General features: G+C 34.3%; 53 protein-coding genes (1 of these 53 running past the window's edge). 20 read left to right on the top strand and 33 right to left on the bottom strand.

Annotation, left to right across the window (positions count from 1 at the left end):
- The 11 genes in view from KF896_06320 to KF896_06270 are tightly spaced (at most 52 nt apart) and all read left to right on the top strand, a layout consistent with a single transcriptional unit that may run on beyond the window.
- Window positions 1-1,033 carry the 3' portion of a GAF domain-containing protein gene (locus KF896_06320; GenBank protein MBX3043314.1) on the top strand. The gene continues 1,202 nt to the left of window position 1, outside the view, so the window shows 1,033 of its 2,235 coding nt (coding positions 1,203-2,235); its start codon lies beyond the left edge, outside the window; it ends in the stop codon at window positions 1,031-1,033.
- A 25-nt stretch (window positions 1,034-1,058) separates the two neighbouring features.
- Entirely contained in the window at window positions 1,059-3,260 is a 2,202-nt protein-coding gene (locus KF896_06315) for a methyl-accepting chemotaxis protein (GenBank protein MBX3043313.1), read from the top strand.
- Window positions 3,261-3,269: 9 nt separating this feature from the next.
- Window positions 3,270-5,393 (top strand): methyl-accepting chemotaxis protein, encoded by a 2,124-nt coding sequence (locus KF896_06310; protein MBX3043312.1) that lies wholly within the window; start codon window positions 3,270-3,272, stop codon window positions 5,391-5,393.
- A gap of 12 nt (window positions 5,394-5,405) precedes the next feature.
- A complete protein-coding gene (locus KF896_06305; protein ID MBX3043311.1) occupies window positions 5,406-5,852 on the top strand; it encodes a chemotaxis protein CheW in 447 nt (148 codons plus the stop codon).
- Window positions 5,853-5,858: 6 nt separating this feature from the next.
- Window positions 5,859-7,124 carry a hypothetical protein gene (locus KF896_06300; protein MBX3043310.1) on the top strand — a complete coding sequence of 422 codons (1,266 nt, stop codon included), beginning with the start codon at window positions 5,859-5,861 and terminating at the stop codon, window positions 7,122-7,124.
- A 1-nt stretch (window position 7,125) separates the two neighbouring features.
- Window positions 7,126-7,812: a chemotaxis protein CheW gene (locus KF896_06295; GenBank protein MBX3043309.1), complete on the top strand. Its 687-nt coding sequence runs from the start codon at window positions 7,126-7,128 to the stop codon at window positions 7,810-7,812.
- Window positions 7,809-10,592, top strand: a complete 2,784-nt coding sequence (locus KF896_06290; GenBank protein ID MBX3043308.1) for a hybrid sensor histidine kinase/response regulator — start codon at window positions 7,809-7,811, stop codon at window positions 10,590-10,592. Before KF896_06295 ends, KF896_06290 begins: the two co-directional genes overlap by 4 nt.
- A 6-nt stretch (window positions 10,593-10,598) precedes the next feature.
- Entirely contained in the window at window positions 10,599-11,621 is a 1,023-nt protein-coding gene (gene cheB, locus KF896_06285) for a chemotaxis-specific protein-glutamate methyltransferase CheB (GenBank protein ID MBX3043307.1), read from the top strand.
- Window positions 11,614-12,813 carry a fused response regulator/phosphatase gene (locus KF896_06280; protein ID MBX3043306.1) on the top strand — a complete coding sequence of 400 codons (1,200 nt, stop codon included), beginning with the start codon at window positions 11,614-11,616 and terminating at the stop codon, window positions 12,811-12,813. Before cheB ends, KF896_06280 begins: the two co-directional genes overlap by 8 nt.
- A 52-nt stretch (window positions 12,814-12,865) precedes the next feature.
- Window positions 12,866-13,216 (top strand): carboxymuconolactone decarboxylase family protein, encoded by a 351-nt coding sequence (locus tag KF896_06275; GenBank protein ID MBX3043305.1) that lies wholly within the window; start codon window positions 12,866-12,868, stop codon window positions 13,214-13,216.
- A complete protein-coding gene (locus tag KF896_06270; protein MBX3043304.1) occupies window positions 13,213-14,052 on the top strand; it encodes a hypothetical protein in 840 nt (279 codons plus the stop codon). The genes KF896_06275 and KF896_06270 overlap by 4 nt, the downstream gene beginning before the upstream one ends.
- Here the strand turns inward: KF896_06270 and KF896_06265 are convergent.
- The gene (locus KF896_06265; GenBank protein MBX3043303.1) at window positions 14,042-14,809 is read right to left on the bottom strand and encodes an SDR family oxidoreductase; all 768 of its coding nucleotides are present in this window, start codon (window positions 14,807-14,809) and stop codon (window positions 14,042-14,044) included. The two genes, KF896_06270 and KF896_06265, sit on opposite strands and share 11 nt — an antisense overlap.
- Before the next feature lie 140 nt (window positions 14,810-14,949).
- Here KF896_06265 and KF896_06260 point away from each other — a divergent pair, with 140 nt between their 5' ends.
- Complete coding sequence (locus KF896_06260; protein MBX3043302.1) at window positions 14,950-16,455, top strand: NAD(P)H-hydrate dehydratase; 1,506 nt, start codon at window positions 14,950-14,952, stop codon at window positions 16,453-16,455.
- Window positions 16,456-16,487: 32 nt separating this feature from the next.
- Here KF896_06260 and KF896_06255 read toward each other — a convergent pair whose 3' ends face one another.
- The 6 genes from KF896_06255 to KF896_06230 all read right to left on the bottom strand — a co-directional run bounded on the left by KF896_06255 (window position 16,488) and on the right by KF896_06230 (window position 23,408).
- The gene (locus tag KF896_06255; GenBank protein MBX3043301.1) at window positions 16,488-17,033 is read right to left on the bottom strand and encodes a hypothetical protein; all 546 of its coding nucleotides are present in this window, start codon (window positions 17,031-17,033) and stop codon (window positions 16,488-16,490) included.
- 486 nt (window positions 17,034-17,519) lie between these two features.
- Window positions 17,520-17,654, bottom strand: coding sequence for a hypothetical protein (locus tag KF896_06250; protein MBX3043300.1), 135 nt, complete (start codon window positions 17,652-17,654; stop codon window positions 17,520-17,522).
- Window positions 17,655-17,798: 144 nt separating this feature from the next.
- On the bottom strand, window positions 17,799-19,988 hold the full coding sequence (locus tag KF896_06245; protein ID MBX3043299.1) for a T9SS type A sorting domain-containing protein: 2,190 nt from the start codon (window positions 19,986-19,988) through the stop codon (window positions 17,799-17,801).
- A 56-nt stretch (window positions 19,989-20,044) separates the two neighbouring features.
- Window positions 20,045-20,548, bottom strand: coding sequence for a hypothetical protein (locus tag KF896_06240; GenBank protein MBX3043298.1), 504 nt, complete (start codon window positions 20,546-20,548; stop codon window positions 20,045-20,047).
- A gap of 19 nt (window positions 20,549-20,567) precedes the next feature.
- Window positions 20,568-21,350 carry a hypothetical protein gene (locus tag KF896_06235; protein ID MBX3043297.1) on the bottom strand — a complete coding sequence of 261 codons (783 nt, stop codon included), beginning with the start codon at window positions 21,348-21,350 and terminating at the stop codon, window positions 20,568-20,570.
- A gap of 735 nt (window positions 21,351-22,085) precedes the next feature.
- Window positions 22,086-23,408, bottom strand: a complete 1,323-nt coding sequence (locus KF896_06230) for a serine hydrolase (protein ID MBX3043296.1) — start codon at window positions 23,406-23,408, stop codon at window positions 22,086-22,088.
- 299 nt (window positions 23,409-23,707) lie between these two features.
- Between KF896_06230 and KF896_06225 the strand changes: the two genes are divergently transcribed.
- Together KF896_06225 and KF896_06220 are read left to right on the top strand one after the other, a co-directional pair.
- Window positions 23,708-24,226 (top strand): hypothetical protein, encoded by a 519-nt coding sequence (locus tag KF896_06225; GenBank protein MBX3043295.1) that lies wholly within the window; start codon window positions 23,708-23,710, stop codon window positions 24,224-24,226.
- A 72-nt stretch (window positions 24,227-24,298) separates the two neighbouring features.
- On the top strand, window positions 24,299-24,850 hold the full coding sequence (locus KF896_06220) for a PepSY-associated TM helix domain-containing protein (protein MBX3043294.1): 552 nt from the start codon (window positions 24,299-24,301) through the stop codon (window positions 24,848-24,850).
- Window positions 24,851-24,977: 127 nt separating this feature from the next.
- Here KF896_06220 and KF896_06215 read toward each other — a convergent pair whose 3' ends face one another.
- The 3 genes from KF896_06215 to KF896_06205 all read right to left on the bottom strand — a co-directional run bounded on the left by KF896_06215 (window position 24,978) and on the right by KF896_06205 (window position 32,393).
- A complete protein-coding gene (locus KF896_06215; protein ID MBX3043293.1) occupies window positions 24,978-25,721 on the bottom strand; it encodes a PhoH family protein in 744 nt (247 codons plus the stop codon).
- Window positions 25,722-26,023: 302 nt separating this feature from the next.
- On the bottom strand, window positions 26,024-29,194 hold the full coding sequence (gene secA / locus KF896_06210) for a preprotein translocase subunit SecA (GenBank protein ID MBX3043292.1): 3,171 nt from the start codon (window positions 29,192-29,194) through the stop codon (window positions 26,024-26,026).
- 91 nt (window positions 29,195-29,285) lie between these two features.
- Window positions 29,286-32,393, bottom strand: coding sequence for a PD40 domain-containing protein (locus tag KF896_06205; GenBank protein ID MBX3043291.1), 3,108 nt, complete (start codon window positions 32,391-32,393; stop codon window positions 29,286-29,288).
- Window positions 32,394-32,620: 227 nt separating this feature from the next.
- On the opposite strand from KF896_06205, the gene KF896_06200 reads away from it, so the two are divergent.
- Window positions 32,621-33,553, top strand: coding sequence for a hypothetical protein (locus KF896_06200; protein ID MBX3043290.1), 933 nt, complete (start codon window positions 32,621-32,623; stop codon window positions 33,551-33,553).
- Window positions 33,550-34,104, top strand: a complete 555-nt coding sequence (gene rsmD / locus KF896_06195) for a 16S rRNA (guanine(966)-N(2))-methyltransferase RsmD (protein ID MBX3043289.1) — start codon at window positions 33,550-33,552, stop codon at window positions 34,102-34,104. The genes KF896_06200 and rsmD overlap by 4 nt, the downstream gene beginning before the upstream one ends.
- Before the next feature lie 41 nt (window positions 34,105-34,145).
- Here rsmD and KF896_06190 read toward each other — a convergent pair whose 3' ends face one another.
- The 5 genes from KF896_06190 to KF896_06170 all read right to left on the bottom strand — a co-directional run bounded on the left by KF896_06190 (window position 34,146) and on the right by KF896_06170 (window position 41,465).
- A complete protein-coding gene (locus KF896_06190) occupies window positions 34,146-35,282 on the bottom strand; it encodes a hybrid sensor histidine kinase/response regulator (GenBank protein ID MBX3043288.1) in 1,137 nt (378 codons plus the stop codon).
- Window positions 35,283-35,374: 92 nt separating this feature from the next.
- Entirely contained in the window at window positions 35,375-38,209 is a 2,835-nt protein-coding gene (locus KF896_06185; protein MBX3043287.1) for a glycoside hydrolase family 3 C-terminal domain-containing protein, read from the bottom strand.
- 137 nt (window positions 38,210-38,346) lie between these two features.
- Window positions 38,347-39,186, bottom strand: coding sequence for an undecaprenyl-diphosphatase UppP (gene uppP / locus KF896_06180; GenBank protein MBX3043286.1), 840 nt, complete (start codon window positions 39,184-39,186; stop codon window positions 38,347-38,349).
- 17 nt (window positions 39,187-39,203) lie between these two features.
- Window positions 39,204-40,418 carry a tyrosine--tRNA ligase gene (locus KF896_06175; GenBank protein ID MBX3043285.1) on the bottom strand — a complete coding sequence of 405 codons (1,215 nt, stop codon included), beginning with the start codon at window positions 40,416-40,418 and terminating at the stop codon, window positions 39,204-39,206.
- A gap of 84 nt (window positions 40,419-40,502) precedes the next feature.
- Entirely contained in the window at window positions 40,503-41,465 is a 963-nt protein-coding gene (locus KF896_06170; GenBank protein ID MBX3043284.1) for a hypothetical protein, read from the bottom strand.
- 403 nt (window positions 41,466-41,868) lie between these two features.
- Between KF896_06170 and KF896_06165 the strand changes: the two genes are divergently transcribed.
- Window positions 41,869-43,224 (top strand): cytochrome ubiquinol oxidase subunit I, encoded by a 1,356-nt coding sequence (locus KF896_06165; GenBank protein MBX3043283.1) that lies wholly within the window; start codon window positions 41,869-41,871, stop codon window positions 43,222-43,224.
- Between the two features lie 15 nt (window positions 43,225-43,239).
- The gene (cydB, locus tag KF896_06160; GenBank protein ID MBX3043282.1) at window positions 43,240-44,268 is read left to right on the top strand and encodes a cytochrome d ubiquinol oxidase subunit II; all 1,029 of its coding nucleotides are present in this window, start codon (window positions 43,240-43,242) and stop codon (window positions 44,266-44,268) included.
- A 259-nt stretch (window positions 44,269-44,527) separates the two neighbouring features.
- On the opposite strand, the gene KF896_06155 is transcribed toward cydB, so the two are convergent.
- Complete coding sequence (locus KF896_06155) at window positions 44,528-45,061, bottom strand: NADH-quinone oxidoreductase subunit C (protein MBX3043281.1); 534 nt, start codon at window positions 45,059-45,061, stop codon at window positions 44,528-44,530.
- Between the two features lie 140 nt (window positions 45,062-45,201).
- Between KF896_06155 and KF896_06150 the strand changes: the two genes are divergently transcribed.
- Window positions 45,202-46,827 carry a mechanosensitive ion channel family protein gene (locus KF896_06150; GenBank protein ID MBX3043280.1) on the top strand — a complete coding sequence of 542 codons (1,626 nt, stop codon included), beginning with the start codon at window positions 45,202-45,204 and terminating at the stop codon, window positions 46,825-46,827.
- A 120-nt stretch (window positions 46,828-46,947) separates the two neighbouring features.
- Here KF896_06150 and bshB1 read toward each other — a convergent pair whose 3' ends face one another.
- Both bshB1 and menA read right to left on the bottom strand, forming a co-directional pair.
- Complete coding sequence (gene bshB1, locus KF896_06145) at window positions 46,948-47,694, bottom strand: bacillithiol biosynthesis deacetylase BshB1 (protein ID MBX3043279.1); 747 nt, start codon at window positions 47,692-47,694, stop codon at window positions 46,948-46,950.
- Window positions 47,695-47,696: 2 nt separating this feature from the next.
- The gene (menA, locus tag KF896_06140; GenBank protein MBX3043278.1) at window positions 47,697-48,626 is read right to left on the bottom strand and encodes a 1,4-dihydroxy-2-naphthoate octaprenyltransferase; all 930 of its coding nucleotides are present in this window, start codon (window positions 48,624-48,626) and stop codon (window positions 47,697-47,699) included.
- A 238-nt stretch (window positions 48,627-48,864) separates the two neighbouring features.
- Between menA and KF896_06135 the strand changes: the two genes are divergently transcribed.
- Window positions 48,865-49,464 (top strand): class I SAM-dependent methyltransferase, encoded by a 600-nt coding sequence (locus tag KF896_06135; GenBank protein MBX3043277.1) that lies wholly within the window; start codon window positions 48,865-48,867, stop codon window positions 49,462-49,464.
- Between the two features lie 106 nt (window positions 49,465-49,570).
- Here KF896_06135 and KF896_06130 read toward each other — a convergent pair whose 3' ends face one another.
- The 15 genes from KF896_06130 to KF896_06060 all read right to left on the bottom strand — a co-directional run.
- Window positions 49,571-49,837, bottom strand: coding sequence for a hypothetical protein (locus tag KF896_06130; GenBank protein MBX3043276.1), 267 nt, complete (start codon window positions 49,835-49,837; stop codon window positions 49,571-49,573).
- A gap of 13 nt (window positions 49,838-49,850) precedes the next feature.
- Window positions 49,851-50,375, bottom strand: coding sequence for a hypothetical protein (locus KF896_06125; GenBank protein MBX3043275.1), 525 nt, complete (start codon window positions 50,373-50,375; stop codon window positions 49,851-49,853).
- Window positions 50,363-51,430 carry an RHS repeat-associated core domain-containing protein gene (locus KF896_06120; GenBank protein MBX3043274.1) on the bottom strand — a complete coding sequence of 356 codons (1,068 nt, stop codon included), beginning with the start codon at window positions 51,428-51,430 and terminating at the stop codon, window positions 50,363-50,365. The genes KF896_06125 and KF896_06120 overlap by 13 nt, the downstream gene beginning before the upstream one ends.
- On the bottom strand, window positions 51,430-52,311 hold the full coding sequence (locus KF896_06115; protein ID MBX3043273.1) for a hypothetical protein: 882 nt from the start codon (window positions 52,309-52,311) through the stop codon (window positions 51,430-51,432). Before KF896_06115 ends, KF896_06120 begins: the two co-directional genes overlap by 1 nt.
- Entirely contained in the window at window positions 52,298-53,200 is a 903-nt protein-coding gene (locus tag KF896_06110; protein MBX3043272.1) for a hypothetical protein, read from the bottom strand. The genes KF896_06115 and KF896_06110 overlap by 14 nt, the downstream gene beginning before the upstream one ends.
- 36 nt (window positions 53,201-53,236) lie before the next feature.
- Complete coding sequence (locus KF896_06105; GenBank protein ID MBX3043271.1) at window positions 53,237-53,587, bottom strand: type II toxin-antitoxin system PemK/MazF family toxin; 351 nt, start codon at window positions 53,585-53,587, stop codon at window positions 53,237-53,239.
- The gene (locus tag KF896_06100) at window positions 53,577-53,801 is read right to left on the bottom strand and encodes a hypothetical protein (GenBank protein MBX3043270.1); all 225 of its coding nucleotides are present in this window, start codon (window positions 53,799-53,801) and stop codon (window positions 53,577-53,579) included. The genes KF896_06105 and KF896_06100 overlap by 11 nt, the downstream gene beginning before the upstream one ends.
- A gap of 35 nt (window positions 53,802-53,836) precedes the next feature.
- On the bottom strand, window positions 53,837-53,998 hold the full coding sequence (locus KF896_06095) for a hypothetical protein (GenBank protein MBX3043269.1): 162 nt from the start codon (window positions 53,996-53,998) through the stop codon (window positions 53,837-53,839).
- 55 nt (window positions 53,999-54,053) lie between these two features.
- On the bottom strand, window positions 54,054-54,305 hold the full coding sequence (locus KF896_06090; protein MBX3043268.1) for a DUF2442 domain-containing protein: 252 nt from the start codon (window positions 54,303-54,305) through the stop codon (window positions 54,054-54,056).
- Between the two features lie 2 nt (window positions 54,306-54,307).
- Complete coding sequence (locus KF896_06085) at window positions 54,308-54,556, bottom strand: DUF4160 domain-containing protein (GenBank protein MBX3043267.1); 249 nt, start codon at window positions 54,554-54,556, stop codon at window positions 54,308-54,310.
- A gap of 69 nt (window positions 54,557-54,625) precedes the next feature.
- Window positions 54,626-54,835 (bottom strand): hypothetical protein, encoded by a 210-nt coding sequence (locus KF896_06080; protein MBX3043266.1) that lies wholly within the window; start codon window positions 54,833-54,835, stop codon window positions 54,626-54,628.
- Window positions 54,836-54,850: 15 nt separating this feature from the next.
- Window positions 54,851-55,510, bottom strand: coding sequence for a hypothetical protein (locus KF896_06075; protein MBX3043265.1), 660 nt, complete (start codon window positions 55,508-55,510; stop codon window positions 54,851-54,853).
- Window positions 55,507-56,184, bottom strand: a complete 678-nt coding sequence (locus KF896_06070) for a hypothetical protein (protein MBX3043264.1) — start codon at window positions 56,182-56,184, stop codon at window positions 55,507-55,509. The genes KF896_06075 and KF896_06070 overlap by 4 nt, the downstream gene beginning before the upstream one ends.
- Before the next feature lie 136 nt (window positions 56,185-56,320).
- A complete protein-coding gene (locus KF896_06065; protein MBX3043263.1) occupies window positions 56,321-56,860 on the bottom strand; it encodes a hypothetical protein in 540 nt (179 codons plus the stop codon).
- Window positions 56,861-56,872: 12 nt separating this feature from the next.
- Window positions 56,873-57,671, bottom strand: a 799-nt coding sequence (locus KF896_06060) for a hypothetical protein (protein MBX3043262.1), incomplete at its 5' end; no start/stop codon positions are given.

The raw sequence follows: 57,671 nt of genomic DNA, 5'->3' as shown, positions 1-57,671 counted from the left end.
TGCTCTTGTAAAAAGTTATACTCATAAATATGACCTGCTTCAGGCAAGCAAGACTCTTGAAGCAATTACAGCGTTTCATAATGCAGAGTCGAATTCCAAAGACGGAAATGATAATATTGCGGAAATGATAACTGAAAGTCTGAAAGTTTTGTTCCCAAATGCTGCAAATGGTAACTGCGGCTATGATTCTGAAAAAGATATTTGGAGAATTATGGCTTATAAAGGTTCGGGAAAGGACTGCAACGAAATGGAAGTTCAGCTTGAGGATACTTTACTCGGAAAGGCAATTTATGAATGTAAATCCATTCATTTGAAAACTACTGAACAATCAAAACTATATCGCGTACATAAAGATGAACACAAGCTCGAAGGGGAATTTTTGAGCGTTCCGATTAAGTCGAAAACACAGATTTACGGAGCTATCTTCATAGAGACTGAAGCCTCTGACAGTTTAACCGATTTTGATATTTCAGTTGTGGAACTGATTGGAAACCAGGCTGGTAACAGTATTGAGAAGATGTATCTCATGAATGCTCTTAAAACATCAGCACTAACTGACCAGTTTACCGGTTTATTAAATCCTGTTGCATTATACAAAAGATTGAACGAAGAAGTATCCAGAGCAAAAGATATGAAGTCAGACCTTGCTCTTTGTTTATTCAGATTTGATAAGTATGCTTCTTTAGACCCCGGCAATTTCCCAAATAGATTTGAATATACTAGTCAGGTAATTCTCGAGAGAGTAAAGCGTTACATCAAGGATTATGACCTTTTCGGAAGTGTTGATGAAACAACTTACGGCTTGGTTTTTCTTGGTCGTGATGCAACAAGCTCAAGAATGACTGCCGAAAGAATAAGAGCTGATGTAGCTAACACAATTATCGAACACGGTGGCGGAAGGTTTAGCGTAACTATAAGTATGGGTATGGCTTCGCCTTCCAAAGACTATGAAATTGATGTATTGGTTAAAGATTCAATGAATGCACTGGAAAGAGCAACTGAAGCAGGAAATCAGGTTCAGATTTTGTATTAATTTCACAAAAAGGAGAAATAGATTAGTGGATTTCTCAATCAGAGCGAAAGTAATTATAATGACAATACTTGCTGCTATTGCACCTGTAATGATTATTATGGTAATTACTATGAATATTCAGGATAAAATGCTTAATAAATCAGGTGATGAACTTGTAAGTCTTGCTAATTCCAACATTAACCAAATAACCTACGATGCATTTAACATTTGCCAAACTTCTCACGAACTTTTCAATATCAAAAATAAAGTTGCAATCAATATTTTAAGAGCTGAAATTGATAAAAACGGTGGTCTCAGCTTCAAAGGTGAACTACTTCGATGGAAAATCAAAAATCAACTCAGTGGTGAAGTTTCTGAAATAGATATTCCCAAAGCTATTTATAATGGGAAGTGGATTGGTAAAACTGATAATTTTGAAGACAATTCGGAACCGGTTGATATGACTACCCGCCTTGCAGACGGTACTGTTACAATTTTTCAGAGAATTAACAAGGAAGGTGATATGCTTAGAATCGCCACAACTGTTAAAAATGCTGAGGGAAATCGTGCAATAGGAACTTATATTCCTGCTGTAAATCCAAATGGTGTGAAAAATCCTGTATTAAGCGAAATTCTTAAGGGTAAACCTTATGAAGGTATCGCTTATGTTGTAAATGATTGGTATGTAAGCTATTATGAGCCATATTATGATAAAGACAGTAATATTGTCGGAATGATTTATGTTGGTGAAAAACTGAATTCACTCACCACACTTGAAAATGTTCTAAAGAATATGAATGTCGGCAAATCAGGTTATATATATATTATCGGCACTGTACCTCCCCATAAAGATAAATTTATTTGGTCAAGGAATGGAATTGATAACGGCAAGAATATCAGTGATTTTCGCGATAGTGACGGTAATCTGATTTTTAATAAATTGCAGGAGGAATTCAAGAATAATTCATCTGACGGATTGTTGCAATTTAATTTTTCAGTATCAGATTCTACCGGCAAAGAAATTCAATTTATGAGTTCAGCCAAATATTTCAAAACATGGAACTGGATTATCGGTGCAGTGGCTCCGGAAAGCGATTTTCTTCATTCCAAATCAGAGATGGAATATCAATTTAAAGATTTGCAAATGATGCAATTTTTAACAGGAATTGGAGTATTGCTTATTGTAATTGTCATTACTTCAATTTTAGGTGGAAGACTTACCAAGCCTCTGATTATTCTGAACCGTGTTGCATCAAGAATAGCTGAAGGAAATATTTCCTATGCAAAAGATGCTTTGGTCAAATTCAGAAAAGAACTGAAGCTCAGCGCTAAGGAATTATCTAAGGATGATGCAGTGATGCTGTTTAATTCATTTGCTGCAATGGTTTCAAATCTCGATTCGTTAATTGGACAAGTCCAAAAGTCAGGAATACAGGTTACAACATCTGCCACGGAAATCGCTGCTTCAGCAAGAGAACTCGAAGCAACGATCGCAGAACAGGCAGCCTCGACTCGTGAGGTAAATGCAACTTCTCGTGAGATATCGAGTGTATCGGTTCAGCTGTCCGGAAGAATGAATGATGTAAAAGAAAATGTTGAAAATACATCCATAGTTGCCGAAAAGGGGCGTGAAACCCTGCTTAATATGGAAAAGGCAATGAATGACCTGACAAAAGCTACTGTACTAATCTCAGCTAAATTATCAATCATCAGTGGCAAGGCAGGAAAAATTTCTGCTATTGTTACTACTATTAATAAAATATCGGAACAAACAAATCTCCTGTCACTTAATGCAGCTATTGAAGCTGAGAAAGCAGGTGATTTTGGAAAAGGATTTGCAGTAGTAGCAAGAGAGATTAGCCGTCTTGCTGACCAAACAGCAATAGCTACAAAAGATATCGAATATATGGTCAAAGAGATGCAGAGTTCTGTTTCTTCAGGTGTAATGGAAGTTGATAAATTCGGGCAGGAAGTAAAAAATAACTACTCTGTGGTAACTAACAGTGTTGATAATTTGAATGATATTCTCGACAAAGTTCACGCTCTGATACCGGAATTTGACTCTGTAAATCAAAGTATGAATTCTCAGTCTCATGGTGCCGGACAGATTAGTGAAGCTATGAATCAGCTTTCACAAGTTGCTGAACAGACAAAAGAGTCTCTTGGCGAATTTAAAAAGGCTACTGAGCAATTAAATGAAGCAGTTCGCGGATTGCAGAATGAAGTTACTAAGTTTAAGATAAGTTAGGGCATAGATATGTTTAAAAATTTAAGAATATCTGTTAAATTATTACTTAGTACTTTTGTATTTATAATTCCTATCGGGGTTCTTTTGTACTATGTTCTGAATTCATTTGATGAGCATATCAGGAAAGCAGAATCCGAAATTAACGGTAATAAATCACTCAGACATTTGGTCAGTATGACAAATGATATGATTGAATTTCAAAATATTTTACTTTTGAAAGAATCAGATAGCGAATTATTTAACCAAAAATTTGGCGAACCTTATCAGAAAGATTTGGAAGTCGGATTAAAGAGCCTGTCTGAAGAATTTGTTTCAAGTTCATCAATTTATTCAGACAAGATTCATCAAGTATTAAAAAGTAAAAAAAAGCATGTTGATAACCTTATCAGAGTAGATGATTTAGACAAACTTGTAAATAAAATACTGACTTTCGAAATATCCCCCAATAGTGAAGAGTTTGATGAATTCTTCTCTGCCTCGAATGCTCTCGTAAAATTTATTGCAGATGAATCCGGACTTATATTAGACCCTGATCTGGATTCATATTATTTGATGGATATTTCAGTGCTTGTACTATCAAAATTGCAGCTGCAGATTGGCGAAATTTTAAAAACGATTCAGATGTCATATATTTCAGGTTTAATATCTGAGTACCATTCAAATAAAATAAGAATTATTAATGATATTATTGTTTACGACTATCTTGCAAGAATAGAACAGGGACTTGAGACCTCGCTTCTTGAAGATGCACGGTTTTATGGCGAAAGTAATTCGCTTCAAAATAATCTTGGGTTTCAGTTTGAAACTTACAAAAGCGATATACTTAATTTTTCAAATAAAGTGGATAAATGGTACACAGGTGATAGTGATGATGAACTTGAATTACTTTCTGAAATTAAAATTTCGGGTTACAATGCTCTGAATTCAAATAACATTTTTTGGAAAAGCGTAAGCCGTGAACTTGATATTTTGCTGTTAAAGAGAATTCAGCATTATAAATCCTTACGAAATTTATCGCTTTTAATTTCCGGATTAGCATTTGTATTTGCATTTTTGTCAGTACTCTACGTCTCAAAGCAAATATCGCGACATCTTGGAATTGTTACCGGTATTGCTGTTGAAATTGCTGAAGGCAATATTGACAAAGCTGTTAATGATATCAGTTCAAATGATAATCTTGGAGTATTCAGACATTATACTGATGATAAAATCAAAGTTCGTGATGAAATTTTGATTTTATTCAGAGCTATTCGTAAAATGACATTTAATCTCTCGTCATTACTTACTCAGGTATCTAAATCAGGCAACCTTGTTTCTGACACTACGTTTAAAATAACAAGCTCTGCCCATGATATTGAAGCAACTGTTGCCGAGCAGGCTGCACTGACAAATCAGGTCAATGCAACTTCCAACGAAATCTCTAAAACATCATCAGAACTTGCTAAAACAATGGATTATCTTACGCAGACTTTTCATGATAATGCAAATATGCTGATAAACGGTCTAGATAATTTAAACGAAATAAAAGTAACGATAAACGAATTATTCGAGTCCTCCGGTGAGATTTCAGGTAAATTAGAATTAATTCAAGAGCGAGCTGGAACCATAAATAACGTAATTACTACTATCACAAAAGTAGCAAATCAAACTAATCTGGTATCACTCAATGCTTCAATTGAAGCTGAAAGAGCCGGGCAGTATGGTACAGGATTTGCAGTCGTGGCAAGAGAAATCAGACGACTTGCCGACCAGACTGCCGTTGCTGCTTTGAATATCGAAGATATGATTACTGAAATGCAAGTTGCTGTAACTGAAGGTAGCAATACTATTAGCAATTACATGGAAAAAACAAAAAACAGTACAGAAAAAACTACAATAATTATTGACCGAATCAGCCAACTAATTGACAGAACTAACGAGCTTCCCGAAAAAATATTCACAGCAAATATGGGAATGAAACAGCAATCGGAAAGCGCAGTGCAAATAAATGAATCAATGAACCAGCTTCATACTGCGGCTATTCAATCGAGAAATTCGATAATTCAGTTTAATTCTGCTACTGATTTGCTGAATGTAGCCGTCAAGGACCTAACCAACGAATTAAAGAAATTTTCTTTGAAATCAATATCGTAATAGGATTGCTGAATGCTTATTCTTCCATTAGAAATATCCGGTGAGACTTATGCAATGATGATTGACAATATCAAGGAAATTATTCCTGTGGTTGAATTCATCGAGCTGCCTTCAACACCTGAATATATAAAAGGTATGATTAATTATCGCGGCAGGGTTTGTCCGGTAATTGACCTGTCAATACTATTGAAAAATATACCATCAAAAATATTTTTGAGCACAAGAATTATTATGATAGATTCCGGTAATGAAAATTGTAGCTTCGGGCTACTGGCTCAGCAAATTACCGAAACTGTTTTTATCAAATCTGATAGTTTTGAAGATATTCCAACAGCAATGCAAATGAGTGGTTATATTGACAAAACTATGATTATGAATGGTCAAATTATTCCAATTTTAAATCCGAAAAAAATTTATTTAGAGAAAATAACAATTTTTCATGATGATAATACGATATAGTATAATATGAATGATTATCAGAGCATATTGGAATTTCTTTCTGCTGAAATCGGACTAAATACCGACTCAATCGGTCTGCTTTCTATAGCACGTGGTATCAGCAATTCTATGCAGGCTGCCTCTATTGAGTCAACTCATGAATTTTCCGAAAAGATTAAAAGTGATAAATTGCTATTTCAAACTTTAATTGAGGAGATTAAGGTTCCTGAGACTTGGTTTTTCAGAGATGTAGAGTGTTTCAATTATATCAAAAATCATTTAGAAAATTTCAAGGATAATTACTCATCTTTTAATCCTTTGAGGATATTATCTGTGCCATGCTCCACCGGAGAGGAGCCGTTTTCTGCTGCGATGTTGCTAATGGATTGCGGTTTAGATAAAAACTCAGTCAGTATAACAGCCTGTGATATCAGCATTAATTCGATTAAACATGCAAAGACAGGTTATTTTCGCAATTCCTCATTTAGAAATGAGTACAGTGGATTTAAAGAAAAATATTTCACTAATGACAACTATGGATATAAATTGTCTGATGAGATATTATCCATACCTGAATTTATTGAAGATAATCTTGTTAAAGAAAATTTTTTAATTAATCAAATCCAATATGATTTTATTTTTTGTAAAAATTTATTGATATATCTTGATGAAGAAGCAAGGTCGAAAGTGCTTGCTAATATCAACAGATTGCTTAAAGATGACGGAGCTTTACTTGTTGGACTTTCTGAAATTAATTTTTTTACACGCCACGGCTTCGAGCAGATTAAGCATAATATGGCATTTGCCTGTAAAAAAATAGCTGAACCAAAATCTCAAACTAACATTCAAATTCAACAAAATAAACCTGTAATAAACTCAAAATCAACACCAAAAATTTCGCTAAAAAATAAACCAACAATTTCCCGTAGAAGGTCTGAGACTGTTTTGTCAATACCTGCGGCATCAGAAAATAATATTGAAACTGTAAAAAAAATGGCTGATACCGGAGAATTTATTGAAGCAGAGAAGATTTGTGATATTATACTTCAAAATGAATATTCTAATTTCGAAGCACTTTATTATATGGGATTAATTCAGAATGCTTTGCGTAATTCATCAAATGCGGCTGATTATTTTAAAAAAGTATTATATCTGCAGCCTGACCACTATGAATCCCTTGTTCATTTAAGCCTGATTTACGAAGCTTCAGGAGAAAATGACAGAGCTAATATTTTCAGAGATAGAGCAGAACGTGCTTTCATCAGAATGAATAAATCAGCAGAGGAAAATTAATATGGATATTCGCAAAGTCAGAATTGAAAAAGGAAACAAATGCTGGGATGTAGAAGGTGTTTATGGCTCAGGTGTGTGTGAATATTTGGATGAATTTCATCATTGTAAGAATTGCCCTGTTTACGCCTTAGGTGGAAGACATTTGCTTGAGAGGGAAATATCACCGGATATGATTAAGGAATGGACCAGTATCATAAGCCTTCCCAAGGAGCCTGAGACGCGCGACCTGAAATCTTTTGTAATATTCAGAATTGCAGATGAATGGTTAGCACTGAATACAAATATTTTTCAGGAAGCAGTTGTTAATAAATTTGTACATTTCGTTCCTTCGAGGACCAATGATTATTTACACGGTATCATTAATGTCAATGGCGAACTTTTGGTGTGTATTTCGCTTGCAAAATTTTTGAATCTGCCGCGTGTTATGCCGGATACTCTGAATGGTAAAGAAAATGAATACAAGTATATATTAATTATATTTGATAAATATACCAGATATGCTTTTCCGGCAGATGAGTTTTTAGGAGTTTCTTCAATTTCGGAAGAAGAAATGTCGCAACCTCCACTAACGGTAACAAAATCTGACAATACAGTAACAAAATCAATTATTTCTCATAATAGCAGAACAATATCAATAATTGATGATTTTAAACTCTTTTCATTGATTGATAAAAAGGTGGTATGGTGAGCCAAGCATCTCAGAATATTGACACCACAATGCTCGAACTATTTGCAATTGAGCTCGAAAGTCACAGCAAAACTTTGGAACGCGGACTACTTGGGCTTGAAACCAACTGCAGTCCCCGCATATTCGAATCACTGATGAGGGCTGCTCATTCAATTAAAGGAGCGGCAAGAATAATTGGTCTGAATAAAGCTGTCAAACTTGCTCATGAAATGGAAGATATTTTTGAAAATGCCCGAAAAAATGACATGGAGCTTAGCGGGCAAACTATTCAAACCTTACTTGAATGCAGTGATTTTTATTCTTCATTATTGAATGTTGAAATTAATGAAATACCCGATTTAATTGACAATAAATCAGATGAAATTGAAGTACTGATTAGCAATCTGAAATCATCACCACCGGCACAAAAAACAGTAACTGTACATAAAAATGGCAAGAATGGAACTTCGACTAAAAAAGATGTTATTAATCCGACATTAACAGAAACTCAAAATTATAGAAGAACTCCTGAAAATATTCAGATTGATTCTACTTTGATGGATTTGTTCAAAAGTGAAATATTTTCCAATTCAAAATTTTTAATCGAAAAATTATTAAGTCCTGATGGAAATCTTAACACAGATGCTTTGACTGACTTGCACAGGGCGGTTCATTCTATCAAAGGTGCATCAAGAATTGTAGGCATCGAAGAATCTTTTCTGATTGGCTCTAAACTTGAAAATATTTTCGATGAAATTATTAGTGGCAAATCTATTAATGTTAATTTGAATGCTGTTGAATATGCAGTAACTTTACTCAGCAAAATGCCAGATAGCAATATTGCAGAGCTGATTAAATATTTCAGAGAATTGGATATAGAATCAATTATAAACAATCTTGACCAACCACAAATTCCTACTTCAGTTTTAAGCTCAGCTCAATCTCTACAAACCGAAGATATTAAGGTGTCCGAAAAAGAAAAAGATGAAATAATAAACCAAAATGTACATGAAAAAGTTGATTCTGAAATTCACATTCCGAATTCAGGTTTTGATAAAAAAGAAGAGCGTTTTGTAAGAGTACTTTCTGAAAATTTGAACCGTTTACTTGGACTAACCGGTGAAATTCTTGTTCAGACTAAATCTTTGAAGCCATTTTCGAAGGATATGCAAAAGATTAAAGTTGGACTCCTTGAACTAAATTCATTCAAAGAACAAATATATCAAGAATTATACCGCGAAGGAATTTCAGATGACATAAATGCAAAATTTCATGAGTCTTCAAAGCAACTTGATTTTATATTATCAACTATTATAAATTACATCGAAAATTTTGAGAATTTCTCACGCCGTCTTGAGATGACATCAGACCGTTTATACAATGAAGCTGTCGAAACACGTATGAAACCCTTCAGCGAAGGCGTTGTAGGCTTTCCAAGGCTTGTCAGAGATGTTTCACGTCAGCTTGGAAAGAAAGTAGAGCTCGAAATTAAAGGTGAAAATACTAAAGTTGACCGTGATATTTTAGAGAAACTCGAAGCGCCTCTTAATCATCTTATTCGTAATGCGATTGACCACGGCTTAGAATCAGGTGATGAAAGAATATTTGCAGGAAAATCAGAAACCGGAAAAATTATTCTTGAAGCTCGTCACAGTTCGGGAATGCTTCTTATCTCGATTTCAGATGACGGAAAAGGCATAAATGTAGATAACTTGAGAAAATCCATTGTTGATCGAGGTTTTTCAACTGATGAAATGGCTTCCTCACTTAGTACGGCTGAACTTTATGATTTTCTCTTTCTTCCGGGATTTTCTACCCGTCATGAAGTAACCGAAATTTCAGGAAGAGGTGTAGGTTTAGATGTAGTATTTTCAATGGTAAATGTGGTGGGTGGTGTAATCAAAGTTGATTCCGAGTTTGGAAAAGGAACAATTTTCCAGCTTCAATTGCCCCTTACACTATCAGTTATTCGTACAATGCTTGTAGAAGTTGGTGCAGAGCCTTATGCAGTACCGTTATCGAGGATTGACAGAGTATTGACTCTCAATCGGAATGATATTAAATCAGTTGAGAATTTACAATATATTGAATATGGCGGTGAAAATATCGGCATTGTTAATGCAAGACAGATTTTCGGTCTTGGCAGGGAAAATTCTCCAAATATTTTTTATCATGTAGTAATTCTTAGTGACAGACTAAATCGTTATGGTCTTGCAGTTGATAAGCTTATTTCCCAACCTGACCTTGTAGTAATGCCTCTTGACAGGAAATTGGGAAAAATTCCCAATATTTCATCGGGTGCAATTCTTGAGGACGGTACCCCTGTTCTGATTCTTGATGTTGATGATGTTGTAAGGTCAATTGATAGAATAACAAAATCCGGACAAATTGACAGAGTTGCTTCCGATGACAAAAAAGCCGGCAAAAAGATTTTGCATATACTTGTCGTGGATGATTCGCTTACAGTCAGGGAAGTTGAGCGTAAATTGCTTGAAAACAGAGGATATTATGTTACAGTGGCTATTGATGGTATTGATGGCTGGAATACACTGCACAGAGACAAGTTCGATTTAATTATCAGCGATATTGATATGCCGCGAATGAACGGTATCGAAATGGTCAGACGTATTAAAAGTGATCCTAAATTCAGGGAAATTCCAGTAATGATTGTATCTTACAAAGACCGTGAAGAAGACCGAAGACTCGGACTTGAAGCCGGAGCAAATTACTATCTCACAAAAAGCAGTTTCCACGATGATACATTATTAGAAGCAGTTATTGACCTGATTGGAAAACCTTAGTAAATTATGAGAATAGCAATAGTTAATGATATCGAGCTAGAAATCGAAGTTTTAAGACGCACTCTAAAAATGCATCAGGAATATGATATTATCTGGACTGCAAAAAACGGCAAGGAAGCTATTGAGAAATTTCAGTATATTAAACCTGATTTAATTTTAATGAATCTCACTATGCCTTTGATGGATGGCTCAACAGCTACACGTGAAATAATGAAAATTTCTCCGGTTGCAATTTTGATTGTTACTACCTCAGTCTCCGGAAATCAGGGTAAAGTTTTTGAGGCGATGGGCTACGGTGCTTTGGATGTTGTGAGTACTCCTGTTTTAAGCCCGACAGGTGAGGTTATTGGGGCAGATGATTTAATTAAAAAGATAGAAATATTCAAAAAATTGATAAATTATCATAAAGTTGTACCTAAGAACATCTCGAAATTTTCAGATAACAGCCAAAGAACAAGACTAATTGCTATTGGCGCTTCCACAGGTGGTCCTAAAGCATTATCTCAAATAATTGAGAAAATACCTTTTGATATTCCTGCGGCGATTGTAATTATTCAGCATGTAGATGCTCAGTTTGCAATTGGCCTTGCTGATTGGCTCACCAATTACTCATCTATGCCTGTAAAAATTGCTGAAAACTGCAAATCCCCTGATAATGGAAATATATATGTTGCCAGTACCAACGACCACTTGTATCTGAATTCGAGTGGCAAGTTTGAGTATGCTTCAGAACCTTTGGAAAATCATTTCAGACCATCGGTTGATGTGTTTTTTAATAGTCTTCAAGCAAACTGGATTTATCCCGATGTTGCTGTGCTTCTCACAGGAATGGGAAGTGACGGCGCTTATGGTCTGAGACAACTGAAAAAATCAGGCTGGCATACAATTGCTCAGGATGAAGAGACGTCTGTCGTATATGGAATGCCAAAAGCAGCTAAAGAGCTGAATGCAGCTTCTGAAATTTTACCCATAGGTGAAATCGCCGATGCTATAATAAAAAAAATATACTTAAGGAGAGATAATGTCTAATTCTATACAGGAAATTCTAAATCCAATTAAATCGAATTTAAAAATTAAGGTTCTGCTGGTTGATGACCAAATGATTGTCGGAGAGACAGTTAAAAGAATGTTCGCAGATGAAAGCGATATCGAGCTTCACTTTTGTCAACAGCCGGCTGAAGCGATAAAAACAGCTCAGGATATCGAACCTACAGTGATTCTCCAGGATTTGGTAATGCCTGATATTGATGGTTTAACTCTGGTTAAATTTTACAGAGCATCAGCAAAACTCAAAGATATACCAATTATTGTGTTATCCTCAAAAGAAGAAGCCACTACAAAGGCTGAGTCTTTTTCAGTTGGTGCCAATGATTATTTGGTGAAATTGCCGGATAAAATTGAATTAATTGCAAGAATTCGTTATCACTCGCAGGGTTATATTAATCTTCTAGAGAGAAATTTGGCATACGAGTCACTTGAAAAAAGTCAAAATGCACTTGCCAGAGAGCTTGCCAAAGCCGGAGAATATGTTGTATCGTTATTGCCGCCACCAATTAAAAATAATGAAGTGGATACTTTCTGGCGATTTATTCCTTCGGCTCAGCTTGGTGGAGATGCATTTGGGTATCATTGGTTGGATAGTGATAATTTTGCAATGTATTTGCTTGATGTCTGTGGACATGGTGTTGGTTCGGCATTAATGTCAGTTTCAGCCTTGAACGTGCTTCGAGGTGAATCTCTCGCCGGTGCTGATTATAAAGACCCGGCAAGCTTGCTTGCGGCATTGAACCGCTCTTATCAGATGTCTGACCATAACGGACTTTATTTTACTATTTGGTATGGCGTTTTTAATAAGCAGTCAAAAACTTTAAAATATGCTTCGGGTGGTCACCCTCCTGCTTTTGTAAAGTTGCCGAATGGTGAAAATTTACAGCTCGCCAATGATAATTTTATTATTGGTGGATTGCCTGAATTTCCTTATACAAGCAGTGAAGTTCAGCTCGAACTTCCTGCGGAAATTTTTATTTATTCCGATGGTGTTTATGAAATTGAAAAGCCCGACGGAATTATCTGGGAACTTGATGAAATGTTTGATTTTGTAATAAAAAATCCCGGTAAAGACTATTTCGAAATTGACAATTTGCTTGCATATATTAAGGAATTATCAGGAAAAGATATACTTGATGATGATTATTCAATGATGAAAATCGTCTTAAAATAATCATCTGAATATACGTCAATTAGGTTTATTATTTTATTCAATATATAATTTTATGAGCATTTTCACAGATTTTCATAATAGGCGGGAAGCAGGCAATAGTGCTGTATTGAAGCAGGATTTTCTTCCTTACAAAAGGTTTTATAATCTTGATTCAAATGCATATTCCGATGGTGAAGTTCCGCCAAAGTATAAAGAGCTTATGGGGCTTGCCTCTTCGGCAGTCCTCAGGTGCAATGATTGTATTTTATACCATCTTGAAAAATCTGTTGAGTGCGGCGCCTCAAGAAATGAAATCAACGAAACGCTTAATATTGCGCTTGTAATTGGTGGCTCAATTGTTATCCCTCACCTTAGATTTGCGCTTACTGCTCTGGATGAACTTATTGGAATGGATTCCGAATGATTCCGAAAATGCATAATTCTGTCTATATTGCAAAACTCAGAAACAGTATAAGAGAACTTCGGGTTGAGCTTCTTTATTTGCTTAATCAGTGGTATTATCTCAAAAGCACTGTATATCCTGAAATTATTCACAGATATAAAATTTTGTTTGAAGAACTTGAACTTACACTTGAAGACAAAAAAGTTACTGCTGCAAGTATGGACGAAAGAGTAAGTCAAATTTTAGGCAAATATCAAAATAATCATATTATTCCTAAAAGTTACATCATCAATACTTATAATTTAAACTTTTCAAAAATCAGATATAACTCAACCGGAAAAGAAGACATTGATATTTTTGAAATAATTACAAGAGATTTTGAATCTAATATAATTCCTAAAAATGAAACTAATATTCAGTACGAAATTGCTAATATTTATCGCCGTATAGTCAAAAAACTTCACCCTGACTTGAATGGCGAAAGCGAAGTTTATAATAAGTACTGGAATAATATTCAGGATGCTTACAGGACTAGTAACTTATCCCGACTTAGACTTTTTGACCAGCTGATTTGCGAAGATATTCCAGAAGATTTCCCTGATATGAGAATTGAGGAGGAATTTCTAAAAAATCAAATTAGAATGTACGAAAAATTTATTTCTGATGAAAAGAAAAAACTTGCCAGACTTAAAGCTGAAGAACCATTCTGTTATAAAGATAAACTTGATGACAGTAAATGGGTGGCATTTAGAAGAAAAATATTGAGTTCTGAAATTTACGTTGCAGAGCAATCAATCAGGCGAAATAAATTACTACTGAAAAAAATCATTGACAAAACTCCAAATGTCAGCCTTTAATATAATTTCTAAGGACACGCTCAACTATTGCTAATGGTATTAGTGGCAGAAAAAATGAGATTAACTGATTTGAAATTCCTGAAGTGACTGTTACTCTTCTTTCAAACATTGCATTTATTCCAATTCTCGCAACTTCTTTAGATGTCATCATTGGTTTCCCTTCAAATAATTTGAATTTTTCACCTTTTAGTGCAACTTCAAAAAAATTTGTAGATGTAGGTCCCGGATGAAGACAAGTAACTGAAACTCCATTGTTTTTTAGTTCATGATGAAGAGATTTAGAGAAATTTCTTACATACGTTTTACTTGCAGAATATGCCGCAAAGTAGGGGATAGGCTGAAAGGCTGCTGTTGAAGCGACATTCAGAATGTATCCTTTGCCACGCTTGGACATATCATTCCCGAACAGTCGTGATAGCGAAGTCAGAGATGCCGCATTCAGTATTATCATCTCTTCGAGCATATCAGGGTCAAAATCATTATTTTTTCCAAAAAGCCCGTAACCGGAATTATTAATTAGTATATCAATTTCAGGATATTTTGAGCAAACTTCATTGTATAATTTTTTTGCAGATTTCTCTTTCGATAAGTCTGACACAAAATAATCTACTTCAACTTTACTGCTTAATTCATTTTTCAACCCAATCATCTTATCTTCATTTCGGCTCGCAAGAACAAGATTTATTCCCTGTTCTGCAAGCTGCAAAGCCATATCATATCCAATGCCCGAAGTTGCTCCGGTTATTAAAGCTCTCATATTTTCTTGTAAATTAATTAATTAATTTGAATTGTTTATGTATGTATAGACGAATAAAAGTAATTCTTTGTTAAATAATTCGGAATTTTCATTTCTATTACTTACTTTTGTAAAATAAATTATTTAAATGGTGTTTGAAAATGTCAATTTCAGTATTAACAAAAGATGAGTCAGTCAAGTCTGATAACTATGCTATGACACATTACGGCATACCATCTCAAATTTTGATGGAGAATGCCGCCCGTTCTGCCGCTCAAATATTAACAGAATACATTAAGATGGAAGATGAAATTTGCATTTTATGTGGCTCGGGAAATAATGGTGGTGATGGTTTTGCTCTGGCAAGGCACCTTGATACACTTGGGTTTGGAAAGATATCTGTTCTCTCAATAGCAGAATTATCCAAAATGAGTAATGAAACCAAAGTGAATTATGAAATCTGTCAAAAAATGAATTTAAAAGTTATTGAAGGTAATCCTGAAATAATTACAAATGAATTAAATCAAAAAAATTATAATTGCTATATAGAAGCTCTTATTGGGGTTGGTGGAAGCGAGAATTTGCGGGGTGATATTATTAAATTACTGGATTCCGTAAATAGTAAAATTGGCTTCAAAGTAGCAATAGATATGCCTGCAGGGATGAATTCCGATACCGGAAAAAAACATAATTCTGCATTCAGAGCAAATTTAATTATTACAATGCTTGCTCCAAAAGTTGGCTTTTTTTTAAATAATAATAAAAATTATTTTGATGAAATCAGGATAGCTTCATTAGGGCTGAATGATGATTTCATCAGACAATTTGCTTCTGCAAAATTCTATGAAACTCATGATATTGAGAAAATGATTGGCAAAAGGGAGATGAACTCTTCGAAATTTGATTATGGTCAGGTGTTGATTATTGCAGGTTCACGGAAGTATCCCGGAGCTGCCGCTCTGACAGCCAATGCCGCTACAAGATGCGGCTCAGGGCTTGTTTACCTTGCTTCTACTGCATTTCATAACGCTCTGGCTCCTGAAATTATACAGATTCACCTGAAATCTGATTCAGGAGGCTTTATCTGTCCTGATAATTTCGGGGAACTATCGAAAATGGTTGAAAAATGTTCTTCTATCGCGATAGGTCCCGGAATTGGTGACGAGCCTGAAACACTTACTTTGATTAGAAATATTGTTGAGAAATTTCCCGATAAAAAGTTTGTAATTGATGCTGATGCCATCAAAGCCTTCACTGCAAATGATAAACTAAATATGAATGTTATACTTACTCCTCACATCTATGAATTTGCTCGACTGACAAAAATTGCCCCTAAAGATATAAGTGAAAATTACTATGAATTGACCAAGCATTATGCAGGAAAAATGAATTGCATTATTCATCTGAAATCAGTTCCGGCGATTACCTTCGACGGTAAAAGGCAGGTAATTACAACAATCGGCAATCCGGGTATGGCAAGCGGTGGAAGTGGCGATGTGCTTACAGGTATCTTTGCCTCACTGTCGGCAAGAGGTCTGTCACAGTTTGAGGCGGCATCACTTGGCAGCTTTGTTCACGCAAAATCAGGCGACATTGCTGCTGAAAAATTTTCGCAAAATTCCATGATTGCAAGCGACATAATAGAATGTCTTAAATGGGTTGTTTAATATATATTTTAAAATAACATCATAAATTCTATTCAGAAACTTAAACCAAAGCTAAGCCCAATTGGAATAAATACTATACTTCCTGCAGCTTCACCTGCAATCGGAAACTGAATATAAATTCTGAAATTGTAATCTTTTGATATCATCGGATGTATTCTGTATGCAATTATCGGATACAAAAGGTAAGATTCTATTTCGTTGCCATTTATGTAGGTTCCTCCCATACCCATCTCGAAATAATGTCGCTCTTTCCCAATTGATGCGGTAATGCCATGTGGAATTGTAGTATAACTATCTTGTGGTGGACATGAACCTATACAAAATCTGAAGTCGGTATTTACACCGATACCAATTCTTGTTGCTATAAAGAAATTCTGGCTAAAAAAATAAGCTCTCTCATAATTGAACGATATCAAAGATGCATCACCTAAAAAGTTCAAATTGATGCTATTTAAAGGTCGCTCAAAAATCACATTACTATTAATTTGGATATTTTCATTAAGTTGGAAAAACAAATTTTGCTTTAATTCTGATTGGTTGAATTCTTCATTCATTAATGCTACAATTGAATTTGTCATTAAACACGAAAAGAGCAGTATTATAAATGCATATTTTATGCTGTTCATTCAAAATATCTCAATTAATCTTTCCTAAACTATATATTTATGATAGATAAATAAATAATAAGCAAATATACGCAATTAATATCAACTTAACAAAAAATTAGTTATATAATCGCAAAATTCTTGTCAAATAAATTACTATAATCAATTCAAGTCTTATGTAATCCAGACTTATAGGCAGATGCTAAACATCAATACTTAGATACACATCATTTTGAGAGGCAGTAGTGGTCAAGACTTCAAAACCGAACATATCAAATATTTAGACTCAATAACCTTCCAATAGTTCGAAACCTTCGGATGTTTTATTGATCTTCAAATATTTCACAAATTTATCAATATTATTCAGCATTTCTGTCAGAATAGCGGAGTATTCTGATTAAAAGATTTCGCGGATTTCAAAAAGCAAGGGCAGGTTCCGAACCTGCCCCTACGGTATTTCTAAATCTTCACAAACTTCTCTATGTTTTCACCAATCCTGATGAAATACACTCCTGCCGGCAAATGCGATACATCAATTCTTTGGGTGGACAGGTCAAGTCCTATCCCTACAGACATTACTTCAATCCCAAGCATATCAAATATTTGTACTTTATCTACTGCTGCAAAGGGCTGAAGCCCTTTGTTGCTGAGTTGGATTTAACATTCAGCCATGTTAAATCTTCACAAATAATTTAAATCCAATCCCCCTTTTCGCTTTGTCAAAAGGGGATTTGACTTCTAATATTTCACAAACTTCTCAATAATATTCCCAATACGGATGAAATACACTCCTGTAGGCAAATGCGATACGTTAATTCTTAGTAGCTCAGACGCCCCCGTCTGAGTATTTATCATATTATTCACAGACGAGGGCGTCTGTGCTACCTCCAATCCAAGCATATCGAATATTTGCACCGCAGAAACTTCGGAAGTTTTGGAAACTTCCGAAGTTTGAATATTGAGTGTAATGAAATCACTTGCGGGATTGGGGTAAAGAATTATGCTTTGATTTTTAGTATGATTTTCTTTTATACTTGTTGTGTTAAGCAGGTCAACTAACTTGGCTTTAAAAATCATAGATGTAGGTTTAACAACTGTATATACATATTCACCCCTGAATTCTAAATCCTCAAAAATATAATTTCCATAACTAAAAATCCCGGAACTTCCAGCTATTGTAGTATCTCTTGAATGCCAAGTTTCTCCCATATCGGAAGAGATATATAGTTTATTAGCTGCATATTGACCAAATGCACTTATGTAAAGATTGCTTTCATGTAATTTAATCGTTTTTATGTTAATGGATATATTGTCCTTAAATTTTAGTTCCCAAGTCTCACCATAATCATGCGAGAGATAAAATCCGTCATTTGTACCTGCAAACACATAATTACCGCTTACTTGTATGTCGTATATATATAAATCATCCAATCCTTTTTGTACCCATGTATTACCTAAATCTGACGAAAAAAATACACCTTTACCACCATGTGTACCACCTGTTCCGGCAAAAATATTATCCCCATCAATTGCTACAGAATATATTCCTGTACCAAATCCATCATTCTTGATTTCCCAACTAATACCTGAGTCAGTCGATAGTATAACTCCATTAGTAACTGTTGCAATAGCCCAATTATTGCCATTAATAATTAATTTACGTAATCCTCCAGATGAACCCGTTACTTCTTTACTTTGCCATGATTCGCCTAAATCTGTTGAATAATACAGACCTTTGTAATAATCAAGAACCCAAAGAGTGTCTCCTTGAAAAGTCATTGACCAAATACTATGATATCTTCCCTGAAATCCGACAGCTTTCCATGAATTTCCCATATTAGTTGACCTGTAAATCCCGCCTCCCCAAGCTTGAAATGAATTAGGTCTATCTGAAGATATAAAGATATTTTCTCCTGATAGTAATAATAAATTAGCATTTTTATCGTTAAAAGTTTTTCCTTCAAAATATTCCCCTTCGTCTATGGATACTAAGATACCATCATACTCTGTTCCAACAATTATGTTCTTATCAATTACAGCCAATGACAAAATATTCTTTCCCCAATACTCCTTCTCACCATTCATTGCAGTAGATTTGAATAAAATACCATTGGTTTTTGATTCCCATGTATCACCCATATCAGAGGAAATTTGTATGTCCATCGGGTAGGAATAAAACCCTGCATAGATTTTATTGTTGTTAAATTTTACCGCGACAGCTTTTCCAAAAGGAAATTTTCGAATCCAATTTTCTCCAGAGTCAGTAGATAAAAATATTCCTTTTTCAGTACCTGCTACAATATTTTCCCCCTCTATGTCAATAGAGTAAACTGTTGAATCTGCTTTATCGGTTAGTTCTTCTTTTTTAACTTCCCAACTGATTCCCATATCAGAGGAGTAATAAATTCCACCACCTCTGGTTCCTATATATATATGTACATCTTTGATTGCAATTGAGCTAATTAAAATATTCTCTGGCAATATATTTGTTGATTCCCAGTTATCTCCATTATCTGAGGTGTAAAATATTTCATTATCAAAACATGCAAAAACATAATCATCATTTGCAGCTAATCTTCTAACACTTAGCTGGGGTAGTCCTTTTATTTTCTTTTCCCAGCGAACTCCCATATCTGTTGATAGAAATATTCCACTGTCTGCTGTTGCTACATAAACATTATTTCTACTTATAACTATACTTCTTACATTAAGCGGTTTTGAATCTGTACCTAAACTTCTATTTATCCAGTTCAGACCTTTATCAGAGGAATAAATTACTCCTGATGTTGTTGAACCTGCAAAAACGTTGTTACCCGAAGTTGCTATTGATTGGAAAATAGAATTCGGGTCATAAGGATGTATTGCTTCCCATTGTGAATAAGAAACTTGAGACATGACCAGTAAAAAAATAATAATTGATATTTTCATTTCAGTACCTCCATACCCCAACCCGCTTCAATGTAGCGAGTTGGTGTGTATTACATTTATAGATTTTTGATAAATTTAAACATATATTTTCTTTGCTGCCTATCTGTTAGTAAGACAAAATAGGCCCCAACTGGATAATATCCAACATTAACTGATAATCTTTGTTCATCTGTCTTTGTTGGTTCTGAATATAATACGTTCCCAAGCAAATCGGAAATTATAATTTGCTGAACTTCAAATCCATTTAAATTGATTACTAATTCTGAATTTATAAGGTAAAATGAGGGTGAATTTCTAACTACCTCATCCTTAATGGAAGTCTTGGCAAATTCCTGCTGTGTTACATCATAATTTGACATTTTTTGAATAAAAATGTAGTGACTAATTTTGCTCGATATCAGAACCCAGTCTTTAGTATCTGATTTTAAAATATATTGCTTTTCCCATTTCCAGTAATCATTAGAACAATGTCTTATTATGACTGTTGAATTTGCCAATTCACTTGATAATAAGCCAAGGAAAAATAACAATATAGACATACAACAAATTCTAGTTTTCATAAATTCTCCATTAATTATGTTACCACTCAATTGGAATGCAAACAGCTGTACATTCACTAGCATTTACCCATGTAACGTTATAGTATATCCCATTAATATTAATCTGTTGCGCTGTTGGACCTGAACCAGGTATTGGGCATGGTTCTGAAGGTTGAGTTCCTTCGCAAACGCCACCTCCGGTTCTTATTACACTTCTAACAATACTACCATCAGGATTTTTGCAGTATTGATATTCAGTTGTACAACAACCTGTTGGTGTGCAGTATTTTGGTAACCAGAGAAGTGCGTCAGGTTGTCCGGGTGCAGATAATCCTACAGTACAAACCATTTTGCAGGTCGCTTCAAGATAATAAAAAGACTTCTGCATTTCAGGACACGGATAATTATTTGAAACAGCATCAAATAGTCTGTTAAAGATGTCATCGTAAATATCTTTCATCAAATTTTGATAGTTATCCATATTCAATTCAGGAAAATCAGGATGCACTTTATTAATAAGTACTACACATGGCGGTGGAAAATTAATGTTTACTCTTATGTAAAGTATTTCAACAAATGTCCGTGGTTCTGGACAGTTGCAATTCGTGATTTTATATGTGACTATACAAGGGCATCCTTCTATAAGGATTGTTTCAGTTACAATTGTTGAGTCGCAATCATTGCATTCGGTAAATTGTAATTGATAACAGGGAGAGAAAGTAGTGTCAATTACATAATAGGGAACCTGCCCAAATAGATTAGTTGATGAAATTATTAAGAAAATTCCAACAACCGTTGTAATTAAATATATTTTTTTTAACATTTTGTTCACCATCAATAATTTATAATTTTATTTATTTAAAAAAAGTTCAGATCAACTTTAACTAAAAATTGTTAAAATTCATAAGACAGACTTTAGTTTTTATTACGAAGTCCCGCATCATCCAATTTTTGCGACAGAAATGATTTATATTTTGTAAATCTTATCTGCCGCTAAATCGTAATTCCGGGAATTTTAAGCTCCTCAAATAAAATAAAAATTTTAATTTTGTGAAAATACTTTTCGTTGAGAATTCGTTGAGAATTCGTTGAGAATTCGTTGAGAATTCGTTGAGAATTCGTTGAGAATTCGTTGAGACAAAATTTATTAAACAAAAATTCTTTTTCTGCTGAAGTAATAAAGGAGAGATTAAGCGTTTGAAATATGCAGATAACAATATGGCAAAAAGATATATTTTTGCCCCAAGAGATAGGGCAATGTTACTATAAATTTTATGATATTTACCCATCAAAATCATATTTTATCTTAGTTACCATAATCATATTGCTAAAATAAGAAATTTCTGAATATTATACAAATAAATTTTTTATTTTTAACAATATTCAAAAAGCAAGATGTCCGACACTTGCGAAGTGTAGGACATCTATTTTCGCTGCATAATCTGAACGCAAAGGGCTGAAGCCCTTTGTTGCAACTTGTGATTTAACTTTCAACTCAATATCTTTTAACTTAATTACTTTAATTCTGTAACATTCAACTCAATAACATTCAACATAGTTACATCTTCACAAATTTCTCTACCTTATCACCAATACGGATAAAATACACTCCTGCGGGCAAATGTGATACATCTATTCTTTGTGTGGACAGGTCAAGCCCTGTCCCTACAGACATAACTTCTAAACCGAGCATATCGAATAGCTGCACTTTTTCAGTCGCTGCAAAGGGCTGAAGCCCTTTGTTGCTGAATTGAATTGTAATGAAATCACTTGCGGGATTTGGGCTGACATAAAAATTGTTTTCTGATTCATAAACACTCATTTCTGTATTCATAATATCGTTGAGATATTTCCAAATATTACTGCTGAAATCTTTGGATACGAATAGATTTTCGCCGGGGTCTTCACCCATTCTAACCCAAACTATGCCAGTGCTTGGTGAAACATGTAAGCACTGACCATCTTTACCGAGAGCTGCATAAGCATCTTCAGGTGCTTCACTGAACAACATACCCTTAAATACTAAAGATGTTTGCGGTACCATAAAACTTCCCTTTCCGTTTAGCCACCAGAGATAGCCATAAGATTTATTCAAATCATTTGAAGTATTTATCATATCAAATAGATAGTTCTTATCTGAAAATATTTCCGTTTCACCCCATTTACCATTGCCGAGCATAAGCAAGCCGAAACGCGCCATCGAGCGTGGTGTACTGAAATATACATTGTTATAACCAATTTTAAACCAGGCACCGTTCATACCAATCCGATTTCTGATTTTTCTGAAAAAATACTGGTTGTAACTTTCGCCGGATGCTTCTTCAATTACATTTTCAATCAGCGTGTAAGGTGCATTATGATAGTACCACTGCGAGCCTGCATCTGCTTTATATTTCAGACATTCGGGCTCGGTACAGTCAGTGCTTTCAACATTGAAGTCCAAGCCTGTAGTCATTGTAAGTTGATTGCGGATAGTAATCAGGTCTTCTTTGTCCTTAGTCAATGAAGTCCAGCTTTCACCAAGATAAATTGAAGTTTTATCGTTAATATTCAGAAAACCTTCCTCCTGAGCTAATCCTGCTAAAGCCGCCGTAAGTGTTTTTCCGGCAGAAGCCCAGTACCAGTTACTATCCTGAGTGAAATTGCCGAAATACTTTTCAAGAACAATTTTCCCATCTTTCAAAACAATGAACCCTTTTGATTTTTTATCTTCTAAATAGTTGAAAAGTACAGGAATTTTATCTGTATTCCAACCCAGTTCTTCGGGGCTTGTTGTTTCCCATTTTTGTCCTATTACGATAGGGGGGAAGTATAATTCATCTGCATTTATAGTAACAGTTGCAATTAAAATAATTACAAAAAAAGTAATTAATATTCTCATGATTGACTCATTTAAAAATTTTGATACAAAACAAAAAAATATTGTCGTAGTAGATAGCAAAATTAATTATTGATTAGACAAATCTAGCAATTAAAAAGTTTAATTATTATATAGATAATTATTAAATTTAATAAATTGTATATTATTTTTACATCGCTAATTCAACAGTTTATGCTTAAGTAAAAATTTTAAGTATGTAACGTATGAAAAATACAGAAAAATAACATAAAAATTTTTTTAATAAGAAATAAAGTCATACTTTTGAATGTATTTGTGTCTCTTTTAAAAAAGGAATATTTATGAATAGAATATTGTTAATACTGATTGCGGGCTTAGTGATGATGACAGCCTGCAGCAGTGATAAAACAGACTCTGCAAAGAATGCGGGTGTTGACAAAGTTTATACTTTGGAAGAACTACTTAGCGATGAATTCACAAATACAGGTGACAAAGTCACAATAGAAGGTTTGTGTATTCATGTATGTGCCCATAGTGGCAAAAAAATGTTTTTAGCCGGTAAAGATGCTGATAATAAATTGCAAATATTTACATCTGATGTTATTTCTGCTTTTGATAAGAAGTATGAAGGCAGTACATTAAGGGTTGTCGGAACTCTTGAAGAGGAGAAAATTGATATGAATTATATCAAAGAGTGGGAAGAAGAACTTGCTGCTGAAGCCGCTGAAGTTGGCGAGCATGCATGTGAGTTCGAAGATAATATGAATAGAATTGACCTGCTGAAGGATAAAATTGCAAAGAGTAAAAAAGGTTACATATCGAAATATACTATGACAGGTGTCGAAGTTAAAGAGATGTAATTAAATATTTTTTTTTCAAGCGGTGGTTTTATAAATAAATCGCCGCTTTTTTTATTGAAATAGACTGAAAATATGAAGATATACAAATTAAATAAAACTCTTCACAGAGATATCGGCTATTTTTTTGTCGGAATGATTTTGATTTATGCGATTTCCGGTATTGCAATAAACCATAAAGGCGACTGGAATCCAAACTATATAATTCGCAATCAGGATTTCGGACTTGGTCGCCCTGTCAGCAAAAGCGAAGTTGATATGAAATTGATTGATACAATACTTGAGTTGGCAGATGCTAAGGGAGAGTACAAAAGTCACTATTTTCCGGATAGCGAGCGGCTAAGAATATTTGTTGATGGTGGAAATATTACATTGTTTCTGGACAGGGGCGATTTTAAAGTAGAGACAATCCTAAATAGACCCATTTTCAAACAAGTAAACTTCCTTCACTATAATCCCGGAGTTCTTTGGACTTGGTTTTCTGATATATTTTGTGTAGCACTTGCATTTCTTGCAATATCCGGATTATTTATTCTAAAAGGTAAATACGGACTTGTCTGGCGAGGTGCTATACTTGTATCAATCGGAATTTTAATTCCACTATTATTTTTGTTGATATACTTATAATTCCTAACTCCATCAGTTAATAAATAATTGTCAGGTTAAAATGAGAAAGTATATGATTCTTTAAATTAAGCCCTTCTAATAAGTATGTTTTAAAATTCAAAAAAGGCTCGATAAAACAAAGATCAACTCATGATTTATTCCTCGGAAGTTTTTCATCAAATTTCAATTTTTCGTAGCGCTCGGTAATTTCAATCAGGATTTTATTTCTAACAATATCTGCCTGTTCGAATTCAAAAACACCAATACCTTTTATATCGCGAACCATATTAACAAAAAACTGAAGTGCTACATGATAAGCATTGATATCATACTGATGTAAGTCTCCGGAAATTATAACTTTACTTTTATTACCCATCCTCGTTGTGAAGAGCATCAATTGCCTGATATCACAATTCTGTGCTTCATCCAAAATCATAAGCGAATTATCAAAAGTCGCTCCTCTCATAAATGCGAGCGGTCTGAATTCGATCACATTTTCCTTGAGCAATTTCTCAAAAATTCGCTTTTTCATCAGTTTCTGAAAAGTGATTTTGTAGCTTTCGTAATGAGGGTCAATCTTGGATTCAATATCTCCGGGGAGAAAACCGAGTTTTTCGCCTGCTTCCTGAATTGGTTTAGTTAATAACACTTTGTCAAATGTGTTCAACTTAAGTGATTTGACTGCATAATAACAATCAATAAATGTTTTGGAGGTTCCGGCCGGACCCGTACAAATTGTTATGTCATTTTTTTCGATAGTTTCTATCAGTTCTTTTTGCTTGTCTGATAATATTATTGACCTGATTGTATTATCAGATTCAACTCCCAGAGGCTTTGCCTGCCTTTCGATTTTTTCTTCTTCTGTTTCTGCTTTTCTATTTCTCTTTGCCATAGAACATATATAAAATTAGAAAAATGAAATTAATTATGATACAAACATAAGACAATAGATTCATTTAATAAAATGAATTTCATGTTAAGACACCTAATTCAATTATTATACTGATAGTTGCGAAGTATTTAAGGCATAAAAAATATGATTAATAATTGAAAAAAAAATGGTCTTATTAACCAAAATATACTCGGGATAAAAAACTTAATATGTTACTATAAAAAAAATCAATCTCGCGGGAAAAAACGAGATTGATTTTCAGAAAATTTTATACTATAGTATTATATTAACAGTAATACGGATTATTCGTCATCTAAAACATCGCATACTGAATTGGCAATATCTTCTTCTACTTTTTTATATTTAGCTGTAACAATCTTACCATCGCGATATTTAACTTTGACAGTATCATTTCTTCCAAATTTCCTTTCTGATCTCTTAAATGTATTGCTTACTGTAGTCGCCTGACCGCCGGGTTGTTGCTGCTGAGGCACATTTTGAAGAAATGCAGGTGTTTGAGTAGAATGTTCAAACTTCATAGTTCCTGATGCAGTACGTTGTCTGACTTGTAATTCATCAGCTGTAGCATGACCTGCGGCAGGTTTGCGAAGTTTGACTTCACGTTGTACCATTTGAGGGAAATATTTGAATGCGAAAATTACGCTTTCTTTGTTTATTTCCTTGACTAATTCAACAAATAGACCATAAGCTTCTGACTTGTATTCTAAAAGTGGGTCTTTCTGACCGTAAGAACGGAGATGAATACCTTCCTTAAGGTCGTCCATAACTCTCAGATGCTCACGCCATTTATCGTCAATAGTCTGCAATACGGCAACTCTTTCGAGCTTGGACATAAATTCTTTACCAAGCATCTCCTCTTTTCTTTCATAAAATTCTTTGGCAGCTTTAATCACTCGTTCAATTAAATCATTATTGTTGTCTTTTTCAAAGTCTTTTTCAGAGACTTCAACTTCGCAGAGCAGTTGTGACCTGACTGTATCTTTGAAATCTTTAACTCTCTTTTCGGGTTTGAATTCTTCAATCAGGTTGTAAGCCATATCTTCGATATAATCAAAGAGTTCACCTTTTAGTCGTTCGCCACGAAGAGCAGCACGACGGCGATTATAGATGACTTCTCTCTGTTGATTCATTACATTGTCATATTCGAGTAGTCTTTTGCGGATACCGAAGTTATTTTCTTCAACTTTCTTCTGTGCACGCTCAACCGAATTAGAAATCATAGAGTGCTGAATTGGCTCGCCTTCCGGAATTTTGAGCTTTGCCATAACATTTGCAATTCTCTCGCCTCCGAAAAGTCTCATCAAATCATCTTCGAGTGAGATGTAAAAAATCGAACTTCCCGGGTCACCCTGTCTTCCGGCGCGACCACGAAGCTGACGGTCAATACGCCTTGCATCATGTCTCTCTGAGCCTAAAATCGCCAAGCCGCCATTTTTCTTAACTTCATGGTCGAGTTTGATATCAGTACCACGACCTGCCATATTGGTAGCTATTGTTACAGCACCTTTCATTCCCGCCTGTGAAACTATTTCTGCTTCCTTAGCGTGTTGTTTGGCATTAAGTACATTATGTTTGACACCCTGACGTTTCAGCATTTTTGCAAGTATTTCAGATACTTCAACAGTTGCAGTTCCGACAAGCACGGCTCGACCTGCTTTTTGAAGTTCTTTGATATCCTCTATAATTGCGTTATATTTTTCACGTTTTGTTTTAAAAATCAAATCTTCCTGGTCATCACGCACAATTGGTCTGTTTGTAGGAATTACAGTAACTTCCAGTTTGTAAATTTTTTCAAATTCTCCTGCTTCAGTATCAGCTGTACCTGTCATACCTGCCAGCTTGCGATACAAACGGAAATAATTCTGCAGAGTAATTGTTGCAAAAGTCTGAGTATCACGCTCAACTTTAACATTTTCTTTTGCTTCGATAGCCTGATGAAGTCCGTCTGAATAGCGTCTTCCATCAAGGATACGTCCTGTAAATTCATCAACTATCATGATTTTGCTGTCTTGAATTACATATTCCACATCTTTTTCATAAAGTGAATATGCTCTCAAAAGTTGATTTATCGTATGAATTCTGTCGCTTCTATCAGCAAAAATCAGATGCGCTTCATCCTTCAACCTTTGTTTTTCTTCAGGGCTGAGATTCGGATCACCTTCAATTTGGCTGAATTGTGCCGCAATATCTGGAATTACAAACATATTGGCATCTTCATCTCTTGTACCAAGCAGCTCGCGACCTTTTTCACTGATGTCAATCTGATGAGTTTTTTCATCAATATTGTAGTATAATTCATCATCAATTTCATGCATACGTTTCCCTTTATCACGAAGGAAAAACATTTCAGTATCTCGTTTTAGCTTTTGATTTTCAGGTTCCTGAAGTAATTTTGTCAATTTTTTGTGTTTCGGATATCCGTGATAAGCTCGGAGCAAGCATACGCCGGCTTTTTCAAGGTCTTCTTTACTTCCGGAATTTATATAGCCTTCAGCTTCGGCTACAATAGAGTTGACAAGTTTGAACTGCGCATCAATCAGGCGCTTTACTCTTGGATTCATTTCTTCAAATCTCTGGTCAGTCTGACCTACAGGACCTGAAATAATGAGAGGAGTTCTCGCTTCATCAATCAGTACTGAGTCAACCTCATCAACAATAGCAAACCAGTGTTCGTTCTGAACTAAATTTTCTAAATCAACAACCATATTGTCGCGCAAGTAATCAAAGCCAAATTCGTTATTGGTACCGTAAGTAATATCGCAGTTGTAAATCTTTTTACGGTCTTCATTATCCATATTTGACTGAATTGCACCTACTGTCAGCCCAAGGAAATTATAGACAGGAGACATCCATTCTGAGTCACGTTTTGCAAGATAATCGTTTACTGTGACAAGGTGTACACCTTTTCCGGCAAGAGCATTGAGATATACCGGTGCGACTGCAACAAGAGTTTTACCTTCCCCGGTTGCCATTTCGGCGATTTTCCCTTCGTGAAGTACAATACCACCAATCATCTGAACATCATAAGGCACCATATCCCAAACTGCATGCTGACCGGCATAAGTATAGCTGAAACCTCTTTCTTTCAATCTTTTGCAGGCTTGTCTTACAACTGCAAATGCTTCAGGAAGTATTTCATCTAATTCAGCGTTGATTGTAGAGTATATTTCATCTCCAAGGTCTTTAATCTGTTGAGTAACATCAAGAATTTCAGAGCTGTCGAGTGCTTCGTTTTGAAGTTTTTCCTGTAAGGCTTTTCGATTATCTTCAAGTGATTTTACAGATTCTTTGATTCTGGCTCGGTATTCTGAAGTTTTTGCTTTTAACTGCTCATCTGTAAGTTTATCTAAATCTTTATAGATTTTGTTAATTTCATCAACCACGGGAAGCATTTTTTTTACATCTTTCTCGTGTCTGTTACCTAATATCTTGTTTAAAATTTTGCCGAACATTTGCTTTTATTGAATTATTTGTAATAATTAACAGTAAACGTATTAACGCTATAAGTATTTATTATATGATTGATATAAATGCATTATACAATTAAAAATCGAAACCTATAGAGAATAAATAATATGGCTCAGACCAACGATCAATCTCATTTCTCCATGCAATATCAACTTTCCATGGGATTCCCAGCATATAGGCTCTGATTCCCAATCCACTGCTCATCAGCATATTACCGGGAATTCGTCTGCCGTCATCAAGAGTTTGTGAGAATATTACTTCATCATACCAGGCGGAGCCTACATCAAGAAATATAGCACCGTTTACACCTTGTATAAGAATTGGAAGTGGTCCTGCAATAAGTGCAGTCAAAAGCGGAAATCTGAATTCAGCATTTGCTATGAAATATTTATCACCGACTACTTCACTAACAGCCCAGCCACGCATAGGCATTTCGAATGCCATGAAAGCAAAATCCTCAGGAGAATTAAAAGGTAGTCTGCCACCGCTGAATCTTCGATTTATCCAATTATCGGTACCACCCATAAAGAAATTTTGTGAATTCGGTCCGAGACTAGCTCCGGCTGCACCACGAAGAGCAAATCCAAAGAACCAGCCAAGCGGAATATAAGTCCTGTAATCACCTCTGAATGTTGCGAATCCAACTCCATCATCACCAAGTTTTGGAGAACCGCTGATATCAAGAAAGTATCTTGAGCCGTCTCTTGGACCATAATATCCCCAAAGTGTGTTATCGTGAACATACCTCACTCTTGGCACGACAAGATAGCGGTCGGTTCCACCCAATTCAGGAATATCTACATTTTCCTTACTTAGCATCATGAAATTTGCACCAAATTCCAATCTGTTAAAAAGAGTAAATGGATATGATGCTGTGACACCGGCTCCAAAATTTCTGAATCTGTAAAAGAAATTATCTGCACTTAAAATAAATGCTGATGTATGATAAATATTAAAACTGTAATCAATAATTTTCGGCAGATAATTGTAAGCTAAGAAAAATTGACTGTTTCTAAGGTCAAGAAGTAAATTTGCCTGAAAAAATATTTGATGGTCACCCAAAACGTCACTGAAAAGCATTTGAGTTACTCCCTGAACACCAAAGAAAGTGCTAAAACCCGGATTTCCGAGAATTAAATCAGGTGAAAATGTTACCTTATAATCCTGCTCTTCAAGCTCTTCATCAGTTGTATCTGCTGAAGAGGCATCATCAGATATTTGAATGATTGAAGTGGTATTGTCATCAAGCAAATTCTTCTGAGCATCAACATTTGGGCTTACCATAGCTTGATTTTCGAATGTAACTTCAAAATCTCCGTAGCCTGTGAGTTTTGTTTCCTGAAGTCCGGCATTTTCAATTTCGGCGATAGATTCGATTATTTTCTTTTGCTCGATTTGAGATTGTCTGAATTTAGTAAGCGGAAGTTCATCGATTCCCAAGTCACTGTCCAGCGGATATTTCATCATATAAATATCATAACCGCCATTTATCTGGGTAGTAAATAATGCTTTGGAGGCATCATTGGAAATTGCAATTTGAGTTATGCCTGTGAGTGAATTGGTTAAAGGCTTGGATTTCTTAGTAAATAAATCCATTACATAAATATTGCCAATACCGTTTTTATCCGAAACATACAAAAGTTTGTCATCTCCGGGAACAACAGCAATACTTGTTTTTGTATTTTCAGGGTCGAAAGTTAATCTTTCAATATTTGAAGTTGCTATATCAATAACAAAAATATCGCTTTTGTAAACATCATAATTCCAGATTTTGAAATTATTCATATTGAATATACCGCTCAAATTGTTGCTTCGGTCCGATGTAAAATATATTCTTTTACCGTCAAAGGACCAGCTTATTGACACTACAGAAAAAATATCATCAGTAATTTGCTTTAATTTTTTAGTAATATAATTATACACATAAATATCTGAATGCTTTCCTTGTGAACCGATAAATGCTATTTCGTTATTTTCTTGAGACCACTGTACGGAAGAAATTGATTTAATACCAAATTTCAGCCGGTCATACTTACCTGTCTTAGCATCAACTATAAATATAGCATCTTCAGCACCTGCTTTAGCTGAAATGGCAAGATGAGTTCCTTTGGGGTTCCACGAAATGCCGGGTGTAAGCATATTCAAATCTTCGAAATCCTGAGTTCTCGAGCTACTTACAAGTTGTTTCGCATCCGTTTTATCATCAATGTTTCTGACAAAAATGCCAAAAACGCCACCACTTGTCGAAATATATGCCATTTTTTCGCCATCCGGCGAAATTGCCGGTGACGAGTTATAGAACGTCATATCTTTTTGGTGATTTGTAAGAGGTATGGCATAGTCTTTGGGACTTACAAAAAGCTCCAAATCCGGGAAATAAAATTTCTTAATATCTCGTTGCCATTTTTCCGAAAAATCCTCGAATGACATTTGAAATGTACTTGCGAATGCGGTTTCTACATTTCTGTAAATTCTTAGTCGGTTAATCAAATCTCCAACCCGCTCTTTTCCATAAGTTTCAGCAACATAATTATAGAAGGTCTGCCCGCCACGATATGCAAGATATCCGTTAAGACGATTAAGAGGAGGTAGATTCTCGCTCAATGTAAGGTCACGCATGAACATATCAGTTTCAGTATTCATACCGCCTATGCTCTGCCATTCGGCAAAACCTTCATTCATCCAAAGAGGTATCATAAATCCTCCGCTTGAAGATATTGCTGATTGGAATGTCCCACCATAAAACATATCATTGAGCACAGCATGGACAAGCTCGTGATGAATAACATGGTCTAAAACTGCCCAATTACCTTGAAAAGGCACTACAACACGATTTTTAAATAATTCTGTAACACCGCCAACACCTTCCGGCATAAATTGCATTATAACATTTGTTTGTTGAAAATCGTTATGAGCATCATATACTATAACAGCCACACGGCTTGACATTCGATGATTCAGTGTTTTCACTATTGCGGCTAATGAATTTTCGCATGCTCTGGCTGTGAAATCTGCAAGATACTTTGAACCATCATTATAATATACATCAAAATTAACTGTTTGGACATATTTCCAGTCAAAATTTTCGTATTGAACTTTATTCTTTCCAAACTGAGGATATAAATTTCCGGTATATGCAAAAAACAAAGCTATTATAAATATTAAAATATTATTCTTTTTCATTTTTTAACTCGTCTAAAAAGTTTGTATTCTGATATATAATCAAACTTAAGATTTCGACTACCAAATTGATTACACACTAAAATCTTAGACGAAATCAATAATCAAAAAGTTTAACTACAATTTGCAATAAATCAATTGAAATAAAATAGTTCTTAATGAAATTTGAAACGATAATTTTTTCAATTCATTTTTTTTCATTATGTTTGTGAATTATATAAGAGAAAATTATGAAAAAAATATTATCAATATTTCTAAACATAGACAGAGCTTACTTAACAGGTATAACCATTGATGAAAGCGGGGTTTCACTTGATTATATCAATTCTACAATACATCATATTGACCTTGAAAATTTTAAAACTGAAGAATCACGCAACGGTGTTGCCGAAATGAATAAGTTTTTCTTCGAGATGGATTTCGAACCTGATGAAATCAGCGTAACTTTACCTTCTGAGAGTGTGCTCGTATCTAAGTTTCCGGGCAAACACGACATAACCGATGATGAACTTACTCAGCTACTTAATCTCGAAATAAGGCAATTGTACCCGCAATGCGATCCTAAAGATTACACAACCTATGCTGTTCCTATGCTGCCTGATAATCCGAAATTGCATCAGATGATGGCTGTCATTGTGCCCAATGAGGACTTTAAAGCATTGGAAGAACTTGTACAAATCCTTAATAAGCCTATAGTGAAATTTGATATTACTCAGCTAAATGCTCATACTTGCTTTCTATATAATTATCCGGAAATGGTTGATAAAAATATAATTTTTGTTTGTGTGCAGGGACATTTTATGGATGTGAGTGTATTGTCAGCCGGAAAGCCCATATATTATAACCTGTTAGCTGTTTCGGATTTTAAGAAAGTAGGAGAATTTTTAGAAAAAGAATATGATAAAATTGTTCCAAATTACGTAGATGAAATTCATGCCTGCTACTTTTTCGGTGTTGGTTTGACCAAAGAAATCAATATGATGCTTTGGGAAACTGCAAGCCTTTTGGGGATATTTGAAGCAAAAAGATTAAATTCATTCAGGATGCTTAAGTCAAACTTATCAAAGCGTGAAAAAGAGTATTGCTCCAGAACACTTCATATTTATCCGGCGTGTATCGGTGCTGGTTTACCGGCTCAACACAAAATTTTAAATGTCGAATGAGAATTATTGGTGGTAAATACAAAAGTCGCAGAATAAACCTGAAGATTCCACCTAATGTCAGACCCACAGCAGACAAAAACCGTGAGTCAATGTTTAATGTATTGAATAATTATGTTGATTTCACAGATTTGAAAATTATAGATTTATATGCAGGCTCCGGAGCTTTAGGATTTGAGGCATTGAGTCGTGGAGCCGGTTTTGTTTCATTTGTTGATAATAGCAGAAAATCCTTAGAATTAATTAAAAGTGCCGCCAAGCAACTGGAAATAGATAAAATCAATTTTGAAATAGTTCAGCAGGACGCTCTAAAATATTTACGTTCAAAAAGCAGTAACAAATATGATATTTTGTTTGCAGACCCACCTTATGATAACTGCGATTACAATGATTTGTTTCAAACTATTATTGAAACTGACATATTAGATAATGTTTTTATAGCCGTTATTGAATACAGAACTGTAAATGATATTGAAATCCCTACTCAATTCAATATACTTAGTCAAAAAAAGTTTGGAGATACTTCTTTTTTGGTGATTGAAAAGAAGATTTAAATCTTCACAAAATTTCCTACTTTATTTCCAAAGCATATGACCTACCCGGCAACAGGGAACTTCACATAGAATGTAGAGCCTTCATCGGGGCTTGATACAAGGTGTATTTGACCATTAAGAAGTTCGGTTAGTTTCTTGACTATCGAAAGTCCCAATCCTGTTGATGGCTCGTCAGATGTCGGTTTAGCTGATAGTTTAGCAAATTTTGTAAAAATTTTGGATTTATCATCATTTGTAAAACCAGGACCGCTGTCTTGAATTGAAACTACAACATAATCCTGACTGTCATCATTTGACTTGACGTAATCACATTTAATATAAATTTTTCCTTGAATCTTAGAAAACTTAATAGCATTTGAAAGCAAATTATCAAATATCCTTTCCAATTTCATTCTATCAGCATTCACAATGCATGGCAAATCAGGCTCATCATAAATTAATACCTGTTTTTTAGCTTCAGCCTGAAATAAATATCCTTCAACAACTTTCATCAGTGTATCCCTTAAGTCGAAATCAACAATACTGAGTTTAAGTTTACCCTCTTCAATAAGATTTACTTCCATCAAATCTTTAATTATATTTACAGCTTTTTGAGCAGATGATTTAATTGAATGAGCATAAGAAATTAAATCGCTATTTTCGGGTGAAAGTTTGCCGATAATGAGATCTGAATACCCAATTACAGACTGAAGCGGATTATTAAGGTCATGAGCAGTTAACTCGATTATACCGTTCTTTTCTTCGTTCAGCCGCTTTAGTGCTTCATTCTGATATTTGATTGTTTTAGTCTGTTTGACTAAATTTAAATGATTTCTTACTCTTGAAATAAGTTCTTCTTTATTGAATGGTTTTGTAATATAATCAACGGCACCGTGATTGAATCCCTTTACCATCTCATCGGGTTGATTGAGGGCTGTAAGGAATATCACAGGAATATCCGATGTAGTTGAGTCGGATTTAAAAAGTTTACACAGTTCAAAACCATCAACAACAGGCATCATAATATCTAGTAAAAGCAGATCAGGTATCTCTTGCTTTATAGATTCCAATGCCTCCCGTGCTGATTTTGCGGTCGCAGTTCTGTATCCTTCGCTATGAAGATGAGCCACAGCTACTTCAATGTTAGCCGGATTATCATCTACAATCAATACTAATTCTATATCAGATATATATTGCATAAAATTGGTAATTATAAAAACTTAAAATTACTGCTTTTTTTGTTTTTATGCAATTAATTTATATTAATTTTTGCAATTATTTTTGATATATACTATTTTACTATAGCAAATTTCCTTCGTATTATTTCACTTTTGCTTCTGATTACCAATGAATAGATGCCTGTATTCAAATTTGAGCAATCTATTCTTGCTATATTGCTCAGAAAATCTGAATCCAAAATGACATTCTGTTTATTTCCCAAAATGTCAAAAATTTCAATGTCATAATTTTCGCTCAAAGGAAGTTCTGAAGAGATATTCAAATAACCAGATGTTGGATTTGGATAAATATTCAAGCTAAAATCAGCGATAACAGAAGTGTTTTCCACTCCGCAGTTATCAATTTCAATATTTCCGATTTGCCTGATATCAAGTGATGATGAACCTAATTGTAATTCATAATTTCCATTTTCACGTATATATCTTTTTTTAGCAGGGTCATACGAATACAATTCATTAAGATTCAGATATAAGGTATCAACTCTGGTTTCGCCGGCTTTTAGATGAAGCCTCTTGAACTGTTTCAACTGCTTGATCGGCTGGCTTAGTCTTGAATCCAGATATTTTACATAAAGCTGAACAACTTCATCGCCATCGTATCTTCCTGTGTTTGAAATTTTGTAAGTAATAACTGCAGTATCGCTTTCGCAAAGTTTGATTTCGCCAAAAGGCAAAGTCATATCTGAATATTCAAAATCGGTATAACTAAGCCCGTAACCAAACTCATAAAGAGGTTTTCCTTCAAAATATCTGTAGGTTCTGCCTGCCATATCATAATTATCGAAGTGTGGCAACTCATCAACTGAATTGTGAAATGTAACAGGTGTTCTTCCAGCTGGATTATAATCTCCGAAAAGAACTGCACCAACAGCATCGCCGGCAGTTTGTCCAAGATACCAGGTATGCAAAATTGAATTAATATTTGCATGATGCCAGTTTAAAGCAAGAGTTGTTCCAAGATTCACCATAACTACAGGCTTTCCGCTTGAATGCAGTGCCTCAATAATTTTAAGCTGTCCCCATGGCAAATCCAGACTTGTCCTGTCACCCTGATAAAAGCCCTCAGTTTCGAGGAAACTTTGCTCATTTTCGTAATCAGATGATAGTCCGCCAACATAAATAACTGCGTCAAAATCCTTCGCAAAATCTTTGAGTTCAGCCATTTGCTTGCTACCGGATTTTTTGTTTCCAATTTCAAACTTTATATCTCCCGGCGCCCACCATTGAAGGTACTCAATTAATATATCATAATCTTTATTTGCTTCAAATTCAAAGAATCCTATTCTGGTTATAGTTCCGTGAGGTGTGTAGTCGTCAATAACAACTTTATCGCCTATTCTTATACGTGTTCCATCATCACTTGTAACTTTGATTGTATATTCTCCAGGCTCGTCAACCCTGATAATTCCTGTCCATCTTACTGAGAAAGAATCGGCACTTACCCCTTCAATCGGGTCAATATATCCCCAGTTAAAATCAAGAACAGTATCTATCCTGATAGCAGTTGGCTCTCCCAACATAAAGCGATTGGCAAAATATTCACCTTTGAATCCCGGCTGACCATCATGGGTACGGACATTTTTGGGCGTAACAAGTTCAGTAAGAGTACCGCCTACTTCGGTCTCTTTTCTGAAAACAATGTCTGTACTTTCTGAAACAGTTTTTTTGATTCCTTCTAAAATTGTGACAGGTTTGCTGGGCCAACCGGTATAACTTCCCAAATTTTCGTAAAATACATTTGCATTTGGACCAACTACCAAAATTCTTTCGAGTTCTTTACTTAATGGCAATGTGCCGTCATTTTTTAATAAAACAATTGATTCTTTTGCTGTTTCAAGAGCTATAGAATTATGTTCATCGCTATCCACTACAGAATCAGGTATTTTTGTATATTCTACAAGCTCAGGGTCATCATATAAACCTAATAAAAATTTTGCTCTGTAGAGCCTGAATACTGATATATTGATGTCTTCCTCAGTAACATAACCCTCAAGATAAGCTTTTTTCAAGTGGTCTTTGTAGAAATCGCCACATTCGGAATCAATGCCTGTGAGCAGGGCAAGAGCGGTGCCTTCTCGCTCATTGCTACCTACTTTATGCTCCCAAAAGCTGTCTCCGATAGCATTGCAATCAGTCACGACAAATCCTTTAAAATCCCATTGACGCCTCAGAACATCTTGAATAAGATATGGATTTGTAACAACAGGCCTGCCATTTACAGCGTTGAAAGCAGCCATGATTGAGAAAGCTCCGGCTTCCATAATTGAGCTTTTAAATGCAGGCATATAGGTTTCCCATAAATCTCTTTCGCCAACAATTGCATCAAAGTGATGGCGTTTGGATTCAGGTCCGCTATGAACAACATAGTGTTTGGGTGAAGCAATTGTTTTGAAATATTTTGGATTATCACCCTGCATACCATTTATATATGCTACAGACATCCTTGAAGCAAGATACGGGTCTTCTCCATAAGTCTCCTGAACCCTGCCCCAGCGTGGATCACGTGCTATATTGATGCTTGGAGACCAGAAGTTAAGTCCTACTTCACCATGCCTGAATTTTACTCTTGCTTCATCTGATATTGCATTTGCCACTCTATGCATAAGGTCTAAATTCCAAGTAGCAGATAAATTTATGGATTGAGGAAATACTGTTACATTTTCAATGCAAAGTCCATGTTCACTTTCATTATGCCACTGATAATCGGGAATATTCAGTCTTGGTATTCCATCCCATATACCGGATGACAATGTTTGAATTTTTTCATCAATTGTGAATTGATTAATTAAGTCCCAGACTCTTTTGTCAAGTTCTTCTGTATTTGACAAATCCACTGCTTTTAAGTTTGCAGTCAGAACAACTAATAGTAGCAAAATTTTCTTAAACATTCAGCACTCCGAGAATATAATTTACTAATATATTTAAAATAAAAAAAGTGAAAACGCACAGCTTTCACTTTACAATAACACATCAACTCAAAAAAAATCTCATAAAAAATGATTTTTTCTTGAAATATATAACATTTCTAAAAATGATTTATGAACAACAAAATTAATACACCGGCGATAATTCTATATATTACAAAAAGATAAGTAGAATTATTCTTCAAATAGCTGATTAAAAAATGTATAGCCCAGTAACCACTAATTCCCGATACAATGGTTGCAATTATAATATTTATTGCATCACCACCCGTCAGGTATGGTATTGACTCCTTGACTCCAAGCAATCCGCTGGCAAGAATTGCCGGAATGCTAAGTAGAAATGAAAACCTTGCAGCAGTTTCTCTGGTCATCCCAAGAAAAAGTCCGGCTGTGATTGTAGTGCCGGAGCGGGATGAACCTGGAATTAAAGCAACGCACTGAGCCAAACCAACCAGAATTGAATCTTTAATTGTGATTTTTTCTAAATCTTTTTTAAAATTCGCAGTTTTCTCTGCAATAAATAATATTATACCCAATACAATCAGGCTTGTAGCTATTACATTCAGCTCCTTTGTAAAACTTCCCTCAATAAAATCTTTAAATGCAAGCCCTGCAATTACAATTGGTATTGTTCCGAGAATAATCATCCAGCCCATTCTTGAATCTAAGCTTTGCTCGGAATATTTCGTGCGATTTTTAGAAAAATTTTCAGTTAAAAATGATTTGGGAATACCAACAATTTCACGTTTGAAATATATAAAAACTGCAGCTAATGTACCAAGTTGAATCATTGCGATAAATGCTGTCCAGCGTTCTGGATTATCTTCTGAAATCAGCCCCATAAGTTTCCCTGCTACAGTAAGATGTGCTGTACTGCTAATAGGAATGAATTCTGTCAGTCCTTGAATTATTCCAAGAATAATTGCTTCAATAATGGTCAAATTAATATCCGTAAAAATTAAACCTGCACATATAAAAACTTTCTTTTTCCAACTTTAAGTAATTTCTTTTCAACTAAATTTACTTTGGAAAACGGGTCAGTTTGCTTCTCACCGTCTATATAAACTCCACCTTGTTCAATTAACCTTCTTGACTCTTTCTTCGAAGGTGCAAGATTTGTTGAAACAAGTAAATCAGCAAGAGGCATTTCGCTGCTTTCTATATCCAATTTCATTTCATCAATTACATCAGGCACATCTTTGTTAACAAAAATGCGTTCAAATTCATCAAAAGCAGATTTTGCTTGTTCAGAACCATGATATAATTCCACAATCTTCATAGCTGTATTTACTTTTGCATTTCTTGGGTGGACGCTTCCATCCTTCAAACCTTCTTCAACTGCTTTAATTTCTTCATTTGTAAAAAATGCGGCATAAAGCATATATCTTGTAATCATATCATCAGGAATTGACATAGTCTTTCCGAACATATCTTTTGGAGAGTCCGTTAGGGCAATATAATTATCAAGAGATTTAGACATTTTTTGCACGCCGTCAGTACCTTCAAGTATTGGCATTGTGAGTATGCACTGAGCAGGGACACCATATTGTTTCTGAAGCTCTCTGCCTACAAGTAAATTGAATTTCTGGTCTGTACCGCCAAGCTCAACATCAGATTTAATCACTACGGAATCCATACCCTGAGCGAGCGGATAGAGAAATTCGTGAATACTTATGGGTGTACTGCTTTTGTATCGGTTGCTGAAATCATCACGTTCGAGCATCTGAGCCACCGTATAGTTTGAGGCGAGCTTGACAACATCAACAAAATTCATTGAATTCAGCCATTCAGAATTATATTTAACATATAAGCGGTCATTTCTCAGAATGATAGTCGCCTGGTCAATATATGACTGACCGTATTCCTTGGTTTGCTCAAGTGTAAGCTGAGGACGGGTTTTAGATTTTCCGGTAGGGTCACCTATCATAGCTGTGAAATCACCTATGATTAAAGTTGCCTCATGTCCTAAATCCTGAAACTGACGCATTTTATGAAGTACAACTGCATGACCGATGTGCAAATCTGGACGGCTCGGGTCAGCTCCAAGCTTTATATTTAGTGGTAAATTTTTCTTAATTGAATTTTCAATCTTTTCAGCTAATTCACTTTCAGGTAAAAGGTCAACAACACCTTGCCTGATTAAATCCATCTGTTCATTTAATCCCGGAAACATAGGTTTTCTCACAAGAAGATATAGAAAATTATAAAAAATTTAGTATTTTAAAATCAGAGTAATTAATAAAAATATGACTGAAAATCAGCCGATATATTTGCCATTATGGACAATTAATTCTTCATCAATAAAAATATTCGGTCTGTTGAAAACGCAACCAATACGATTAGCAACATCAATTGTGCCACCAAGATTAATATTTCTCCCCAAACCAAGATATGCAGTCCCTGAACTTAATTCATCCTCGTAATATCCACCGGTAAGATTAGCTTTGTAATTAGTACCAATGCCGAATTCTCCAATTTGCTTTACTTCGTCACCATACTTAGCAAGGATTTTCATTAAACTTTTAACTTCGCTTCCTTCACCGGAAACATTAATAAGTAATCCATCTAAAAATTCAAATTTGATAGGATTTGTAATTAATCCGATACCTTCAATTGAACCATCAATATTAATCACTCCCGTTACCTTACGTGGTTCGGGAATAACAAATACTTTCCCTGAAGGAATAAATCCGGTATCTCCAATAGTTTTCAGGACACCTGTGTTAGCTGTTACAGGCATATTCTTAATCGGAATTGAAAGATTTGTACCTGATCGGGTTTCAATTCTTACTATTGATGTTTTCTCGAAATTTGTTTTGATACTTTCACTTATGTTGGTGATTTTTTCATGATCAATTCCAAGGCATCTCGACAACGCCTCTTCATCAATATTGGGAACAAGTCCGACCCTAACACCAAGATTTGAAACCTCATAGAGTGCTCTTGTATCATAGAAATTCATACCTGATGCGTTAATTACAACATCAACAGATTTCATTGATTCCCGCAGTATATCAGGTGGCTCTAATTCATAATGTTCTTTTGCTTTAAGCTCTAAGTAGAAGACTTCTTCGCAAATTTTCTTGGCAGAATCATGCAGGGATAATCCAAGCTCCTGCCTTTTGTCGTCTGCAATTATTAAAATTGATTCGTCTTCATACAATCCGATAAAATCTTTAAGCAAAGTATTAACTGCTCTTTTTAATTTTAAAGATGCCATATTGTTTATTCGGTTTTTAGAAATTCGTATTAAATTTGTATGCGAATATAAGGAAAATTATCATAATTAAATAATATTTTTATAAATTTTGTAATAATTCGTTACTAAAATTCATTTTTCACGATGAAATTGCTTCAGAATGTAAAATCTGACATTGAAATTTGTGATTTATAAATAGTTATGAATGTAAATATACTATAATACAATTCTGTGATATTTATTAATAATAAATTAATTATAGTCAATTTAAATAGTGATTATGAGATTTTTTCTCCATTTTTTGTTACGAGTTTACAAATAATAACAAAATATTTGGCAGTAAATAAGATTTTATTTAATTTTGCAAAATACATTTCAGCAATATTGCTGAAGCGTTATATTGTGGCATTAACGGAGAAATATAATGGATGTTGAGATATTATCACGATTGCAATTTGCCTTCACTATAATGTTTCATTATATATATCCACCGATGAGTATCGGACTTGGAGTAGTTCTGGTATTTATGGAGGGTATGTACCTCAAAACAAAAAATCCGATGTACGAAAAAATGACAAAATTCTGGGTAAAAATATTTGCTCTGATTTTTGCAATGGGTGTTGCAACCGGAATAGTCATGGAATTTGAGTTCGGTACAAATTGGGCTACATATTCCCGTTTTGTAGGTGATGTTTTTGGCAGCGCATTGGCTGCTGAAGGTATTTTTGCGTTCTTTTTAGAATCAGGATTTCTTGCAATTTTGTTATTCGGTTGGGATAAAGTTGGTCCAAAGATGCACTTTTTCTCGACCATTATGGTCGCAACCGGCGCCCACATGAGTGCAGTATGGATTGTTGTTGCTAACTCATGGATGCAAACGCCTACAGGTTATCATATTGTAGGTGAAGGGATAATGGCACGTGCAGAAATAACAGATTTCTGGGCGATGGTGTTTAATCCCTCCAGCATAGAGAGACTTAGCCATACAATTGGTGGAGCATGGATTTGCGGTGCATTTCTTGTGATGAGTGTCAGTGCCTATTATTTAATCAAAAAAAGGCACGTAGATTCTTCAAAATCAGCTTTTAAGATAGCACTTTTTTTTGCTGCATTTGCTTCTTTGTTGCAGCTTTTTACAGGGCATAGTAGTGCTGTTCAGGTTGCAGAGTATCAGCCTGCAAAACTTGCCGCTTTCGAAGGGCATTACAATACTGAACCAGGGGATTTATATCTTTTTGGCTGGGTCTTCGATGATGAGCAGAAAGTTGTTGGTGTGAAAGTTCCGGGAATGTTGTCATTCCTTGTTTATTTCGATGCTTCAAAGCCTGTAACCGGACTAAATGACTTTCCTCCGGAGGACAGACCACCTGTAAATCTTGTATTCCAGACATATCATATTATGATTGCTTTGGGAATGTTTTTTATAGCTTTTACATTAATCGGAGTATTTCTTTTGTGGCGTGGCAAATTGTTTGACACTGAATTATATCTGAAAATCGCTGTCGCATCAGTATTACTTCCGCATATTGCTAATCAGGTTGGTTGGATATCCGCAGAAGTCGGTAGGCAGCCTTGGATAGTATATGGACTGATGCGGACAAGTGAAGGATTATCAAAAGTAGTGTCAGCCGATAATGTATTATTTTCATTGATATTATTTACACTGATTTATGCACTGCTCTTGGTATTGTTTTTATTCCTTTTAAATGGAAAAATCAAACACGGACCGGAAGACTATTTGCAGAATGACAATTCCGATGAATCTGTTAAATCAATTTAAGCATAGGAGGCAAAAATGTACGAAGGTTTGGATTTAAACGCAACGTGGTTTATTTTAGTCGGTGTCTTGCTGACTGGTTATGCAATACTTGATGGTTTCGACCTTGGAGTTGGTGCATTGCATTTATTTGTAAAAGGTGATAAGAATCGCAGAATAATGATTAATTCCATCGGTCCTGTCTGGGATGGCAATGAAGTATGGCTTGTTACCGGTGGTGGTGCTTTATTTGCGGGATTCCCTGATGTTTATGCTACAGTATTTTCATCATTTTATCCGGCTATAATGCTAATACTTGTGGGCATAATATTCAGAGCAGTAGCAATAGAGTTCCGAAGTAAAAATGAGTCAGCAAAATGGCGACAAAGTTGGGATATAGCTTTCAGCGTATCAAGCATTTTGATTGCACTTTTATTTGGAGTAGCACTCGGTAATATTATACAGGGAATTCCGGTTAATGCAGAAAAAGAGGCTTATATTTCCTTTTTTAGCTTAGTTAATCCTTACGCAATACTTGTTGGTGTAACAACTGTTGCATTATTTATGATGCACGGAGCAATCTATGCCGTTATGAAAACCGAAGGCGAGCTTCAAGTTAAAGTGAGGTCGTGGGTGAATAATACAATCATTTTCTTTGTGATATGCTATGTTACTGTAACAATGGCAACATTGATTTATATTCCACACATGATTGATGTTTTCAAGGCACATCCTGAGTATTTTGCACTGGCAATTCTCAATATGCTCGCAGTAGCAAATATACCGAGAGAAATACATAAAGGGCGGGAGTTCATGGCATTTTTGTCATCATCATTCAGTATTGCTGCGTTGTTGGGATTGTTTGCACTCGGAATGTTCCCAAATATTGTTCCATCTACAATAGATACTGCTTATAATTTAACTGCTTATGCTCATTCATCATCACGAAAAACATTGGAAGTAATGATTACTATGGCACTAATAGGCATTCCGTTCGTACTTGCTTATACAACAAGTATTTATTGGGTATTTCGCGGGAAAGTCAAATTAGACAAAATGAGTTATTGAGATTTTTGGGCAGTTGCGAATATTTTATTTGAGCTTAGTAAGAATTATCTAAAGTAGGGTTTTCAGTTTTCTACTTTGCTTAGTTTGATAGATATACAACTGATATGAAATTTTGTCATCAGAATCAAATTTTTGTACTCACTTAATTCTAATTTCTGATATAAAAATACCTTTAAACTGATGCATAAAACATCTTTTTAAAGGTATTTTTTCTAATAATGAATTCGTCATAAAATATCTACGGAAAACCATTACAAAATCAAATCAGCTCGCCATATTTTTCAGGATAAGGGGGCAATGGCAGTGAATCCGGCACACCCATAAGAGGGAAATCTTTTCTAAGCGGGAAAATTGGTTCGCCTGAATCAGGATCAACATAATCTTCCGGCATATAAAATCTGCGAAGTCCAGGGTGTCCGTCGAAAATGATACCATACATATCGTAAGTTTCTCTCTCGTACCAGTTAGCTGCTTCCCAAACACCTGTTACAGTTGGGCAGTGTATGTCTTTCTCGCTTATTGGCACTTTAAGTCGTAATCTTGCTGAATGTTTGATAGAATAAAGAATATATACCACTTCAAAGCGGCTTTCTTTTTTCTTAAGCCAATCAATTGCTGTAACATCTATCAATAATTCAAATGAAGTATCAGGATTGTCTCTGACTAATAAAGCTGTTTCAACAATTTTGTCTTTCGGCACAATGACTGACAACTGGTCTCTATGCTCATAAATTTCATATTCAGAACAAACTTCGCCTATGACATTAAGTATAGTTTCTTTGTTAAGCGGCATAATATTTCCAAAATTATTCAATATTCAAAATTTAAAAATGCAAAAAATTTTTCATTTAATGAAATTTATTGTAAATTAACAATATATTTTTTGCCAATTTTTTAAAAACTAATGTAAAATTAATCTATTTTAAAATCATTATGACAAGAAAAATAATAATTTATTGCCTGTTAATATTATCTGCTTTCCTGATATTTTATTCATTATATGGAAACAATAGCTCATCGAATGAGGAAGCGCGTTTTGATTCACCCTATTCCAGTGTTCATACACATTTAGCATTTTTACAAAAAGATAATTACCAGCCTCAAATAGCAGCGAAATCACTTAATACAACAAGAGTTAGTCCTGAAATGGCTGATGATTTAGCAATTAAGTTGAAGAGAATATTCGACGGAAAAGGGCTTTTAGTAGTAATGGAAAGAATTCCAACTGACCCAAAATACTTTGATAGCTTAGCATCTGAACACAGATTTCAACTGTTTCCTGAACTACCTGACATCAATTTGGTTAAATATGGCGACAAATGGCTTTATTCGCTTGAAACTGTATCAAAAATTGATGAACTTTACAAATCAACTTATCCTATAGATACTTACACATATATAGATGCCTTACCTGCAATTTGGAAAAGCAGTTTCTTTGGAATTCAGATTTGGCAAATTGCAGGAATTATTCTGCTTGCAATATTTTGCTACGGATTATACTTCATATTTTACTGGATTTTCGGATATTTTTTGGTGAAATTTTCCTCACGCTTTTTCAAGAAGGAATTATACAGCCGATATATTTATCCTGTGTCCAAACCTTTCAGTATTTTTCTTATGTTCTGGGTATTTGGCGAGTCTGTCTCTCTATTAGGTTTACCTGTTAAAATATCTTACTCTATAGGATTAATCATCAGAGCGATTCAGCCGATTCTGATAACTATAATGATCTTCAGGCTCAGTGAGTTTGTAGTTGACTTATTCAGTTCATTTGCAGACAAAACCGAATCTACAATTGATAACCAACTTGTACCATTTTTAAGAAAAGGATTGAGGGTTGTAATTGTTATATTGGGTGTGCTTTATTTTTTCAATAGTATTGGCTTGGATATTACTCCGCTTATTGCAGGTGTATCAATTGGTGGTTTGGCTTTTGCACTTGCAGCTCAGGATACAGTCAAAAACTTGTTTGGCTCTCTTACAATATTTACTGACCAGCCTTTTGCAATTGGTGACTGGATTGTTTCAGATGGTGCTGAAGGTACTGTTGAGGAAGTAGGGATACGCTCAACACGCATCCGAACATTCTACAACTCATTAATTTCTATACCAAATGGCAAGCTTGCAGATGCTAAAATTGACAATATGGGGCGTCGGCAATATCGCAGATATGTCAGCAAACTATCAGTAACTTATGATACACCTCCGGAGCTTATTGACGCTTTTGTTCTTGGCTTGAGAAAGATTGTAGCCGAACATCCAGACACACGCAAAGATTTCCATCAGATTCATCTTAATGATTTTGCTGATTCTTCTATTCAGGTACTATTTTATATCTTTTTTGATGTACCGGATTGGTCCGCCGAACTAAAAGCCAGACATGAAGTAATTTCAGAGGTTATTAAGCTTGCAGCTTATCTCAATATCAGATTTTCCTTTCCTACACAAACAGTTCATGTTGAAGATTTTCCGGATAAGCAGAGCAAAACACCAATTTATCAGATAGATAGCATATCTTCAAAAAAACTTATAGATAGTTATCAGCCATTTTCAAAGTAATTTATGATTTGAATTGATTTTGAAAGAGATAGGCTTGGTTTCAATTTCGAATAGTTATATATTGTCAGTTGTTACAATTTTGTAAATGATATTCTTGTAACAACTGACATAAAAAAAATATTAAAGCAATTTTGACAGACTATCAAGAATTACAGGTTCAACACTTAGATATGCTTCAGCATATTTAACACCATTGAGACCTCCTAAATAGCGTGCTCTAGCAACAAGTTCTTCCATAAATTCGGGTGAAGCAAGTCTTGTGCGGGGTTCGTTTTCATATTTACCGGGTACAAATACCTGAGAAGAGAATGCTTCAATAGCCTGAATTTTTATATGATGAACATCGCTAATGTCAACAAAGAAATCCGGCGGCTTTGGAAACTGGTATGCCTGCATATATGAAAATATTCTGCGTGTTCGATATGTTTCCTGCAGGATTCCATTATCTTTCGTCTCAAATTTCCTAAGTCCACATTTGAAAAGAGCATCCCGAACCAAATAATGAGTGTTTTCATGGTCGGGATGCCTCTCAAACCAAGGGTGCATCAATATCATTCTCGGGCGGTACTTTCTTACAACGCTTACGATTTTATATATACTTTCTTCATCATTTCTGATGAAGCCGTCACGCATTTCAAGATTAATTCTATCACTGACTCCGAGAATTTTTGCTGCTGCCTGAGCTTCTTCTTCTCGTAATTCGGGATTACCACGTGTTCCCATTTCGCCGCGTGTTAAGTCAACAAGGACGACTTTTTTACCTTCCTTTGTCAACTTCGCAATTGTGCCGCCACAACATAATTCAGCATCATCGGGGTGTGCCCCTATGACCATACAATCGTAATTACCCTCAAACTGATCTGTCATTTTTAAACCAATACTCCGATTAGAATACCGATTGAATAAAGAACACCAAACATCAAATTATGCTGAGCGGTGCGCACATCGCCAATCATAATTTCTTCTGGTTTATTTTCGTCAGCTTTGGAAATAAATTTAACATTATCAATTGCTGGCTTGATTGAGATAAGAACAATCAGCGTCCAAGGAGTCAGAAATCCGAGAGCTACCATGATTACAACACTTGCAAAAGCTCCAAAAATAAGAAAATAATATTCTCCGACTGATGCTTTTACACCCAAAAGTGTAGCCATTGTTGAAACTTTAGCTTGTCTGTCATGTTTAATATCTCTGATATTATTTGCAGTTAGTATTGCTACTGTCAGAAGACCAATCGGAATGCTGACAAAGAATGTATTATAATCAAGATTGCCTGTAAGTGCAGTGTTTGTACCTAATACCATCATCGGACCAAACATCAGAAATACGAATATATCGCCTAAAGCATAATACTTATACGCCACATTGAAACCTGTATATAGTAAACCTCCGAGAAGACCAATTATACCAATTACGAATATTGGCAAGCCATGATAATAAACAAGTATCATACCAAGGGCAAAACCAATAGCAAACATTAAAAGACCGCCATTTAGAACCGCTTTAGGACTTAGAAGCCCTTCGACTATGATTCTGCTCGAACCATAGCTTTCATCTATATCAACACCTTTTTTGTAATCAAAATAATCATTTACCATATTCGAACCGGCATGAAAAAGTACACCTGCTATCAATATTACAGGTACCAATTCCCAGTAAACAGTTCCCGTACTTGCCGCAAGAGTCCACATAATACCAACAAGCATCGGGACAACTGATGCAGGAAATGAAAATGTACGAGCCGCTTGAATCCACAGACTTAGCTGACTGCGTTCAGAAGTAGCAATTGCTGATGACATATATATTCCTTAAATTAGTTATAAAATCAACTGAAAATTATTTAACTACTTATTTTTTCATTTATTGTTTCTTAAGTGCAAGTTGATGATTTCTAAAAGTATTTTGACTGAATAATTGTTGGATTCATAAATGGTAATCAATATATTAAGAAAATTTTTTTCTATAAATTCATAAAAAATTAAATCAATATTATCAGCAAAATTCGTCAAGTAAATTTTATAATAATTTTGTATGAAAATGGATAATTTTTGGAATAACAGGTATTCGGAATCAGATTTTGCTTACGGCAAGGAGCCGAATGAATATTTTAAATCAAAAATTGACTCTCTTGAGCAGGGAAAAGTTTTACTTCCAGCTGAAGGTGAAGGAAGAAATGCCGTTTATGCCGCTTTAAAAGGTTGGGAAGCTACTGCATTCGACATGAGTAAAACCGGAAGACAAAAAGCCCTTCAGCTTGCTTCAGAATCGGCTGTTGAAATTGAATATTTAATTAGCGATGCATCAGAGTTTTCAACTGATAATAAGTATGATGCAATTGGCTTTGTATTTTCTCATTTCGGAAAAGTACAGAATAATAAAATTTATCCAAAACTTGCTAATATGGTTAAATTTGGTGGTCATCTGATTTTTGAATGTTTCTCAATCAAACAAATAGAATATTCTGATATATCCGGCGGACCAAGGGATATTGAAATGCTTTTTACAACAGGAGATATTTTACAATTATTTCCTGATTTTGAAATAATAGACCTTGCTGAAAGAGAGAAAAATCTCAATGAAGGTAAATATCACGTTGGTAAAGCTATAGTAATAAACTTTTTTGGAAGAAAGAAATGATGTACCCACCGGCATTTAATAATTGTATCATGTTAGTTTCGCTTATACCTTTTCATTTTATAATTCTTATATCATTTGAGTGGAATTAAAAAATTATGTTCCAAAATTAATTTAGAAATAAAGCTACATTTACCTCCTTGTAAACCTGATACGGCGTCCACCCATAATACTTCTCCCATAGCGGGTCTATCGCTAATTGAAAATTAAGAATTGACAATTGACAATTACCGATGGTATAATTCGCTATATTATCTTGCCTATTCATTGTCAATTTTCCATTATCAATTTTCAATTTGTAAATGCCCTGCCTTGTAACTCCCAAAGTATCGAGCAACGTTTCACCAAATGATTTATATTTTGTATATCTAATCATTGTATTTACCAAATCAGTCAATCCAAGGTTTATAATGGTTAGTTATAACATTCTTTTTTAAAAAGGGCCAAACAAAAGATAATCTATCTTGGCTAGTAACTTTTAAATTATTGTCAATTAAATGTTCATATTCTATTCTACATAGTTTATTATTTTGATATATTTTTTTTTCAGATACTTCTGTAGATAAGAAGTTTAAGAAATATACTTTATCATCGGCTACTTCATTATCTTTTATTTCAATATCCTCTTCCCAACTGTTCCCAAATAAAATATTATACATTTCAAAGGATTTTTGCTTTGATTTTTTTTGCCCGAAATAGATTGATAAAGGGCAGTGTATATTTTTTTTTGAAATTAATTTTATGTGAATACGAAAACCATTTTTATTCATCTTGATTAAATATGTTGATAAACTTAGATTTAAATCATCATCATTTATAAGTGTTAATAATTTTAATAATTCAAATTGTTTAGAACTTAACAACGTTTCTAATTCAATCAACAGCTGTTTGAAATCCATAATTATTTTTTCCATAAATCCCAATGCCCTCCTCCTTGTTTTCTAAGCCACTGGTTAAAAGGTTTTAGCCATTCCGGAACATTTTTCAAATGTTTTTTATGAGCACCCCAAGCTATTCTAAGATATTCTTCGCCTTGATGGTAACCTGAGCCAATTCTTAACCAATTGCCTTTATTTAAATTAAATAATTTTGATACTAATGATTTACCTATGCCACCACTTACAGAAGCATAAGAAGCCATTTCAAAAGTATTATCATCAATTTTCCCCGTAATATTGCTTATATTAAATTTAAATTCTTCTCCCTCGCTAGTTTCAGCAAATTGAATATTTCCAATTGTCCATAGTGCTGCAATTCCGCTTCCATTCATATCCGACCAGTTTTTTCCATCAGGTAACAAATTACTTCTGTTTGCAAGAATATTCCAATCAGTTTTCCCAGATTTATCTGTTGCAAGCTTTAATACTTTTTCATTTACATAATATCTATCATTCTTAGTACTCTCGTCATTGTCGTTATAAAGAACATCACCAGAAGCATTTTCGAATATCTTCATCCCATCCCAATCCTTCGCCCATATAGGATTATTCATACAATACTGATACGGCGTCCACCCAAAATATTTCTCCCATAGAGGGTCTATAGAATTAAACCGCCCTGTTTCGTAGTCGTATTTTCTTACCCCGTGGTCACCAAGATTATTCTCTACATCTTTCTCTTTACCGATATAGCCCTGCCTTGTAACTCCCAAAGTATCGAGAGTTGTCTCACCAAATGCCGCATACTTTAATAATTGACAATTAAGAATTGATAATTGACAATTACCGATGGTATAGTTCTCAATATTTTCCTGCCTATTCATTGTCAGTTTTTCATTATCAATTGTCAATTTTTGAATGCCCTGCCTTGTAACTCCCAAAGTATCGAGAGTTGTCTCACCAAAAGCTTCGTATTGTTTGAAGTTTAGTAGCGTTCCGTTTTCTTTCATAGTAAATCGTAAAGAACCAAGATAATCATAAAATTTATACTGCTTCTGCCAATTTCCGTCCACGTATTGATGAAATTGCATTATTTTGTCTCAATTTCACAACTAGATTTTAATTTTTGTTGAAAGGTACTGATAATTTTAAGACCATAATATGTTTGAAAATATTTACTCACTACCTTTAAATTAGCTAAATAGATATCTTCCTGAATCTCATTATTATAATCCCATATATCATAATCTCTCATTATTTTGTTAATAGCTTGTGCTCTTTCAAATGATTCATTCTTTATTATTTCAATAAGTTCAATAACATAGATACTATCAATTTTTATATTTGAAGAGAGAGAATTTAACCATGGGCGACTTAATCCTTTCATCATTTCAAAACTTAACTCAATATCGTTTGATATAAATAAACTTGAACTATCTTTAGCAAAAGGGATTTGTAAAAATAAGTTATTCAAATTAAAACTGTTTGTTATTGGGATAAAAGACAGTAATTCAAAATCAATATCATCATTTAAATGAGTAGGCATTTTAAACTTAGCCCTTATTCTTTTTTGGGTATTAGGTTCAATTTGCCATAGTTTTGGGAAAAAATCATAAATTGGACCTGGTGCTTTATCTATCATAGTATTTAAGGATGAATCTAAGGGTGAAATTATAAAGTAATTAACAATATAATTAGAAAGAGGAAATCCACTTGTTAAAGAACCATCTTTTTCGAATACACCATCCATTTCCCATTGAGAAATAGGTATCCAAAAAGTATCAATTGGACTTTGATTCTTTATTAATATTTCCATAAATATCAAACTATCCGTGGATGATGCTTTTGAAGAAATAATGATATTATCAATACTAAAAGATACATAAGTATTTTTTTCTTTAATCGGTTCCTTATTACAGGATATTAAGATTAAAAATAATAGGATTGGTTGAATCTTCTTATTTAGTTGCATTTTCTTCTGCCCTTTCAATTTGTTGTTTCAAAGGTGTATTATGATCTTTACCATTTTCATCATAATTATGAGCAGCAGGTTTGTTTAAATAATAGAACAAAGCGTGACCAAATAACTCATGTGCTGTTATAGCTCCCTTTTTATTATTATTCTCATTGATTAATTTATTAGGTAAAATTACCTGAACATTATTATTTGTAGAAAATTCTTTGACTTTTGGGTCATTTGGAGCATTTGGCAAAAGTGTTATTCCATTAGTCCAAGAATTTACACCAAAGGTCTTGTCTTGTGTTTGATTATTCTCATCCTTCGATTTAAAACTTTGCTGTTCATGTACTTCTATAGTATTCTTATTATTTACCAAATATTGTAAAGCAGCATAGTTGGACATTTTTTCACCTGTTATTAAAGGGGCTACTTTTAAATTAAGTACAACTGTCCCGTTATCTGAAAAACTAATATGACCTCTATATTTACTTTCAACACTATTTAATATATTCGTTCTAGAAGCGGCATCGGCAGCAATGACAACTCGCCCATCCCAGTCCTTCGCCCAGATAGGATTATTCATACAATACTGATATGGCGTCCACCCAAAATATTTCTCCCATAGAGGGTCTATCGAATTAAACCGCCCTGTTTCGTAATCATACTTTCTTACTCCATGGTCACCCAAACCATTCTCTACATCTTTTTCTTTGCCGATGTAACCTTGTCTTGCAAAACCTAAGGTGTCTAAGAGCGTTTCACCATAAGTTGCGTATTGATTGAAATTCAGTAGTGTTCCGTCTGCTTTCATAGTAAATCGTAAAGAACCAAGATAATCATAAAATTTAAACTGCTTCTGCCAATTCCCGTCCACGTATCTGTAAGTAATCCTTGGCGCCATCTCATTGCCATAGACATTGTATTCCGCAGGGTAGAATTACAAATTTTCGGAGGCAATTAGTTTTTCAATTTTTGATGTAACTTTATGAAATGTAATATTGTTAATAATACTAAATTTTTTAACAATTCTACTTTTGCTTACAGTAAATAATTTAGCCGTTTTGATTACAGAATCTTCCGGTAATATGCCAAATTCGAGGTCTTGGTCATTAAATGCAACTGAATATTCATCTGAAAAAGTTTTACTTGTTATTGCCGCAACGACAACATCTTCGCTTTCGTTATTGAATTTATTGTTGCTAATAACAAGAACCGGACGCTTTTTGATTGCAGTTAAATCTGAATATGGAAAAGGTACTAAAACTATTTCACGTTGATTATAAATCATTCCAAAAATCTCCGGAAACTTGCCATTCCTTCAGTTCATTAATAGAAAATTCAGACAAATCTTCAGTATAATTACCAAGATATAATCCGTACCTGCTTTCATACATCAAATCAATTACATCATTCAACTTTCTAAGCAACTCTTGATTTTTAAGAATTTTATTCTCTGTTATCAAAGAATTATATTCCTTTACCGGTATTGCGATCGTTTCCATAACTCTGTTCCAACAACTAAAAAATATAATGAAGTTTAAGTAAATAAAATATTATTAAATATTCGGCGAATTAAATCTACCCGTCTCATAATCATACATCCAACTCCGCCTGCACTGAGCGTAGTCGAAGTGTGGTCACCAAGATTATTCTCTACATCCTTTTCTTTGCCGATATAGCCCTGCCTTGTAACTCCCAAAGTATCAAGAGTTGTCTCACCAAAAGCCGTATATTTAAGAATACTTAAGGAAGTTTCAACTTACGATTTGACCATTTAACCACAACTCTGATTCACTTAAGTCTAATTCATCATCCCATTCAATACCATAGCCTCCCACAGATACTTTTAAATTCTTGAAATAACTAAAATTCTTAAGTTTGGTGAAATTAGAATCATTTAATAAATTCTTAAAATCATATTGCTTTATTTGATTGCTTTCAAAAACAATCTCAATTATATATGGCCTTTTTACAGTAACTTCTAATATTTTTGGGTAATTTTTCATCGTTATTTGAGTCCGGGAAGTTTTTGAAAATTCTGCTTATTCCACATCTCAAGTAATTCAACCTGATACTTCTGCCCCCATTCCTGAACTAATTTAAAAGCTCTTGGAGGCAAATCACCTTCAATCAATTCTAAAGTAGTAATATCAACTAATGCGTTAAACTCACCATAAATAGCATGAATATGGGGAGGATTGTGGTCTCGAAAGAACATTTTGATTATAATTCCATAAAAAGTAGATACTATTGGCATTTCAGATATTCCAAATACTAAAAAACATAATTATAAAGACAAAAACCAAATATATTTATTTTATTGAATTTATGTCGAATTAAACCTACCCGTCTCGTAATCATACTTTCTTACATAACCTGCACTGAGCGTAGTCGAAGTGTGATCACCCAGACCATTCTCTACATCTATCTCTTTACCGATATAGCCCTGCCGTGTAACTCCCAAAGTATCGAGAGTAGTCTCACCAAATGCCGCATATTGTTTGAAGTTTAGAATTTGATTAATAATATTATTCATTAAAAACTTTATCAATTAATTAGTTTTAACACCTATTCCAAATTTGAAGTCATGAAATGATATTGAATTATAAAATTCGTATCTATCTTGATCAATTTTTTCCCAAGAGATACTATCAAGTTTAAGCTCATAGTATATACCTTTGAAATTAGAATACAATTTCAACAAATTATTTTTGCTTAGTGTAGTAAAAACAGTATCAGTAGTGACATCTATCTTATTAGAAATTTGTAAAACAGAATTTGATTTCTTTAGAAAGTCATTTGTATTTTGCTTTTTGTTAACCCAAAGTATAGCAAATCCCATTAGTTCTTGATTGATTACTTTACATCCAATAATACTAAATCCAGGCTTATAAAACTCAATTTCTTCATCAAAAACATAGCTTTGAAATTCTATCTCCAATTCTGAATTTCTAAAATAGTGGTCTGATTTATCATGAGTATACATAAAATTGCAATAACTACTCCAGTAAGGTCTTAGCACCTTGGATTTAAAATTCAGTGTGTAAGAATGTGATCCCTCAAACTTGTTAATTATCTTTATCGGAATTTTGAACTCTTCCTTTGGTAATATAGGTTTTTCTTGAATTTTTATAATTTGTTTACTGTCACAAGATATAATTAGAACTATAATAATTATCAATTTTAATATCAACTTTAGTTTATAATTCATTTTGAAACTCCAATTATTCTTTCTCCTTCTTTTTGCATTATATTAACGACTTCTTCGGCTGTGATTTTTTTGTCTTTCAATCCAATAATTAGATTATCATTGCCATGTAAATAATAGAAAAAATCGCCAGTTTTCAAATTTTCAATCATTTTTTCTTTACTTATATAACCAGCAGTTAACCCTGCACTCCATGCTCCGAATTCTTTTAATCCCATATTATGAACTATCTCATGAAGTGCAGTACCTTCTAATTTATTAAATGCGCCTTCCTTTTTTAAATCATATTCAGTTAAATTTCCACCTACTTCACCCTTACCATAAATATCGGTTGGTAGTTCTTTCTGCAATGCGAATAAATTATTCTTTTCTACAAATTCCGCAATAGCAGGTGCATTTGTTTTCCATTTTTCGTAAAATTCGTGGTTGATTTTTTGAGCTAAATAACCATTTGAATTTCTTTCTATCGTTCCGGTATGTCTATGTTTCTCCTCAGAAATCTCCTTCACCCATTTTCCGTTATCATCGTAATTTGAAATCGGATTATTCATACAATACTGATATGGACTCCATCCAAAATATTTCTCCCACAGCGGATCTATCGCTAATTGACAATTTACAATTGAAAATTGACAATTATTTGATATAATAAGCACTGTATTTTTATCTGTTTTCATTTTCAATTGTCAATTATCAATTGTCAATTTTTGAATGCCCTGCCTTGTAACTCCCAAAGTATCGAGAGTAGTTTCGCCAAATGCTGCATATTGTTTGTAGTTCAAGAGTGTTCCGTCTGCTTTCATAGTAAATCGTTTAATCTGAAATATTATAAGTTGAACTTGTTACATTATATTGCTTACTATAATATTTAACTATATTATTTTTATCATCAAACAAAATATATAATTCAATCATATTCATTTTAATTTCATTATTAAGGTTGGGAGAGACTAATAGACTAATTAAATTGCTTTCAATAATTCCAATATCAATAATATACAGACTTTTATTTTTCGACTGTTTTTCTGGAAGACTTTTACTTATATTAAGGTACTGAGATTTATAAGTATAAATCAACTGATAATTCTTATACATATCAAAAAGTTTTTCATTACTGTAATCAGAATAAAAATATTTATACATATATAATGAAACAAAAGGAATATATGTGCTATCTTTTACAAAAAATGATTCTGTAAAACCATAATTTGCTCCCAAATAATGAATGTACAACGAATCAGTTTTTAGAATATTAAGGCTTTTTTGAATTTTGACATCCAAATTGTCAACTTTAATAATCCTTTCAGATGATTCACATTTATAAGAAAATATGATAAGGATAAATATAATCATGACTTTCATAAGTTATTTTTTCTCTAAATTTTGATTATTAATTAACTGATTAATATCGTCCTGATTTGGCATATCTGTACCTGGGACATAATTTCCAATACCACTTGGTGCATTATCTTTGTTAAAAAAGAATGTATGAAACATTTCGTGAATTGTTCTTCTATTATTATTAAAAGGTTTGTTCATTATAATATCTGACTGATCTAAAGTAACGCCCACAGTAGTTTGTCCATTATTTGGATTAAAATTTCTTTTGTTATTATTATGATCAGTCCAATTAAATTCATCTTGTACAGAATATGTATTGCCTATACTAGTACCCATAAAGCTAAAATCTTCTTTAAAATTAAATGCACCTGATGATGAAATATTTGGTACAGCAGTTAAATCAAATTTAACATCATAGTCTTTATACTCACCATCAGAAACTTTGTAATTTTGAGTGTTTAAGAAGGAATTTGCATTTTGGATATCTGTGGCATCTGTATACATTGTATTGTAAACATACACCGCTGTAACTGTAACAGTTTTACTGACATCATCAACAATTTTAACCGCATCCCTTCCATCCCAATCCTTCGCCCAAATCGGATTATTCATACAATACTGATACGGCGTCCATCCATAATACTTCTCCCACAGTGGGTCTATCGAATTAAACCGCCCTGTCTCGTAGTCATACTTGCGGACACCATGGTCACCGAGATTATTCTCTACATCTTTCTCCTTACCGATATAGCCCTGCCTTGTAACTCCCAAAGTATCGAGAGTTGTCCCACCAAAAGCCGCATATTGCTTGAAGTTCAGTAGT

This window comes from Ignavibacteriota bacterium, from assembly GCA_019637995.1.
Classification (GTDB): Bacteria; Bacteroidota; Ignavibacteria; order Kapaibacteriales; family UBA2268; genus JANJTB01.
The sequence above is the reverse complement of the archived record's forward strand: the minus strand, read 5'-3'. Positions and strand labels throughout refer to the sequence as shown.

Bases quoted from the DNA above. Each gene is read 5' to 3' on its own strand.
- cheB (MBX3043307.1), top strand. From the start codon at position 10,599: ATGAGAATAGCAATAGTTAATGATATCGAGCTAGAAATCGAAGTTTTA.
- KF896_06215 (MBX3043293.1), bottom strand. From the start codon at position 25,721: ATGGCAAAGAGAAATAGAAAAGCAGAAACAGAAGAAGAAAAAATCGAA.
- KF896_06270 (MBX3043304.1), top strand. From the start codon at position 13,213: ATGATTCCGAAAATGCATAATTCTGTCTATATTGCAAAACTCAGAAAC.
- KF896_06150 (MBX3043280.1), top strand. From the start codon at position 45,202: ATGACAAGAAAAATAATAATTTATTGCCTGTTAATATTATCTGCTTTC.
- KF896_06235 (MBX3043297.1), bottom strand. From the start codon at position 21,350: ATGTTAAAAAAAATATATTTAATTACAACGGTTGTTGGAATTTTCTTA.
- cydB (MBX3043282.1), top strand. From the start codon at position 43,240: ATGTACGAAGGTTTGGATTTAAACGCAACGTGGTTTATTTTAGTCGGT.
- KF896_06170 (MBX3043284.1), bottom strand. From the start codon at position 41,465: ATGGCATCTTTAAAATTAAAAAGAGCAGTTAATACTTTGCTTAAAGAT.
- KF896_06075 (MBX3043265.1), bottom strand. From the start codon at position 55,510: ATGAATTATAAACTAAAGTTGATATTAAAATTGATAATTATTATAGTT.
- bshB1 (MBX3043279.1), bottom strand. From the start codon at position 47,694: ATGACAGATCAGTTTGAGGGTAATTACGATTGTATGGTCATAGGGGCA.
- KF896_06245 (MBX3043299.1), bottom strand. From the start codon at position 19,988: ATGAAAATATCAATTATTATTTTTTTACTGGTCATGTCTCAAGTTTCT.
- KF896_06130 (MBX3043276.1), bottom strand. From the start codon at position 49,837: ATGATTAGATATACAAAATATAAATCATTTGGTGAAACGTTGCTCGAT.
- KF896_06070 (MBX3043264.1), bottom strand. From the start codon at position 56,184: ATGAAAACAGATAAAAATACAGTGCTTATTATATCAAATAATTGTCAA.
- KF896_06100 (MBX3043270.1), bottom strand. From the start codon at position 53,801: ATGGAAACGATCGCAATACCGGTAAAGGAATATAATTCTTTGATAACA.
- KF896_06135 (MBX3043277.1), top strand. From the start codon at position 48,865: ATGGATAATTTTTGGAATAACAGGTATTCGGAATCAGATTTTGCTTAC.
- KF896_06190 (MBX3043288.1), bottom strand. From the start codon at position 35,282: ATGCAATATATATCTGATATAGAATTAGTATTGATTGTAGATGATAAT.
- KF896_06105 (MBX3043271.1), bottom strand. From the start codon at position 53,587: ATGATTTATAATCAACGTGAAATAGTTTTAGTACCTTTTCCATATTCA.
- KF896_06155 (MBX3043281.1), bottom strand. From the start codon at position 45,061: ATGCCGCTTAACAAAGAAACTATACTTAATGTCATAGGCGAAGTTTGT.
- rsmD (MBX3043289.1), top strand. From the start codon at position 33,550: ATGAGAATTATTGGTGGTAAATACAAAAGTCGCAGAATAAACCTGAAG.
- KF896_06265 (MBX3043303.1), bottom strand. From the start codon at position 14,809: ATGAGAGCTTTAATAACCGGAGCAACTTCGGGCATTGGATATGATATG.
- KF896_06230 (MBX3043296.1), bottom strand. From the start codon at position 23,408: ATGAGAATATTAATTACTTTTTTTGTAATTATTTTAATTGCAACTGTT.
- KF896_06085 (MBX3043267.1), bottom strand. From the start codon at position 54,556: ATGCCAATAGTATCTACTTTTTATGGAATTATAATCAAAATGTTCTTT.
- KF896_06205 (MBX3043291.1), bottom strand. From the start codon at position 32,393: ATGAAAAAGAATAATATTTTAATATTTATAATAGCTTTGTTTTTTGCA.
- KF896_06125 (MBX3043275.1), bottom strand. From the start codon at position 50,375: ATGGAAAAAATAATTATGGATTTCAAACAGCTGTTGATTGAATTAGAA.
- KF896_06110 (MBX3043272.1), bottom strand. From the start codon at position 53,200: ATGGCGCCAAGGATTACTTACAGATACGTGGACGGGAATTGGCAGAAG.
- KF896_06225 (MBX3043295.1), top strand. From the start codon at position 23,708: ATGAATAGAATATTGTTAATACTGATTGCGGGCTTAGTGATGATGACA.
- KF896_06200 (MBX3043290.1), top strand. From the start codon at position 32,621: ATGAAAAAAATATTATCAATATTTCTAAACATAGACAGAGCTTACTTA.
- secA (MBX3043292.1), bottom strand. From the start codon at position 29,194: ATGTTCGGCAAAATTTTAAACAAGATATTAGGTAACAGACACGAGAAA.
- KF896_06250 (MBX3043300.1), bottom strand. From the start codon at position 17,654: ATGCTTGGGATTGAAGTAATGTCTGTAGGGATAGGACTTGACCTGTCC.
- KF896_06280 (MBX3043306.1), top strand. From the start codon at position 11,614: ATGTCTAATTCTATACAGGAAATTCTAAATCCAATTAAATCGAATTTA.
- KF896_06220 (MBX3043294.1), top strand. From the start codon at position 24,299: ATGAAGATATACAAATTAAATAAAACTCTTCACAGAGATATCGGCTAT.
- KF896_06240 (MBX3043298.1), bottom strand. From the start codon at position 20,548: ATGAAAACTAGAATTTGTTGTATGTCTATATTGTTATTTTTCCTTGGC.
- KF896_06260 (MBX3043302.1), top strand. From the start codon at position 14,950: ATGTCAATTTCAGTATTAACAAAAGATGAGTCAGTCAAGTCTGATAAC.
- KF896_06120 (MBX3043274.1), bottom strand. From the start codon at position 51,430: ATGCAATTTCATCAATACGTGGACGGAAATTGGCAGAAGCAGTATAAA.
- KF896_06310 (MBX3043312.1), top strand. From the start codon at position 3,270: ATGTTTAAAAATTTAAGAATATCTGTTAAATTATTACTTAGTACTTTT.
- KF896_06300 (MBX3043310.1), top strand. From the start codon at position 5,859: ATGAATGATTATCAGAGCATATTGGAATTTCTTTCTGCTGAAATCGGA.
- KF896_06165 (MBX3043283.1), top strand. From the start codon at position 41,869: ATGGATGTTGAGATATTATCACGATTGCAATTTGCCTTCACTATAATG.
- KF896_06255 (MBX3043301.1), bottom strand. From the start codon at position 17,033: ATGACAAATTCAATTGTAGCATTAATGAATGAAGAATTCAACCAATCA.
- KF896_06090 (MBX3043268.1), bottom strand. From the start codon at position 54,305: ATGAAAAATTACCCAAAAATATTAGAAGTTACTGTAAAAAGGCCATAT.
- KF896_06295 (MBX3043309.1), top strand. From the start codon at position 7,126: ATGGATATTCGCAAAGTCAGAATTGAAAAAGGAAACAAATGCTGGGAT.
- KF896_06305 (MBX3043311.1), top strand. From the start codon at position 5,406: ATGCTTATTCTTCCATTAGAAATATCCGGTGAGACTTATGCAATGATG.
- KF896_06185 (MBX3043287.1), bottom strand. From the start codon at position 38,209: ATGTTTAAGAAAATTTTGCTACTATTAGTTGTTCTGACTGCAAACTTA.
- KF896_06275 (MBX3043305.1), top strand. From the start codon at position 12,866: ATGAGCATTTTCACAGATTTTCATAATAGGCGGGAAGCAGGCAATAGT.
- menA (MBX3043278.1), bottom strand. From the start codon at position 48,626: ATGTCATCAGCAATTGCTACTTCTGAACGCAGTCAGCTAAGTCTGTGG.
- KF896_06115 (MBX3043273.1), bottom strand. From the start codon at position 52,311: ATGCAACTAAATAAGAAGATTCAACCAATCCTATTATTTTTAATCTTA.
- KF896_06080 (MBX3043266.1), bottom strand. From the start codon at position 54,835: ATGAATAATATTATTAATCAAATTCTAAACTTCAAACAATATGCGGCA.
- KF896_06065 (MBX3043263.1), bottom strand. From the start codon at position 56,860: ATGATTATATTTATCCTTATCATATTTTCTTATAAATGTGAATCATCT.
- KF896_06175 (MBX3043285.1), bottom strand. From the start codon at position 40,418: ATGTTTCCGGGATTAAATGAACAGATGGATTTAATCAGGCAAGGTGTT.